Raw genomic sequence first — 56217 nt, forward strand, 5'->3', positions numbered from 1 at the left:
GCGCAGCGGGTGTTCCGGCGGAAAAATCTCCTCGGCGCGGCGCCCCAGCAGATCGCTGGCCGGTGCCGCCAGGAATTTCTCCGCGGCCGGGCTGATCATTACGGCGCGCGCGTCGCGCGTGAACAGCAGCAGCCCGTCCTCCAGGCCGGCCATCACTTGGTTGAGGTTTTCCCGCAGGGTGCTGAAAATTTCGTGCACCCCGCGCAGTTGCTGGCCTACCTGCGTGATCTTCCGGCTGACCTGCCCCAGTTCGTCGCTGCCTCCCGGCAGCCCCCGCGGATTCGCGCCCGGCGCATCGAACTGCCCCGCCGAGATGCGGTCCAGTTGCGCGGAGATCTGCGCCAGCGGCCGCAGCGACGCGCCGCTGACCAGCGCCGCCAGCATCGTCGAAAGCAGCAGCGCCGCCAGCACGATCCCCGCGGCCGGCCGCAGATCCTTGGTCATCTCGTTGTGCAGCAAGGCCGTGGTGATGCGCACCCGCACATCGCCGAACGGCTGGCCGCCCTTGGTAAACGCGTAATCCACTTCATATTGCCGTTGCGGGCCGTAGATGGCGCGCAGTTTCGAGAAAAAATTCTGGTTCAGGAGTTGCGTGAAGGGAGCCCGGCGCGCAACCATTATGCCCGGCAGGTTGGCGTCGCTGGAGACAAAGACCACGCCGCGGGTGTCGGCAATAGTGACTTCGTCCACGTCCGAGGAAGAGGCCAGCGCCGCCCCGATCTGCGTGCGCAGCCCCGAGTGCGCTTCGAAAGCGTGGCGCACGTAGTCGTGGATATCCTCCGCGCTCCCGGTGGCCGGCCGCAGCCCTTGCGCGGCGGCGTCCGCAAGTGCATGTTGCGCCTGCAGAAAAGTCTGCAGGGCCACCGCCCGCGCCCGTTCGTTCGCCTGGCGCAGCACCTGCTCCGTGAGCAGCGCGATGAACAGCGTGCACAGCACCGCTACCACGAGCAGCACCATGCTCGTCATCATCAGCGTCAGTTTGGTTCGCAGCCGTAGCTGCATGCCTTTCGCCCGCCCCCGCTACCGCTTATTCCGTTTCCCCGCGCTCGCTCCCGTATTCCTTGAGCTTATTGTGCAGCGTCTTCAGGCTGATGCCCAGCAACTCCGCGGCGCGCGTCTTGTTGTTCCCCGTGGCCTGCAGCGTCTGCAGGATCAGTTCGCGCTCCACCGCGTCCACCGTCGTGCCCACCGGGAAGCGCATGCTGGCAAGATCCCCCGAACTTTTCACCGCCGCCTTGCCGAATTCCCCGGGAAGATGCGCGCGCCCGATCAGCTCGCGGTCGCACATGATCGCCGCGCGCTCCAGCACGTTGCGCAGCTCGCGGACGTTTCCCGGCCAGGTGTGGCTCAGAAAAATATCCAGCACCTCGGCCCCGATTCCCCGCACGTGCTTGCCGTGCTTGGCGTTGATGTCCCGCAGCATATGTTCCGCGAGCAGCGCGATGTCTTCCTTGTGCTCACGCAGCGGAGGAAGGTGAATGTGAAAAACGTTCAGCCGGAAATAGAGGTCCTGGCGCAGGCTGCCGCTGGCCACGGCCTGTTCCGGATCCTTGTTGGTGGCCGCCAGCACCCGCACGTCCACCGGCGTCTCCGTCTTGCTCCCCAGCCGCCGCACCTTGCGCTCCTCCAGCACCCGCAGCAGCTTGGCCTGCGTCGGCGCGGGCATCTCCCCGATTTCGTCGAGCAGCAGCGTCCCGCCGTCGGCCAGCTCGAAGCAGCCGATGCGCCGCTCGGCCGCTCCGGTGAAGGCGCCGCGCTCGTGCCCGAAGATTTCGCTTTCCATCAGCGATTCCGGGATCGCCGAACAGTTGATGGCCACAAACGGCCGCTCCATGCGCGGCGACAGCTTGTGGATCGTGCGCGCCACGATCTCTTTCCCCGTGCCCGTTTCGCCCGTGATCAGCACCGAGGCCGAACTCGGCGCGGCCATTTCCACGATGCGCATGACCTCCTGCATCGCCTTCGACGCGCCCACCAGCTCGCCCAGCCGCCCGGCCTCGCGCAGCTGCCGCTGCAGGGAGACCAGCTGCCGCGCGTCCCGCGCCTTGCCCAGCGCGCGGTCCAGCAGCGCCCGCAGCACCGGGCCTTTCAGCGGCTTTTCGATGTACCAGAAGGCCCCGGCCTCGATGGCCGCCACGGCCCGCTCTTCGCTGCCTTTGCCGGTGATGATGATGGCGGGAACGTCGCGCAGCTCCGGAGCGAGCTGCCGCAGCAGGTCCAGGCCGTTCATGCCCGGCAGCTCCACGTCGGCGATCAGCGCGTCCGGCTGAAACGCCGAAAACTTTGCCAGCGCGTCTTCCGCGTTGCTCACTCCCAGCACGTCGCAGCCCCAGCGTTGCAGCAGGGCCTCGTAGCCCTTGCGCGCGTTCTCCTCGTCCTCGACGATCAACACGCGCTCCCGGTGCTCCGGGCCCTCGACGGCGCGTGCCGCGCTCTTGTTCTCTTCACCCATGCGCATTCCTCACCGCTTTCGCCTCTTGTCTGTGACTCTAGCAAGCGCGCCAGGGAAAGCCAAGCCGCGGCGCCTGCGGCAGAAGTATGGGGATTGGATGCAGCTCCGTGTCGGTGGGGTTTTGTAGCGGCAGCCGGAATTTGTCCGGCGGGTCGGGAACCCGCCATTACCGCAGATAGTGCCGGATCCTCCGCAGCACCTGCCCATACATCGCAGGCGTCAGTCGCCCGGTCTGCGTGTTCTGCTGGCTGGGATGATACGCCCCGAAAAGCCGCGGCAAATCGCCGGGCAATTCCGCTTCCGCGCCGTGGGAAAAGGGAAATGCGGCCCGCGAAGTGATTTTTCCGAGCTGCTTGAGGATGTCGAGATAGTTGTTCCACGCAATTCCGCCCAGAGCCAGGACCGCGCGCGGGCGCAGCAGTTCCAGTTCGCGCTCCAGATAGCCGCGGCACTGCGCGATCTCCTCCGGCAGCGGCTTGTTCCCCGGCGGCGCGCAGCGGATCGTTGCTGTGATGTAGGCATTCTCCAGCCGCAGCCCGTCGTCGCGGTGCAGGGAAGTGGGCTGGTTCGCGAACCCCGCCTTGTGCAGCGCCTGGTAGAGAAAATCCCCCGAGCGGTCTCCGGTAAACATCCGGCCCGTGCGGTTCGCCCCGTGCGCTCCCGGAGCCAGCCCCAGAATCAGCAACTCCGCCTTGGCATCCCCGAACCCCGGCACGGGCTTGCCCCAATACTCCCACTCGCGGTACGCCCGCCGCTTCTCCCGCGCCACCTTCTCCCGGTACCCTACCAGCCGGGCGCACTTCCGGCACGCCACGATCTCTTCCGCCAGCACGCGCAGTGTTTCTGTTTTTGTCACGCCAAGCTCGCCTTAGCTAACTCTGTCATCCTGCGGCCCCGATCTCTTTCATCGAGGCCGCAGAATCTCCGCCGATCCGAACTCGCCTCGAATTGAGCGGCCATGGCCTCTCCCCATTGCCAGCGCTTTCTTGCCTGTGGCGCTACCGGAAATACTCCAGGATCTCTTCGTGCACCAGCCCGTTCGAGCTGAAGAACGTCCCCTGATAAATCGTGCGCTCCCCCAGCAGGTTCGTCGACCGTCCGCCGGCCTCTTCCACGATCAAAATCGACGGCGCCAGGTCCCACGGTCTGGACTTCAGATCCATGGCCGCTTCCACCGCGCCTTCCGCCACCAGCATATGCTGCCAGAATCCGCCCACGCTCCGGCTGCGCCGCGCCGCGTCCTGCACCCGCCGCATATTGCCCCGCCGCCCGAAATCGTTCCCGGGCCCGGTCCCCGCGGTGAAGACCATGGCCTCGCTGAGTTTCTCCACCTTCGAAACGCGTAGCGGCCGCCCGTCCCGCCACGCTCCCTGCCCGCGATACGCGCACCAGCGCACTCCCAGCGCCGGCGCGCACACCATGCTCGCCACAATCTCGCCGTCCTGCTCGATCGCCAGCAGCGTCCCGAACGTCGGTATGCCGCGGGAGAATTCCTCGGTGCCGTCGATCGGATCGATGATCAGCCGCGGCCGCCCGGTCTCCCCCAGCGCTTTGGCCTCCCCGCCCAGCTCTTCTCCCAGTACGTCCAGCGCGGCCCCGCTCGTCGCCACTTCCGCCCGGGCCATCTCCTCGATGGCGCGGTCCGCCTGCGTCACTGCCGACCCGTCCCCTTTGCGCTCGATGCGCATGGCATCGCTGCGGAAGTACAGCATGGCGATGCGCTCGGCGTCTCCGGCAATCCTCTCCAGCAGCGCGCCGTACTCTTCCCGGTAGCCCATCGCCTCTCCTTTGCGGGGACCTCGCGCCGGCCACCCTCCCTGCGTTCTCTATTTGACAGGTTCCTGCGCGCCTCCTAGCATAACTGTTCACGCTCCCAATGACTCCTGCGAACACAGGCACGGTGCTGGACCGCATCCTCGACGCACGGCGCGCAGCCGTCGCGCACCGCAAGAAGGTGCTGCCCGAGACCGCGCTGAAGTACGGCGTCAAGCACGGCCTCGCCGTCCGCGACTTCCCGGCGGCGCTCGCCCGCCCCGGCCTGAACGTCATCGCCGAGCTCAAGCCCGCCTCGCCCTCGCGCGGTGTGATCCGTGAAAATTTCGACGCCGTGGCCCTCGCCCGCGTCCTGGAAGCCGCCGGCGCCGCCGCCCTCTCCGTCCTCACCGAAGAAGAGTTCTTTCACGGCTCGCTCCAGAATCTCCGCGAGGCCCGCAAGAACACCGCGCTCCCCGTGCTGCGCAAGGACTTCATCTTCGACCCCTGGCAGGTGTGGGAGAGCCGCGCCAACGATGCCGACAGCTTCCTGCTGATCGTAGCCGCGCTCGGCGACGCCCAACTGCGCGAATTGCTGGCCCTCGGCCGCGAGTTGGCCATGGAGCCGCTCGTCGAGGTGCACACCTTTGAAGAATTGCAGCGCGCCCTCGCTGCCGGCGCGCGCATCCTCGGCGTGAACAACCGCAACCTTAAAACCCTGCAAGTGCGCCCGGAAACCTCGTTCGAGCTGGTCGCGCAGATTCCCGACGAGTGCATCGCCGTCAGCGAATCCGGTCTGCGCTCCCACGGCGACCTCTGCCGCCTCCGCGCCGCCGGCTTTGACGCCTTTCTTATCGGCGAATCCCTCATGCAGGCCGCCGATCCCGGCGCCGCTCTGGCCGCCTTACTCGGCCCGGCAGGCGCTCCGTGAGCTTCGCCATGGTACGCGTCAAAATCTGCGGCATCACTAACTGGCCCGACGCCCGCGCCGCTTGCGACGCCGGCGCCGCCGCCCTGGGCTTCAATTTTTACGAGCCCAGCCCGCGCGCCGTCTCTCCCGCCGCAGCCTGGAAAATCCTGCGCCGCCTGCCGCCCTTCGTCGAGCCGGTCGGCGTCTTCGTCAACTGGACACCCGGCGCCGTGCTCTCGCTCGCCGACGCCCTGCAACTCACCTCCGTACAGTTGCACGGCGACGAAACGCCGCGCGACGTGGCCGCCTGCGCGCGCCGCCGCCGCGTCATCAAGGCCTTCCGCGTGGGTCCCGGCTTCTCCCTGGCCGCCCTGCGCCGCTACTCCGCCGCCGCGGCCTTTCTCTTCGACGCCGCCCGGGCAGGCCAATATGGCGGTACGGGACAGACCACCGACTGGGCCCTGGCTGGCCAGGCAGCGCGCTCACGCCGTATCATTTTGGCAGGTGGCTTGACGCCGGAAAACGTCGCCGAGGCCATTCGCCGCGTCCGCCCCTATGCCGTGGACGTCGCGAGCGGCGTCGAATCGCGGCCCGGCAGGAAAGACCCCGGCAAGTTGCGCGCCTTCTTCGCGGAAGTGCAGCGCGCCAGCCGCGAACTCGCCGCAAAAACGGAGAAGCGCTAAACCCGATGAGCTCTTTGACCCAGCCCGCTGCCGCTGTCCCCGGACGCTTCGGTCCCTACGGAGGGCGCTACGTCCCGGAAACGCTGATGGCCCCGCTCGAAGAGCTGGAGCGCGCCTATGAAGCCGCGAAAGCCGATCCGGCCTTCCGCGCCGAATTCGCATCCCTGCTGAAGAATTTTGCCGGGCGGCCCACTCCGCTGCAGCATGCCGGGCGCCTCTCTGCGCACCTCGGTGGTCCCAAGATCTATCTCAAGCGCGAAGACCTGCTGCACACCGGCGCGCACAAGATCAACAACGCCATCGGCCAGGGCCTGCTCGCCGTGCGCATGGGCAAGCCGCGCATCGTCGCGGAGACCGGGGCGGGCCAGCACGGCGTCGCTTCCGCCACCGTCGCCGCGAAGTTGGGACTGCAGTGCACCGTCTACATGGGCACGGAGGACATGGCCCGCCAGGCGCTCAACGTCGCCCGCATGCGCATGCTCGGCGCGGAAGTCATCGGCGTGGAATCCGGCAGCCGCACGCTGAAAGACGCCATCAACGAAGCCATGCGCGACTGGGTCACCAACGTTCGCACCACCCACTATCTCCTCGGCTCGGTCCTCGGCGCGCATCCCTATCCCACCATGGTGCGCGATTTCCACGCGGTCATCGGGCGCGAGGCCAAACAGCAGATCCTGGACGCGGAAAAGCGCCTGCCCACGCATCTCTACGCCTGCGTTGGCGGCGGCTCCAACGCCATCGGCCTCTTCCACGAATTTCTTGCTGACCGCGCCATCAAGCTGGTCGGCGTCGAAGCCGGCGGCCGCGGCAGCCAGCTCGGCGAGCATGCCGCGCGGCTGGCCGCCGCGCAGGGCTACTCCGGCGCGCGCCCCGGCGTGCTCCAGGGCACCTACACCTACGTCCTGCAGACCGCCGACGGCCAGATCGCCGCGACCCATTCCGTTTCCGCAGGCCTCGACTACCCGGCCATCGGCCCCGAGCACGCCTGGCTCGCCGACCAGAAGCGCGCCGAATACTTTGCCGTCAGCGACACCCAGGCCCTCGCCGCCGCCAAGCTCCTCGCGCGCCTCGAAGGCATCATCCCCGCGCTCGAAAGCGCCCACGCCCTCGCCGGCCTGATCGAGCGCCTACCGAACTTTTCCAAGGACGATCTGGTCATCGTGAATATCTCCGGCCGCGGTGACAAGGACATGGACACCTACGCCCGGCTGCTCTAGCCGGCGGCGCATCCCGATGACCACTGCCAACTCCAAAACGACGCGCATTGCAAAACGCTTCGCCGAACTCCGCGCCCGCGGCGAAATGGGCCTCGTCGCCTACATCACCGCCGGCGATCCTTCGCTCGACGCCACGCTCCGCTACGTCCTGGCCCTGGCCGAGGCCGGCGCCGACGTCATCGAACTGGGCGTGCCCTTCAGCGATCCCGTCGCCGACGGCCCGACCATCCAGCGCGCCAGCGACCGCGCCCTCAAGGGTGGCGCGACCCTCGCCGGTGTCCTCGAACTCGTCCGCCGCATCCGCCAAACCTGCGAAGTTCCTCTGGTGCTCTTCAGCTACTACAATCCCATCCTGCAGATGGGCCTCGAAAAATTTGCGGCAGCGGCCGCCAGCGCCGGCGCCGACGGCGTCCTCGTCACCGACCTCACCCCGGAAGAGTCCGCCGACTACCGCCGCATCCTCGCCGCGCGCGGCCTGGACACCATCTTCCTCGCCGCGCCCACCTCCACCGACGAACGTCTGGCCAAGATCGCCGCGTGCACCTCCGGCTTCCTCTACCTGATTTCGCGCACCGGCGTCACCGGAGCGCAGGAGGCCCTCCTGGAAGATTTGCCGGCGCTGGTGCGCCGCCTGCGCGCGGTTTCGCCGCTGCCCATCGCCATCGGCTTCGGGGTCTCGCTGCCCGGCCACGTTTCGGTTCTGGGCGGCCTCGCGGATGCCGCCGTCGTCGGTTCGGCGCTGGTCGCGGAGATCGAGAAGGCCGCCACGCCGGAAGCCGCGGCCGCGGCGCTCGCCGGGCGCCTGCGCGCGTTGAAAGACGCCGCGCGCCGCGGACTCAGCCGCAGGGAAAACGCATCATGAGCATCGAGGATTGGCGCCGCAGAATCGATGAGATCGACCGGCAGCTCGTCGCTCTGCTGAACGAGCGCTCGCGCTGCGCCATCGAGATCGGCCGCCAGAAGCAGCGGGAAAACCTCCCGCTCTACCAGCCGGACCGCGAAAGGGAAGTGCTGGCCGCGGCGGAACATGCCAATTCCGGCCCGCTCTCGAACCAGGCCATCCGCCGCCTCTTCGAGCGCATCATCGACGAGGCCCGCTCCGCCGAGCGCGCCGCGATGCATCCGGAAGGCGCTCCGGAAAAAGATTCCGACCCCACCCGGCCTACCGGGCACTGAGGCCGGAGAACAGGGAAGGTTCATGGTCATCGTCATGCAAGAGGGGGCGACCGACGCCCAGATTCAGAACGTAATCGACCGGCTCGTCGCCGCCGGCTTCAACGTCCATCGCTCCACCGGGGAATCCCACACGGTTCTCGGCGCGGTCGGCGTGCACCGCGACTTCGATCACCGCGACTTCGAGCTGCTCGAAGGCGTGCGCGAAGTCATGCGCATCACCCAGCCCTTCAAGCTGGCCAGCCGCCAGTTCCGCCCCGAAGGCACCATCGTGGATCTCGGCCGCGGTGTGCGCATCGGCGGCAACGATGTCGTCGTGGCCGCCGGGCCCTGCTCGGTCGAATCCCGCGAGCAGATTCACGCCGTCGCCGAAAGCGTCGCCAAAGCTGGCGCCAAAATTCTCCGCGCCGGCGCCTTCAAGCCGCGCACCTCGCCCTACGCCTTCCAGGGCCTCGGCGAAAAGGGCTTGCAGCTGATGCGCGAAGCCGCCGACAAGTTCGGTCTCTGCACCGTCAGCGAGGTGATGGACCCGTCGCAGATTCAGATGATGCTCGGCTACGTGGACATGTTCCAGGTCGGCGCGCGCAACATGCAGAACTACCATCTCCTCCGCGCCCTCGGCGAACTCAAAAAGCCCGTGCTCCTCAAGCGCGGCATGTCCGCCACCATGGAAGAACTGCTGCTCAGCGCCGAGTACATTCTCTCCGGCGGTAATTTCAATGTCGTCCTCTGCGAGCGCGGCATCCGCACCTTCGAAACCTACACCCGCAACACCTTCGACATCGCCGCCATTCCCGTCATCAAGAAGCTCTCGCACCTCCCCATGATGGCCGATCCCTCCCACGGCACCGGCCGCCGCGACAAGGTCGCCCCCATGGCTCGTGCCGCTGTGGCCGCCGGTGCCGATGGCCTGCTCATCGAAGTCCACAACGATCCCGACCACGCCCTCTCCGACGGCGCGCAGTCCCTCTTTCCCGAGCAGTTCGCACAGCTCATGGGCGAACTGCGCATCATCGCCCCGGCCATCGGCCGCCGGATGGCCTGACCCATGCCTCCTACCGCCACTTTCCGAAACGCCGTCATCCTCGGCACCGGTCTGATCGGCGGCTCCTTCGGCCTGGCCCTGCGCAAGTATGCCCCGGAAATCCGCGTGGCCGGCTGGGACCGCGAAGCAGCCGTGCGCGCAGCGCTGGCGCGCGGCGCGGTTCAGGAAGCCTACTCCGGCGAGCTGGCTCCCGCTCTGGCCGGCTCCGATCTCATCTACATCGCCCTGCCCATCGGCGTCACCATTGATCTCCTCCCGGAGATCGTGCGCCACGCCCCGCCGGGCGCTTTGCTCACCGACGCCTGCAGCACCAAGATGCGCATCTGCCAGCGCGCCACCGAAGTCTTCGCCGCCAACCCCGGCGACGGCCTCCTGCTGCTGCCCGGCCATCCCATGGCCGGCAAGGAGCTCTCCGGCGTGGCCCATGCGGATGCGGAACTCTTTCGCGACGCCACCTACGCGTTGATTGGCGAAGGAGAATTGCGCGACGCGCCCCGCGCGCGGGCGTTCGCCGCTCTGCTGGAGCGTCTCGGCGCGCGCCCCCTGTGGATCGGCGCGCAGAAGCACGATTGGGCGGTGGGCATGGTCTCGCACCTGCCGCAACTCGCCGCCGTGGCCCTGGGATCGTTTCTTCACGGGCAGATCGATGAAACCGGCCTGCCCATCACCCTCGCGGGCTCCGGCCTGCGCGACTCCCTCCGCCTGGCCGGCAGTCCTTACTCCACCTGGCGCGACATTCTCCTCACCAACCGCGATTTTCTCTCCGCCGCCCTGGCCGTCTATGCCCGCCACATCGAGGACCTGCGCGAAAAACTTTCCTCCCGGGAACTCGAAGCCGATTTCGACGCCGCCAACGAACTCTACAAACTCCTCCGCGATTTGAAGTAAACTGCACCGTACACGTTCCTGGTGCGGGAGATTCCATGGACAAACGCGTAGCCTCCGCCGACGCCGCCATCGCCAAGCTCACGGACGGCGCCACCATCCTCATGGGCGGCTTCGGCCTCTGCGGCATCCCCGAAAATCTCATCGCCGCCGTGCGCCGCAAGGGCGCCAAGGACCTCACCATCGTCTCCAACAACGCCGGCGTGGACGATTTCGGCATCGGCCTGCTTCTGCAGACCCGTCAGGTCAAGAAGATGATCTCCACGTACGTCGGCGAGAACAAACTTTTCGAGCAACTGGTCCTCAGCGGCGAGCTGCAGGTGGAGCTGAACCCCCAGGGAACCCTGGCCGAGCGCCTGCGCGCCGGCGGCGCGGGCATCCCCGGCTTCTACACGCCCACTGGCTACGGCACCATGGTCGCCGAAGGCAAGGAAGTGCGCGAATTCGACGGCCGCAAATACATCCTCGAGCGCGCCCTGCGCGGCAACTTTGCCTTCGTCAAGGCCTGGAAGGGCGATCGCTGGGGCAACCTCGTCTACCGCAAGACCGCGCGCAACTTCAATCCCATGATGGCCACCGCCGCGGACTACGTCATCGCCGAAGTCGAGCAGCTCGTGGACAACGGCGAGCTCGACCCCGACCAGGTGCACACACCCGGCATTTTCGTGGACGCCATTTTTCAGGGCCCGCGCTACGAAAAGCGCATCGAGCGCCGCACCACGCGCAAGGCCTGATTCTGTAGGGGCGGGGCTTGCCCCGTCCGCTGGTTCTAGCGGTGGCCAGCAGGAGCACAGGCTTCCATCTGTGCCAGCGTCAGCGCCGCATGGACGTTTCATTCGCAGCTGTTTTTCTCTTACTGTGAACTGTAAACTGACAACTGAAAACTCGGAGTAATCCCCATGCCGCTCACTGAGGATCAAAAACGCGAACGCATCGCCCGCCGCATCGCTCGCGAGCTGCGCGACGGCTACTACGTCAATCTCGGCATCGGCATGCCCACCCTCGTTGCCAACTACATCCCCGCGGGCATGGACGTCGTCCTGCAATCGGAAAACGGCATGCTCGGCGTAGGCCCCTATCCGCTCGACGCCGAAGTGGATCCCGATCTCATCAACGCGGGCAAAGAAACCGTCTCGGAGATTTCCGGCTCCTGCTATTTCTCCAGCGCCGACTCCTTCGCCATGATTCGCGGCGGCCACGTGGACCTCACCGTCCTCGGCGCCCTGCAGGTGGACGAAAAGGGCACCCTCGCCAACTGGGCCATCCCCGGCAAAATGCTCAAGGGCATGGGCGGGGCCATGGATCTCGTCGCCGGCGCCAAGCGCGTCTTCATCGCCATGGAGCACGCCACGCGCGACAACAAGCCCAAAATCCTCAAGCACTGCACCCTCCCGCTCACCGGCGTGGAGGTCGTCGACCACATCGTCACCGAGCTGGCCCTGATCGACGTCACCCCGGAGGGCCTGCTCCTCCGCGAACTGGCCCCCGACGCCACCCTCGCCCAGGTCCAGTCGCTCACCGAACCGCAGCTCCTGCTGCCCCCCGGCGGCCCCCAGCCCATGCCCGTCTGACGCGACGCGGTGCCTCTCGCTTTCCGCCACGGCCCGCTATTCACTCTTTCTTCACCCGCAAGCCGCAAAATGACGAAACTGCGCTAGTCTCGGAACGAGGAGCACACCCAGGCCGCCCATGGACATCCCTTCCATCGTTGTCGTCAGTCTCCACAACCCCAAGGAGAAGATCTGGGGCGAGTTGCTCTCCATTCAGCCTTCCGGCATCACCATCCGCGGCATCGACCTGAACTCCTTCGACCATTTCGTCCGCCAGACCAGCGACCCCGACGGCGAGCGCACCGGCCTGCCCACTCTCTTTTTCCCCATGAACCGCATCGAGCGCATCGCCCTCGACGAGCCCTCCGGCGCTATCCCTTCCATGGCCGAGCTCTTTGCGCGCAAGGCCGGCCGCACCCTGGCCGATTATCTGGCCCAGTTCGCCTGAACTGCGTTACAATTTCTGCAAATGTCTGGCCGGATCTGGACGGTCCCCAATCAGATTACGCTGTTGCGCCTCGGCTTCCTGCCGGGCTTCCTCATTCTGATTTTCTATGAGCGCTACGGCTGGGCTCTGGGCGTGCTGGTTCTGGCGGGTCTCTCGGACGGCGTTGACGGTCTGCTGGCGCGGCGCCTCAATCAGAAGTCGGAGCTCGGCGCCTATCTCGATCCCATTGCCGACAAGCTGATGCTCTCCTCTTCCTTCGTCATCCTGGCCTTCAAACACAAGATTGCCTGGTGGCTGACCATTCTCATCCTCAGCCGGGACGTCCTTATGCTCATGGTCGCCGCGGTCATTCTGCTTATCTCCGGCTACCGCCCGTTTCCGCCCAGCATTTACGGCAAGCTCACCACCACGGTTCAGATCCTGCTGGTCTTCACCGTGATTGCCGCCGCGGCCTTCCACGCCGCCTGGCTGGAGACTATTCAGCACCCGCTCATCTACGTCGTCGCTGGCTTCACCGTGCTCTCCGGCTTTCACTACAGCTTTGTGATCGCCCGCCGCCTGCACGTCGCCTGAGCACCCGGGCCGCCCCCTTCGCTTTGCCGCGCTCCGGAGCACAGCCGGCAGGACTTTTTCCGCACGCTGTTAAATCTTCACAAACTGCTTCAGCATCATCGCGAAGCTGCCCACCACGATCAGTCCTGCGAGCCACCCCAGCGCCTGCGCCCTCTGCCACTCGGCTCCGGCCAGCGGCTCGCGGTCCGCGAACAGTTTCCCCAGTACGAAGCCCGCGGCCAGCCCTCCGAAGTGCGCCGCGTTGTCCACCCCCGGCAGCGAGAATCCGATCAGGAAGATGATGACCACCCAGGTCAGCAGCCGCGAGCGCATCACCTTCATATGCACTCCCCCGCGTTTCGTGGTGATCGCCAGCATCAGCCCGATCAGCCCCATCAGCGCTCCGCTGGCTCCCACCGCCAGATGCCCGAACAGCGCGCTCACCATGAAACTGAATATTCCCGTGAACACGTAGAGAAACAGGTAGCGCGGTGAACCGTAGAGCTCCTCCAGCGTCGGCCCGATGTCCAGCAGCACCATCATGTTGGACCCGATGTGGATCAGGCTCCCGTGCAGAAACATCGCCGTCACCAGCCGGAACCACTGCCCCTGCAGGATCAGGTCGATCCGGCTGGCCCCCAGCGTATTCAGCGCCTGCCCGCTGATCCCCCCGAACAGGCTGAAGCCCCCGCCCGCCTGCGCCGTCATCGCCAGGCTGATCCCATAGAGCAGGATATTTACGATCAGCAGCACGGAGGTGACCGGCGCGCGCCCCCCGAAGAAGCCGGCAAGCTTGCGGCTTGCCGCGGCCATCGAAAAATTGATCCCGCTGCCGCATTCGTGGCAGCGCGTCGCCGTGATGCCCACCAGCGCTCCGCAGGCCGGGCACACTTTCGGCCGCGGCTGCTGTTCGCCGCCGCCGAAAAATCCGCGCAACGCGCTCTTCCATCGTTCGATTCGCCATTGCCAGCGATAGGGAAGTGCCAATCGTCCTCCTTGCGGCCCGTCCTGCGCATTCCTATAATACCGGAATCGCCCCGGGCGTCTGCGGTGCGTCTCACTCATGGACAAATTTACTCAGATCGGCCAGCGCCTCGACGATGAGTTGAACCGTCTGCGCCATTTCCTCGAAGACCAACTCGCCCCCGAAGCCGAACGCCGCACCGCGGAATTTTTCCGCGAACTTTCGCAAACGCTCAATGCCGCCGCGAGCAAACTGGAGTCCCATGTGGCCTCGCGCCGCCCGCGCTCATGAACCAGGACTCCCAGTGACCGCCCGGCCGTTCCGGCGGTCTTACCAGCCCCCACAGCCCGGGTCCTTCCGCGCGGCGCAGCTTCTCCGCCCGGGAGGCTCTCTCTCCGCTCTTTCTTTTCTCTGTGTCCTATGTGCGCTCTGTGTTTCTCTTTTCTCCGGCTGCGGCTCGCGCCGCCCCGTCGTTGATCGCCGGCAGCCTCCTCCTCTCGCTCCGGCGCCCGCGCCGCCGGAAAACAGCGCGCCCGCCGCCGCGCCCTCGGCCAAGCGGCCCGCGCGGACGCCCGCCGCCCCGGCCCCCGCCGGCCATGTCGTTGACCGCCTCGCGGTCACGCATACAGAAGAAGGCAACGCCTCCTGGTACGGCGTGCCCTTCGACGGCCGCCGTGCCTCCAACGGCGAAATCTACGACATGAACCGCATGACCGCCGCGCACCGCACCCTGCCTTTCGATACCATGCTGCGCGTCACCAATCTCAGCAACGGCCGCAGCGCCACCGTGCGCGTCACCGACCGCGGTCCCTTCGTCGAGAACCGCATCATCGATCTCTCCCTCGCCGCCGCCCGCGAGCTGGACATGGTCGGCGCCGGCGTCGTCCCCGTGCGCCTCGAAGTCCTTTCCGGCCCCGATCCTTCCCTCGGCTTCTTCACCGTGCAGGTCGGCGCCTTCCGCGACCGCAGCAACGCCGAGCGCCTCCGTGATCGCCTGAGCGCTGCCTATTCGCCCATCTTCATCCAGTCCTATGATTCACCCGATGGTCTCTTCTACCGCGTGCGCGTCGGCCGCAGCAAGGACGAAGAGGCCGCGCGCCAGCTCGGCGAATCGCTGCGCGCCAGGGAAGGTTTCACGCCGTTCGTCATTCGCCTGGATGAAACCGCTGCCCCAGGAGGAACCCCGTGAGCGAGAATTGCCTGTTCTGCAAGATCGCGGCGAAGCAGATCCCCGCCAAGCTCGTCTTTGAGGACGCCGATCTCTTCGCCTTCGAGGACATCAACCCCCAGGCTCCCACCCACATTCTCGTCTGCCCGCGCAAGCATTTCGCCTCGCTCGACGCGGCCCAGCCCGCCGATCAGGCCGTGATCGGCAAGCTTCTCCTCGTCGCCGCGCAGCTCGCCCGCGCCCGCAATCTGCAGCCCGGCTACCGCACCGTGTTCAACACCGGCGCCCTCGCCGGCCAGTCCGTCTTTCATCTGCACCTGCACCTGCTCGGCGGCCGTCCCTTCCGCTGGCCCCCGGGATAGACGCTGTTTCGTCAACCGTGTGACAACTAATCTGGAACCGTCATCTCTCAAAGCGCGTTCTGTGCGTTCCGGATGGTTTTGCGGAACGAGGAATCTCTCTTTGCTTGCCGCGCTCATTCCGCCACGCACAGCAGCGTCATCTGCGGATCGATCAAAATCTTCCGCGGCGCGCTGGGCGTCGTGAACCGGAAGCTGGTCTCCTCGCCTGACGCCACCACCGTCCCCAGCGCCACGCTGCGTCCCCCGCCCGTGCTGGCATAGAGCGGCACCGGTGTCACAAATCCTCGCGGCACGCCCGTCTGCTGCAGCTTCCCGCGCACCACGTACCCGCCGTCTTCTCCGCTCTTCACGCTATACTTCACCCGGTAGTGCGGAATCCCCACCCCGCGCACCCACTCCTCGAAGAACCAGTCCATGGACCGCCCGCCCTCCACGGCCATTGCCGGTGTCATCACCGCCTCCACTTCGCGCTGCAGATCGCCCGTGGACAGCGCCCGGTTGGCGTACTTCGTCGCCAGCGTGCGCAGCAGCGCCTCGAACCGCGCGTCCGGATTCCGGCTCCCCGGCTGGCGCAGCTGCATGCGCAGCATGTGCATCACCCACGTGCCTTTGCCGTACACCACCTGGTCGAATCCCGCGGGCGATTTCGACGAGTTCAGCCGGCTGCCCAGCGTCAGCGGGCCGATCTCCGCCGGCGGCGCCTCCGCGCCCTCGCTTTTCGTGAGCAGCTGCTTGCGGTAGCGCTCCAGCCAGTCGCGCAGCGTGCGCTCCGGCTTCTTCTGGCTGTCGGCGAAGAGCAGCGCCAGATAGTTGGCAATGGCCTCGGTCACCCACTGGTCCCGGTAGCTCTGCCAGCCCACCACGTTGCCCCACCACTGGTGCGCCACTTCATGAAACGGCACCAGCTCCGTGAAATGCTCCTGCGCGGCCGTGCTCAGCCCCGCGCGCTGCTGCGCTTCCGCGGGCAAAAAAGAAAACGTCGAAATGTACAGCAGCCCCGGCCAGCCCTGCCCGAACGTTCCGGGAATCTGCGAAACCTGCAGTTGCCGGTAGGGAAACGGCCCGCTGTAGCTCTCATAGAAATGTATGGACGAGCTGATCTCCCGGGCCAGTTGGCGCAGCATGTCCGCGGGGTTCGGAGCGGCTGCTGGAAGTTCCATCCGCGCGCTGGGCGGGACGCCGAAGGGCCGCGCACCCCGCACCGTCGCGCCCGGCGCGTTGTCCGGCGCGCTGTCCGGCGCCGCCAGCCGTTTGCGCAGCGCCTCTTCGAGTTGCCGGTTTGCGTATACCTCTACGGCATACGCGCCGCTGTCCAGCGACGTCGAGGCGTACTCCCCCAGATTGAAGCCCGCCACGGAAACTGGCTTTTCCGTGCGCCAGCGGCCCACCCGGAATTCACCCTCCTCGTGTTCTTCGAGCTTTGTCCCCGTGGCCACCAGGCGCAGCCGCCGCGGCCAGCGCAGCGTCAATTCGTAGTCCGCGAAGCTGTCCGCCCCGCCCAGGTGCGGATACCAGCTTCCGCGCTCCCCCACATACAGCACGCCGTTGCCCGCGTCGCTGATGACCCGGCCGCGGTACCGCACCCGCAGCGCAAATTCTTCCCCGCGCCGCGCCGCCCGCGGCAGCGCCACGTACAGCGCGTCGTTGCCCCGCTGGCTGCGCTCCTGCTTGTTCAGCCCCTCGTTCTGGAAAAAGTCCAGCTCCTCGCCGCCGGCTCCGCTCACCGATTCCGCCGCCAGATTCCGGGAAAGTTCGAAGGCCAGCAGGCGTTCCCCGCCGCGCTCCGCGCGCACCGCAATCGTCGCCGTTCCCTCCAGCGAGTGATCCGGCAGGACCGCGGTCTCGATGGCATAGCGCAGCGCGCGAAAGGCCGGAGCGGGTGGCGCGTTGCCGCCCGGCCGGTACGCCGCCCAGACGTCATACAGGTTCGCGCCGTCCGCCGCATGCATCTGCCCCATGGTCAGCGTTTCCTCGCGGCGCGCATCCAGCACGACCTCGAAAGCGCCCGTGCGCAGCCCTTCCAGCGCCGCGTAGAAGTACGGCCGCGGCTCCTCCGCGATCCAGTCCGCCAGGATGCGCAGTGCGTGCGGCGGGTTCATCGGGCCGGCGATAGTGTTCCACTGCGCCGCGTACTCGCGGTTTTCCGCCGCCGCTGCCCGGGTTTCGCGCAGTTGTTTCTGCAGCTCTTCCGCCGTTTCATCGGTGAAGCGCAGGTAGGCCGTGCGGAACTCCTCGTCCAGCACCGGCCTTCCCAGAAACCGCGCCAGCTGCTGCTTTTCCACCGGGTCCCGCGGCGCGGCCAGCGCGTGGCCGCGCCCGGAGAAGACCGCGCCGGTGATGTGTCCGTTGCAGGGGGTCAGGAAGGCCAGCGTGCCTTCGTCGAAGGCCAGGCGCACGTCGCCGCGGCGCAGCTCCAGGTGCTGCACTGGATAGACCGCTTGCTCATCCACCCGCACGCGGTTCAGCGCCTCGTAGATCTCCCGCGGAGAACCCGGAGAAGTTTGCGCCCCGGCGGGCCCACCAAGAAAGAAAAGGGCGGCAAAGCCCACGCCCAGCGCTCGGGCCTTCATAGCCGCGACTGTAGCAACTTTCGTCATTGTCCGGCAAGCACGGTGCCCCGCGGCATCGCCCGGCGGTATAATTAAAAAATGGGCCGCGCCGCACATCGCCTCGGGCTTTCCCTCCTCGCCGCGGCGCTGCTTGCCTCCGCGCCCCTCCGCGCGGACACCATTGTCCTGAAAAACGGCCGCCGCATCGTAGCCAGCGTCGTCGTTGAAGAAAAGGACAAGGTCAGCTACGAAACCTCCGCCGGCCTCCTGACTCTCCCGCTCTCTATCGTGGACCACGTCGAGCGCGGCGCATCCGGGCCGCCGGCGCCCTCGCTGCCGTTGGGCATTGCCCCGCCGCCCGTCATTCTCGGCGACCCCGATCTCGCCGGGGACATCACCCGCTCCGCCGTGCATGACGGTTCGGTGGACCGCGAATTCATTGCCAAACTCGAGGCCGAGGCCCGCCGCGGCCGCCCCGAAGCCGCCGAGCACGCGGCCATGGCCCATCACGTGGCCGCGCAGTTCGAACTCGGTCGCGGCGATCTCGAGCACGCCCTCGACGATGAGCGTACCGCGCTTTCCTTCGCCCCCGAACAGCCCGGCTTGTTGCTTAACGTCGCCAATCTTCACCTCCGCCGCAGCGAGTACCGCCAGTCTCTCGAATACCTGCGGCGCGCCAGTCGCGTGGCTCCCGATTCTCCCGAAGTCCCCAAGCTTGCCGGTTGGGCCTGGTATGGCTTGAACAAGCTGGACGAGGCCATCGCCGAGTGGAAGCGCTCTCTCGCGCTTCGCCGCGATCCCGATGTGCAGGCCGCGCTCGACAAGGCTCTGCGCGACAAGGAAGAGGAAGCGACCTACAAGGAAAACGAGAGCGCTCACTTCACACTGCGTTACAGCGGTAGCGCCGAGCCCGCCCTCGCCCGCGAGGTCCTGCACACTCTCGAAGCCCATTTTTCCGCCATCTCCTCCGAACTCGATTTCACCCCTCCCGAGCCCATCGGCGTCGTCCTCTACACCCAGGAGGCCTTTGCCGATATCACCCGCGCTCCCGGCTGGGTCGGCGCCCTCAACGACGGCCGCATCCGCGTCCCCGTGCAGGGCCTTACCACCGTCTCTCCGGAGCTCTCCCGTGTGCTCAAGCACGAGCTGACCCACAGCTTCCTGAATCAGAAAACGGACCGGCGCTGCCCCACCTGGCTGAATGAAGGGTTGGCCCAGTGGATGGAGGGATTGCGCAGCGGAGAAAATGCCCCGGAACTCGTGCGCATCTATGACGCCCAGCAGTTTGCCCAGCTCAGTTCGCTTGAAGGTCCCTGGATGCGCCTGAATGGCGATGCCGCGCAGTATGCTTACGCCTGGTCGCTCGCCAACGTCGAATACATCGTGCAGACGGGCGGCATGGGCGATGTCACCCGCATCCTCGATCGCCTCGCCGCCGGCAGCCCTGCCGCGCCCGCCCTGCGGGAAGTTATCCGCGGCGATTACGGCGACCTCATGGAATCCACCGTCGCCTATCTCCGCAAGACCTACATCCCCTGATTTTTCCTGAGTTTGTCGCGGCGCGCGGAATTTATCCCGGCCTGGCCGGGAGCCGGCTATCTTTGTTTCTAGGGAATTCTGCGCACGAACTGTGCTTCTACGCCGTCGCCAGCAGCGCCGCCAGCAGCGCCGCGCGCTCCGGCATCCGCCGCAGCACTACGTGCTCGTTCCCGCTGTGCGCCCCGTCGCCCACCGCTCCCAGCCCGTCCAGCGTGGGCACGCCCAGCGCCCCGGTGAGGTTCCCGTCCGAGCCGCCTCCCGCTGTGCATTCTCCCAGCGCCAGGCCCATCTCTCGCGCCAGCTTCCGCGCTTGCGCGTACAGCCCCGCGCTCACCGTGCGCTCCAGCGGCGCGCGTTGGAATCCCCCGCGCACCTCGATCCGCGCGCCCGGCAGTTCCGGCCGCAGCGCGTGCAGCCGCTGCTCCACCTTGCGCATGTCGGCGATCGTCAGCGCGCGCAGGTCCAGCGCCGCGCGCGCTCTTTCGGCGATCACGTTCACGCGCGTCCCGCCCTCCACGATATCCGCGTTTACCGTGATCCCGCGCCGCAGATCGTTCCACTGCTCCAGCCGCGCGATCTGCCGCGCCAGCTCGTGCACCGCGTTCACGCCCTCCTGCGGTGCCAGCCCCGCATGCGACGCCCGCCCATGCACGATCAGTTCCGCCTCGCCCACTCCCTTGCGCGCCGTCTTCAGCAGGCCCTGCGGCCCGAACGACGGCTCCAGCACCAGCACCGCGTCGCTCCTCCGCGCCTCCTGCTCGATCGTCTTCCGCGACGTTTCGCTGCCGATCTCCTCGTCGGACGTCCACAGGAACACGATGCGCTTGCGCAGCTCCGCCGGCGCCTTCTGCAGCGCCTCCAGCGCATACAGCGCCTGCACGATTCCGCCCTTCATGTCGAACGTCCCCGGCCCGTACGCCTTGCCTCCGCGCACCCGGAAGGGCATCGTCCGCAGCGTTCCCGAGGCATACACCGTGTCGTAATGCCCCAGCACCAGGAGCTGTCCGCGGGGTTTGCCGCCCCTCGCGGGCTGCCAGGTGACGCGCAGATGATCCCCGCGCTGCTTCTCCCGCAGGATCTCCACGCGGGCCCCGCGCCGCCGCCATTCTCCGGCCAGCAGCCGGCAGCAGCGGTCCGCGGGACTCTTTTCCAGGCTGGGCGATTCGGCCAGCACCAGCCGCCGCAGCGTCTCGGTCATCGCCGGCAGGCTCGCCCGCAGCCCCTGCAACAGTCCTTTCGCCAGAGTCGTTTCGCTCATTGTCCGCGTATGCTAGCAATCCACCGCCCGCCTGGCAAACCCCGCAAACCCCTTCCCGGCCGCGATCCTCGTTTCCCGCCGGGGCAGGCGTCGCATATAATAAACGTTTTGCGCCGGGGGTACGGCGGCGCACCGCGGGAAGCCGCCGGGCGGCCGCCGGAGAGCGCCAGGGAGCCGGAATGATTTTCGACATCAACGAAATCCAGAAGATACTGCCGCACCGCTATCCGTTCTTGTTGGTGGACGGCATCCTCGAGATGGAGCGCCTCAAGCGCATCGTCGGCATCAAAAACGTCACCTTCAACGAGCCCCACTTCACCGGCCATTTTCCCGGCAAGCCCATCATGCCCGGCGTGCTCATCATCGAGGCCATGGCCCAGACCGGCGGCTTCCTCCTCCTCCAGGAGGTCCCCGACCGCGAGAAGAAGTTGATCTACTTCGTCGCCGTGGATGGCGCGCGCTTCCGCCGCCCCGTGGTCCCCGGCGACCAGTTGCGCATGGAAGTGAAGGTGCTCTCCTGGCGCGGCAATTTCTGCAAGCTCGAGGCCACGGCCATGGTCGGCGGCGAACTGGCCGCCGAAGCCATCCTCATGTGCAAGACCGTGGACCGCGATCCGCCTCCCGCGGCAGAAGCCCCCTCCAAATGAGCAGCACCGGCATCCATCCGCATGCCGTCATCGCCGCCAGCGCCCGCCTCGCTCCGGGCGTGCGCGTCGCCGCCTTCGCCGTCGTCGGCGAGCACGTCGAGCTCGGCCCCGGCTGCGTCCTGCACTCGCACGCCGTCGTGCAGGGCCCCGCGCGCATCGGCAAGGACAACGTTTTTCATCCCTTCTGCTCGGTCGGCGGCGATCCCCAGGACATCACCTTTCACGGCGAACACACCGAGCTGGTCGTCGGGGACGGCAACATTTTCCGCGAATACGTCACCATTAGCCGCGGCACCCAAAAAGGCGGCGGCATCACCACCCTCGGCAGCGGCAACTTCTTCTTGGCTTACTCGCACGTCGGACACGATTGCCACGTGGGCGACCATACGCTCTTCGTCAACGGCGCCACGCTCGCCGGACACGTGACCGTGGAAGATTTCGCCACTCTCGGCGCCTTCTCCCCCGTGCACCAGTTTTGCCGCATCGGCCGCTACGCCTACATCGGCGCCTGCACCGTCATCACCCAGGACGTCCCGCCCTTCTCCCGCGTGGTCACCGAACGCGAAACCAAATCCTACGGCGTCAACGCCATCGGCCTCGAGCGCAAGGGCTTCGACGCCCCGCGTATCGCGGCCCTCAAGCGCGCCTTCCGCTTGCTTCTGCACTCCAAACTCAACACCTCGCAAGCTCTCGCCGAAATGCGTTCCCAGTTCGCCGGCTCCCCCGACGTGGACGAGCTGGTCCGCTTCATCGAAGCCGCCGAGCGCGGCATCGTGAAATAGGCGCGCCGCCATGAGCTCTCCTTCCAACCCCGTTGCCTCCGCCTCCGGCTGGGGCCTGATCGCCGGCAACGGCCGCTTCCCGTTTCTGGTCCTGGAGGGCGCGCGCAGCCAGGGCATCGAGATGACTGTCCTTGCGATCAAGGAAGAAGCCTCGCCGGAGCTCGCCACGATCGCCAGGCGCTTGCACTGGGTCAGCCTCGGCGAGCTCAGCAAGGCCATCGAGTTGTTGCAGAAGGAAGGCGTCAAGCAGGCGGTGATGGCCGGCCAGGTCAAGCACAACAAAATTTTCAGCTCCATCCGCCCCGACTGGCGCCTGGCCAAGCTGCTCTTCTCCCTCCCGCGCAAAAACACCGACGCCCTCATCGGCGCCGTCGCCCGCGTTCTCGAAGATGAAGGCATCCGCCTCGTGGACTCCACCGCCTTCCTCAAGCCCCTCGTGCCCGAGCCCGGCGTGCTCACCCGCCGCGCCCCCGGCGAGCGCGAAGCCGCGGACATCGCCTATGGCCTGAGCGTCGCCCGCCAGATCGCCGCCATGGACATCGGCCAGACCGTCGTCGTATCGGACTGCGCCTGCGTCGCCGTCGAAGCCATGGAAGGCACGGACGAAACCATCGCCCGCGCCGCGCGTCTCACTGCGGGCCAGCCCCTGGTCGTCGTCAAAGTCAGCAAGCCCGGCCAGGACATGCGTTTCGATGTACCCGTTATCGGCCTGCCCACCATCGAACAGATGCGCCAGTCCGGGGCCACGGCGCTGGTCGTGGATGCGCACAAGACTCTTCTCTTTGACCGCTCTCAATTGATCGCCGCGGCCGACGCCGCGGGCATTGCCATCCAGGCGGTCCCCCCGGCGAGCGCCGGGGAACTTAAACCGGGTTCCGGGGCAAGTACTAAGATGGGCGAAACTCGTTCATGAACGATAAAAAGATTCGTGTCGCGGTCGTGGGTGCCGGGGAATTCGGCCGCAACCACGCCCGTGTCTACCGCGAGCTGGAGGGCGCCGAGCTGGTGGCCATCGTCGATCGCGACCCCGCGCGCGCCGCGCAGGTCGCCGCGCAGTTCGGCGGCGTCCCACTCGCCAGCGTGGACGAATTGCCGGGGCGCGTGGATGCCGTCAGCCTGGCCGTCCCCACTGTGGACCATTTCGCCGTCGGCGTGCGCCTTCTCGACATGGGCCTCGATCTCCTCGTCGAAAAGCCCATGGCCGCCTCGCTCTCCGAAGCCGACGCGCTTCTCGCCGCCGCCCAGCGCGGCGCGCGCATCCTCCAGGTGGGCCACCTCGAGCGTTTCAACCCCGCCGTCACTGCCGTCGTGCCCATTCTCAACCGTCCGCTTTTTTTCGAAGTGCACCGCCTCGGCGTCTTCACCCCGCGCAGCCTCGATGTGGACGTCATCTACGACGTCATGATCCACGATCTGGACATCCTTCTCGCCCTGGTCGGCGAGCCGGTCGCCGAAGTCAAAGCCGTGGGCATCCCCGTGCTCACCGACAAAGTGGACATCGCCCACGCCCGCATCGAATTTGCCGGTGGCGCCGTGGCCAACGTCACTGCCAGCCGCGTTTCCACCGAGCGCGTGCGCAAGATGCGCTTCTTCCAGCAGCACGAATATGTTTCGCTGGACTACGCCCGCCGCGACGCCCTGCGCGTCCGCGTGGCCCGCCCCGGCCCGCAGCCCGAATTTGCTTTCGAAAAGCTGGCCGCCGAACCCCTCGAGCCCCTGCGCGCCGAACTCCTCGACTTCCTCGGCTCCGTGCGCACCCGCCGTGTGCCGCGCGTTAGCGGCGCCGCCGGCCGCGCCGCGCTGGAACTCGCTGTCCGCGTCATGGCAAGCATCCAGGAGCATGCCGCCCGCGTCCAACTGGGTGCGCTCCATGGAATGCCTCCAGGCATGCCCCCGGACATGCACACGACCCGATGATCCCCCGCATTCTTGTTCCCATCGATGCCCGTCCCCCCGCCGCCGATCCCGCGGCGGATGGAGCCCGCCGCCGTCCCTCTTCCATGGACGAGCGCGCCCTGATTCCCCCCGCCCTGCCCATCGTGACCCTCGATGGCCGCACCAATATTCCGGCTTCGCTGCCGCTCGAATCCATCGCCGCGCGCACCCTCGTGCCCCGCGACGTCAACTGGGAGCTCTTCCAATCCGAAGTGCAATCTTCCGCTCCGCTCATTCCCACCGACATGGACGAGCGCGTCGCCGTCCCCTCCGGCGCCAGGCCTCCCGCGATTTTGCAGCCCATCGAGCATGTTCCCCTCGATCTCGTCGACCCCGACATTCTGACCACCGGCGAAATCCAGCTGCTGGCCAGCGAGCAGAAGGAGAAGGCCGCCAAGTCGGAACTCCTGGTGCGTATCTCCTCGGGCCTGATTCACGCCCTGATCATCCTGGCCTTGATCTACATGCCCCAGTTTTCGCGCCGCGATCGCTCCCAGGAGGAGACGGAGATTGCCCGCCGCCAGCTCAGCTACGTCTTCCTGCCCCCGGGCTTGCGCAATCCTCCCCGGGTGACGCAACCCGCGGAACCCCGCAGCGATAAACTGCACATTGACCCGCGCATCCTCCGCCGTATTGCTCCGCCCGAGCCGCAGCCCCTGCCCGGTCCGCCGGAGCCGGAGCGCGTCATCAAGAATTTGCCAAATGCGCCCACGGCGCAGCCCAGCGTCGCCCCGCCGCAGCCCGCCCCGCCGAAATCCGATCAGCCGCGGCCTCCGCTCAAGCTGGAGCTGCCCGACCAGCCGCAGCCTTCGCGCGGCCTGGTCCTGCCCAAGCTTTCTCCGGGCCGGGCCATCGAGGAATCCGCCAAGGAAGCCGCGCGCAGTTCCGGCCGCAGCGCCGCCATCAGCGGGCCCTTGCCCGGCAGCCGCGGCGCTCCTGGCGGCGGAGGCCCCAGCCAGGGCCTGATGAGCAATGGCATCGAGATGCTGACCCCCACCGAAGGCGTGGACTTCAGCAACTATCTCGCCCGTGTTCTCGCCAGCGTCCGCCGCAACTGGTATTCGGTGATTCCGGAGTCCGCGCGCCTGGGCGACCGCGGCCGCGTCATTCTGCAATTCAAGATCCTGCGCCAGGGCGCCGTGCCCGCCGGCGAGCCCGCCCTGGTCGACACCTCCGGCAAGGAGCCGCTCGACCGCGCGGCTGTCTCCGCCATTCGCACCTCCAGCCCCTTCGAGCCCCTTCCTCCGGCTTTCAGCGGGCCCTACATCGAGTTGCGCTTCATCTTCCTGTACAATCTGCCCATTGATTACGCCCAGTGAAACTCCAGCGCCAGCAGATTCTCGGCACTTTTCTCATCGGCCTTCTTGTGCTGATTGTTCTGCTCGTGCGCTCGCGTCATCTGCTGTTCCGTTGAAGCTGGGATCATGACCGAGCCGGACGCCTCCTCGCCGCTTGTCGCGCCCCTTGGCGCGCCGCTCGTCGTCCTCGTCGGCCCGACCGCCTCGGGCAAGTCGGCTCTGGCCGTATGGCTCGCCGAACGCCTCCGCGGGGAAGTCGTGGCTTGCGATTCCACGCAGCTCTACCGCGGCTTCGACATTGGCACCGCCAAGCCTTCGCTCGCCGAGCGCCGCGGCGTTCCCCATCATCTGCTGGGCATTCTCGATCCCCACGAAACGGCCAGCGCCGGCGGCTACCGCCAGCACGCCCTCGCCGTCCTCGACGATCTGCGCCGCCGCGCCCGTCTTCCCATTTTCACCGTCGGCACCGGCCTCTACCTGCGCGCGCTCCTCGAAGGCCTCGCCGATGTTCCGCAGCGCTCGGAAGAGCTGCGCGCGCGCCTGCGCCAGAGTGCCGCGGCCCATCCCCCGGGCCATCTCCATCGCCTTCTCCAGCGCCTGGACCCCGCGGGAGCGCCGCGCATCGCCCCCACCGACGTGCAGAAAATCATCCGCGCCCTGGAAATCTGCCTGCTCGCCCGCCGCCCCCTCTCCGAAGTGCATCGTGCCGGGCGCGCGCCGCTCGCCGGCTGGCGCGCCGTGAAGCTCGGCCTCTCTCCGCCCCGCGATGCGCTCTATGCCCGCATTCAGGTGCGTCTTGAATCCATGCTCGCGGCCGGCTGGCTCGACGAGGTCCGCCATCTGGTCGCCGCGGGCCTGCCCGAGGACGCCAAGCCCTTCGACTTCATCGGCTATCGCGAACTGCGCGCGCACCTGCGCGGCCAGTTGTCCCTCGCCGAGGCCCAAGCGGCCATCGCCCAGGCCACCCGCCGCTACGCCAAGCGCCAGATGACCTGGTTCCGCAGGGATCCCGAGATCGCCTGGATCGAGGGCTTCGGCGACGCCCCCCGCGTCCAGGAAGAATCCCTCCGCCGCCTCGCCGCCCGCGGCATTTCTTCCCCCCAGCCAAGCCACCCATCCTCCTGAGGGCCCGAACTCCTGCCCACACCCGAAGAATCTCAATCCTTAACGGCGCCGAGCGCGTCAGCGTATAATAGAAATTGACCGCTTCGCGGTCACACATAGCAACGATGGAGATCTCCCCGCCTCGAGCATCCGCGGTCGCACGATGACGGCACGACTCCCGGGACGATGAAAACTCACTACGATACGATGAGTTCGGAACGCGCTTTGCTGATTGGTGTCGGCTGGAAGCGTTCCCCGCGCTTTCCGGGGATGCCTGCGGGCGAACCCGAGCGCGAATCCCTGGCCGAGCTCGTCGAGCTGGCGCGCAGCGCTGGCGCCGAAATCGCCGGCACTATCTTCCAGATGCGCGACTCCGCCGACCCGGCCACGCTGGTCGGCAAAGGCAAGCTCGAAGAGATCCGTGCGGAAGCCGTGGCCCGCGATGTCCCGCTGATCATTTTCGACCGCAATCTTTCCCCCATCCAGCAGCGCAATATCGAGAGCGTCACCGAGTGCCGCGTCATCGACCGCACCCAGCTCATCCTGGACATCTTTGCCCGTCATGCGCGCAGCCGTGAAGGCCAGTTGCAGGTCGAGTTGGCTCAGCTCAACTACCTGCTCCCCCGGCTCACCGGCCGCGGTGCTTCGATGTCTCGCCTCGGCGGCAAGGGCGGCGGCGCCGCAGGCCGCATCGGTGTCCGCGGGCCCGGCGAAAAGAAGTTGGAGACCGACCGCCGCCGTATCCGCGAACGCGTCCAGAAGATTCAGAAGGGCATTGACCAGATTCGCAAGCAGCGCACCCTGCGCCGCGAAGCCCGCCAGGCCGTGCCCCTCGGCACCATCGCCATGGTCGGCTACACCAATGCCGGCAAGTCCACCCTCTTCAACGCTCTCAGCCGCGCCGAGGTCCTCGTCTCCTCGCGCATGTTCGCCACCCTGGACCCCACCATCCGCGCCATTCGCCTGCCCTCCAACCGCCGCGTCCTGGTCTCTGACACCGTCGGTTTCATCCGCGATCTTCCCAAGGGCCTGCTGAACGCCTTCCGCGCCACCCTCGAAGAGGTTCAGGAAGCCGCGCTGATCGTTCAGGTCAGCGACGTCTCCAATCCCCATCATGCCGAACTGGACGACGAAGTGGACAAAGTCCTCCAGGAACTCGGCGTCGCCGACCGCCCCCGCCTGCGCGTCTTCAACAAAATCGATCTGCTCACTCCTGAACAGATCGCTCCCCTCCGACATCCCTACGCGGGCATCCATGAGGGTGGCCCCGTGCTGGTTTCCGCGAAAACCGGCCAGGGCCTCGACGAGCTGCTGCGCCGCATGGACATGGCTCTGCCCATCGATCCCGTGGTGACCCTGGCGCTGCGCCTGCCCATGTCCGAAGGCCGCACCCTGGCGCTGATTCACGCCCTTGGCAAGGTGCTCCATTCTGAAGTCGAAGATGCACATATGAATCTTCGGGCCGAAGTGCCGGTTTCCGTTGCGCGCCGCCTGCGCCTTTCCAGTTTCCTCCGTTCCGGAACTTCCGGCGCTTTGCCTGCGTAACAACATGCAGAGTTGACCGCTTCGCGGTCACACCTGGAGTTGACCGTTCCACGGTCACGCCTGCAGGAGGGTGCGATGATAGCTTTTCTTCTGTGGTGCATCCTGTTCGTGCTGTGCTGGCCTCTGGCCTTGCTGGCTCTCGTCCTCTATCCCATCGTCTGGTTGCTGACCCTGCCGCTCCGGCTCCTTGGCATTGCCGTCCACGGCGTTTTCGCCTTGCTGCACGCTATTCTCTTCCTGCCGGTGCGTTTATTGCGGGGGCCGCGCGCGGTCTGAGGCCGCCGCAGGAGTACCTTCTGGGTAAACTTTTCGTTTTCGCCTGCGCCGTGCCCCGCAACACGTGGAGAAATAAGGCCTTTTTCGGGGTATGCCGCAGGCCGCTAATGTGGAAAACCTTGTGGAAATCAAGAAGACCATGTCCTCGGATTTGCCTTCCGCCGCCGCGATCCTATTTCCGGTCTTTCGTGGATGCTTGTAACCTGCTTTCCTGTCAACTGTTTAACCCATTAGGAAAGGTCGTCCCGCAAGCCTCTGCTTCTCTTTAACCGCCCATTAACAACCGCTAATTTGCACAGCTTTGCAGCAAGATGTTACGCATGAGTATAGCTACCGGCAATCCTCCGTGCGTTCTTCCTGTTGCTGTTCTAGTACCCACTCCCGGGCTCCTCTCCGGCCCTCCGAGGCGTTGACGCGGGCCTCCGCGAAGTCTATAGTGAGGCCCGAGTTGGTGGAGTCCACAGGGCGGCGCCTCCGCCGGCCGCACACTCATGAATCTTCCGAATTCGCTCACACTTTTGCGGATTTTCTTTGTTCCGCTGTTGATCGTTGTCCTGCTGACACGCAGCCCCAACCTCGTGCTGTGGGGCCTCCAGGTCCATTTTGAAGTCTGGGGCGTGCTCATCCTGCTGATGGCCGCAGCCACCGACTGGGCCGACGGCTATTTCGCGCGCCGCCGCCTGGAAGTGACCACCCTGGGCATTCTCCTCGATCCCGTCGCGGACAAGCTGCTCATCTGCGCCGCTTTTGTCTCTCTCGTGGACATGCATCTCGTGCAGGCCTGGATGGTGGTCATCATCATCGGCCGCGAGCTGACCGTCCTGGGCCTGCGCAACATCGCCACCGCGGAAGGTTTCACCATCCTCCCCTCGCTGCTCGGCAAGACCAAGATGGTCCTCCAGGTTCTTGCCTGCGCCACGCTCATCCTCGGCGCGCGCCATCTCTTTCTCAAGCCCCTGAGCGTGGTTTTGCTCTGGATGGTGGTCATCAGCGCCTTGGTTTCCGCCGCCCAGTACTTCCTCCGCTTCTGGAGCCAGCTCGACGACCGCATCAAACAGCGCCACACCCTCAATCTGCTCGAGCGTCGCAAAAAAACGCAGGATGTCCCCACTCTCTGATTCCGAGAAACAAGTGCTGCTGGCCCTGGCGCGCCGTGCGATCGAGGCCGCCGTGCGCGAAGCGCAACTCCTCGACACTCCTCCCTGGCCTGGCATTCTCGCCGAGCCGCGCGGCATTTTCGTCACCCTGCACTGCCGCGGCCGCTTGCAGGGCTGCATCGGCGTCATCGAGCCCCTGGAACCCCTCGGCGACAGCCTCGTGCGCTGCGCCGTCGGCGCCGCCCTCAGCGATCCGCGCTTTCCAGCCCTCCGGGCGGAAGAGCTCTTCGATCTGCATATCGAACTCTCTCTCCTCTCGCGTCTCCAGCCCATCCTGCCCCAGGAGGTCGAGCTCGGGCGCCACGGCCTGTTCCTGCGCCGCGTTGCGCACCGCGGCCTGCTCCTTCCGCAGGTGGCCACGGAGCATGGGTTCACCCGCGAGCGCTTCCTGGAGGAGACCTGCCGCAAGGCTGGCCTGCCCCCCGGCGCCTGGCTGGATCCTGAGACCCAGCTTTATGCCTTCACCTGCGAGATCATCACCGAATCCCGGGCAGGCCCGCCGCGGCCCTGAAAGGGCCCGCCCGCGGTCCCGCATCCTTTCCCGGAAAAACAAAAGGCCCGGACCCTTGCGGGTCCGGGCCTGCCTCAATCTTTCCGGTTCAGCGGACTCTTATTCGATTTCGACGTAGTCCCCGTCGTAGATTTCGCTGGACGCTTCGGTGATCTGCACCACCGAGGAATTCCGCGTCACATTCAGGACGATTCCCTCCCCAAGCACCTCCCGGGGCAGATCCTCCGGGCCATATTCTTCGCGCGTGCCTCCGAATCCGTAGAGCTTGAAATGGTAATTCTCCGCCTGGGGAACTGTCTCATTGCGCGTGCCCTGGTACCGGAACACGCGGAAGTACTCGCCCACTCTCACGCCCTGGTTGCTGCCGAGGTTTACATACACCACGTCGTTCTGCCCGGCGCTCGGCTGGAACGTCGACGTCGTCACCACCATGGCCACTTCCTTGCCGCTCTTCGGCGCGAAATGATCAAACGCTGCTGGTTCTTTGTACGTGGGCACCGGCCGCGCTTCGAAGGGCCGGATGATATCGCCGCGCTGCATCGCGCCGCAGGAGAAGATCACCTTGGCGATGGAAATCTTCTCTTTGACCTGCACTACCTGGATCCGCCCTTGGTCTTCATATGGCGTGCCCATGGCGCGCATCAGCTTTTTCTGCCACTTGAACCAGGGCAGGGGCATGGGATCCTTGCTGCGGCGCAGCACCAGGAACTCGTCCCCCGCCTTCACTCCCTGGCTCCCTCCCCGGTTGATATACACGTAGTCGCCGGAGCTGAACGTGGTCTGGTAGGTCGATTGCTCCCCGGAGATGACGTGCATGTCCTCGGGGACAAGCTGGTCCGTCACAAATCCCGAGCAATACACCGTCGAATAGTCCGGCTGGTGAACCGCCGGTGCCGCTGCCGGCTCTGCTGCCACCGCCGCCGGTGCGCCGGGGGTGGGCGCGGGTTCCGTCTGGGCCGCACATAGGCCGGCCCCTGCCAAAATCGCGAAACACAATCCTGCAGCATTCATGCGCATCGAAACACTCCTTCGGAAAACCAGCCGCACGAATCGACCGCTTTGCGGTCGCGCAATATCGCCGTGCGGGGACTCTTCTTTTTCACGCTAACAAAGCTGCCGGGGAGCGTCAAGAAAATGCCGGGGGTGGCTTTACAGGTTGGATACCGCATGGTAAAAGCCCTGTCTTGCCCACCGTGACCCGCAAACCACAGGGAAGGACTCTTTTGGCCACCGGCGCGGACCGCATCTGCGCGGTCGTGGCGGCCCCCACGGCTCGCGAGATGACCCGCCAGTTGCACTCCGCCCTGCGCCTCACCCGCACCGTCGAGCTGCGCCTGGACTGGCTGCACAGTGCTGCCGAGCGCGCCGCCTTCCTTGCACGCCTGCGAACCGGCCGCATCCCCGCCACATTCCTGGCCACCTGCCGCCGCACCGCAGGCGGCGGACGCTTCACCGGTTCACCCGCCGCCGAGCTGGCCGCGCTGTCCGCCGCCGTGCGCAGTGGCTGCTCCTGGTGCGACGTCGAAATCGAAACCGCGCGCAGGGTCTCCCCGCAGACCCTGCAGCGGGCCCTGGCCCCCGCAAAAATTCTCCTTTCCTTTCACGATTTCCGCGCGACGCCCAGGTCCTTCGCCCCGCTTTTCACCCTCGCCCGGCGTTTTGCCGCCGACGGCGTCAAAATCGCCGCCCAGGCCTGCACCATTGCCGACAGCCGGCGCATCCTGCGCCTCGCCACCGGCCGCCGCGACGTCGTGGCCGTGCCCATGGGCGAAGCCGGCCTCCCCGCGCGCATCCTCGCCCTGCGCGCAGGCAGTGCCCTCGCCTATGCCCCCGTCGCCGCCGCTACGGCCCCGGGCCAGGTCTCGCTCCACGACCTGCACCACCTCTACCGCGCCCATGCCCTGACCCCACGCACGCGCGTCTACGGCGTCATCGGCGACCCCGTCGGCCACTCGCTCTCCCCGCTTCTGCACAACACCGGCTTCGTGGAACGCCAGATCGACGCCGTCTATCTCCCCTTCCTGGTCAAGGACCTGCCCGACTTTCTCCGCGCCCTCCCGGAATTCGGCATCCGCGGCTTCAGCGTCACTCTTCCCCACAAGCAAACCATCCTCCGCCACCTCGCGGAGTGCGATCCCCTGGCCGCCGAAATCGGCGCCGTGAACACTGTGGTCGTCCGCGCCGATGGTTCGCTCTTCGGTTGCAACACCGATTACGTCGGCGTGCTGCGCGCCCTCGAATCCCGCCTGCAACTCCCCGGCAGCCGCGTTCTCGTCTTTGGTGCCGGCGGTTCGGCGCGGGCCGCGGCCTTCGCCCTCGCCCGCGCCGGCGCCGTCGTCGCCGTCTGCGCCCGCCGCGAAAAGCAGGCCCGCGAGCTGGCTCGCGCCGTCGGCGGAGAGGCCCTTCCGCGCCGCGCCCTGCGCAGCGAATTCTTCGACGCCATCCTCAATTCCACTCCCGTTGGCATGCACCCCCGCGTCGGCATTTCCCCTCTTTCTCTCGCCGAGTTACACTGTAAGATTGTCATGGATCTCATCTACCGTCCCGGGAAGACCCAGTTGCTGAAGCTGGCCGCGCGCCGCGGCTGCGCAACCGTGTCCGGTGTGGACATGTTTCTCGCCCAGGGCATCGCCCAGTGGGAGATCTGGACTCGCCGCCCCGCCCCCGAAGCCCCCATGCGCCGTGCCGTCCTGCGCGCCCTGCGCGCCGAAGAACAAGCCTCCCCTTTGCGGAGCCGGCCATGATCCAGCCGGGCTTTTCCGAATTTCAGCGTCTCGCCAGGCACGGCAATCTCGTCCCGGTCTATGAAACGCTCTCCGCCGATCTGCTCACTCCCGTCGCCGCCCATATGCGTCTGGCGCAGGGCGCGCGCTACTCCTTTCTCCTGGAAAGCGTCGAGGGTGGCGAGAAGATCGCCCGCTACACCTTCGTCGGCGCCCACCCCGAAGAGACCTTCCGCTACGTCGCCGGCGCCTGCGTCCTCGAAAGCCGCGATCGCCTCGTCTGGGAGGAGCGTGATCCCGTGGCTTTTCTCCGCGAGCGCATGCGGCGCTTCCGCCCCGTGCGCGTGCCGGGGCTGCCCCCGCTCGTCGGCGGCGCCATCGGCCATTTTTCCTACGACATGGTCCGCCTCATCGAGCGCCTGCCCCGCCGCCTCCGCGACGACATCGGCCTCAGCGACGCCATGCTCATGTTCTACTTCGGCCTCGTTGCCTTCGATCACGTCCAGCACCGCCTGTGGATCATCCGCAACGTCTTCACCGAGGGCCCCGGCAACCTGCGCTCCAAATACGACGCCGCCGTCCGCGAAATCGCCGCCACCCGCAAGACCCTCGCGCAGCCCGCCGCCGCCGAGCTGCCTCCCGCGCCGCAGGCCTCCGCGAAGCGCGCCCCCCTCCGCGTCACCTCCAATTTCCAGCGCCGCGAATATCTCGCCGCCGTCCGCCGCGCCAAGCAATACATCCGCGCCGGCGATATCTTTCAAGTCGTTCTCAGCCAGCGCTTTTCCGCCCGGACCCACGCCGACCCTTTCCAGGTCTACCGCGAGCTGCGCGCCCTCAACCCTTCGCCCTATCTCTTCTACCTGCGCCTCAACGATGTCAGCGTCATCGGCAGCTCTCCCGAGATGCTCGTCAAGGTCCAGGGCCGCGATGTTTTCTACCGTCCCATCGCCGGCACGCGCCCCCGCGGCCGCGATGAAAAAGAAGACTTGCGCCTCGAGGCCGATCTCCTCGCCAGCGAGAAGGAGCGCGCCGAGCACATCATGCTCGTGGACCTCGGCCGCAACGACCTCGGCCGCGTCTGCGACTACGGCACCGTGCGCCCCGAAAAGCTCCTCAGCGTCGAGCGCTACTCCCACGTCATGCATCTTGTCTCCAGCCTGCGCGGCCGCCTCCGCCCCGATGTCGACTGCTTTGACGCCCTCATGGCCTGCTTTCCCGCCGGCACCGTTTCCGGCGCACCCAAGGTCCGCGCCATGGAAATCATCGAGGAGATGGAAAAGACCCGCCGCGGCATTTACGCCGGCGGCATCCTTTATCTCGATTTCGCCGGCAATCTCGATTCCTGCATCGCTCTGCGCACCATGGTCATGAAGGGCGGCACGGCCTACGTCCAGGCCGGCGGCGGCATCGTCGCCGATTCCACTCCCGCGGGCGAGTATCAGGAGACGGTCAACAAAGCCCGCGCCCTGATCGCCGCTCTCGAAGCCGCGCACCTGCGCACGCCCCTGCAACCGGAGAAACCGCGCAGGAAAGATTTCCGGGGGAAGAAAGCCGGAGCGGGCAAGCGTCGTGCCAGAAAGCGCGCAACAAAGAAACACGGAATGAAACGCCAATGATCCTGCTGCTCGACAACTACGATTCCTTCACCTACAACCTCGCCCAGTACCTTGGCGAGCTCGGTTGCGACGTGGAAGTCCGCCGCAACGACAAGATCTCCGTCGACCAGGTCGCGCGCCTCACGCTAGAACGCGTGGTCATCTCGCCCGGCCCCTGCACCCCGCAGCAGGCCGGCATCTCCATCCCCTTGATCCAGCGCCTGGCCGGCAAGCTGCCCATTCTCGGCGTCTGCCTGGGCCATCAGGCCATCGGCGCGGCCTTTGGCGCGAAGATCGTCCGCGCCCACGAGCTCTTCCACGGCAAAACCAGCGAGATCTATCACGACGGCAAGGGTATCTTCCGCAACCTTCCCAATCCCTTCACCGCCACCCGCTACCATTCCCTCATCGTCGAGCGCAAATCCCTCCCGCGCGTTCTGCACATCTCCGCCGAAACCAAGGACGGCATCATCATGGGCCTCCGCCACCGCAAATTCCCCATCGAAGGCGTTCAGTTCCACCCCGAATCCGTCCTCACCGAATCCGGCAAGCAGCTCCTGAAAAATTTCCTTTCCCTGTAACTGCCTCCGCTGTCCTCTCGTAGGGGTACGACATTGTCGTGCCCGTCCGACGGCGCAAAAAAAACGGTTGAACAGTTCAACTCTTCAACCGTCTAACCGTTCAACCCCCACTGGCCAGTGACACGCATCGCAACCACCGGTTACCAGCTCACATCCGCCAGTATCGCCCCGTAAATCTCCATCCCCCGCCACAAATTCCCCAGCCGCAGATTCTCATCCGCCGCGTGCTGCCGGTTGTCGTGGTTCACGATCGGCACGCCAATCACCGGCAGCCCCAGCTCCTCGAAGATGTACATCGGCACGCTCCCGCCCGACGTCGGCATCTTCACCGTCTTTCCCGCCGCGCCCTCCACCACTTCCGCCAGTTTCCGCGCCACCGCCGTGTCCATCGGCGTGCGCGTTGCCGCATAGCCTCCGCTGGTCGTCACCATCGCCACCCGCGCATACTTCAGCCGCTCCTCCTTCGTCGGCTCGCGGTCCACCACGTAGTATCCCTGCTTGCGGATGTGCGCCACCAGCCGCCCAAACTGCACTTGCGGGTCGATGTTCTTCACCAGCCGCATGTCCAGCGAGGCTTCGGCCTTTTCCGGCACCACGTTCTGCGACTCTTTTCCCACATACGCGCTGCGCAGCCCGCGGATATTCAGCGACGGCTGGTTGATCAGCTCCACCAGCTTCTGCCCGCCGCCTTCCGCTTTGGCGAATTCCAGCTCCTGCATCAGCTCCGCGTCGTTCGCCGGCATCTCCGCCAGCGCTTGCTGTTCCCGCGCGCTGAGCGGCACCACGTCGTCGTAGAAGCCTTCAATCAGCACCCGCCCGTCTTCATCCTTCATCGACGCCAGCAACCGCGCCAGATGGAACGCCGGATTCGGCGCCCAGTTCCCGTAATGCCCGCTGTGCAGCGGCCGTACCGGCCCGTACACCGTCACCTGCACATCCACCACCCCGCGGTTCCCGAAATCGATCAGCGGCAGCCCCGACTGGTCCACCGGTCCGTCGGCAACCAGCAGCAGATCGCCCGCCAGCAGGTTGCGGTGCGCTTGCAGCGTCCGCTCCAGGTTCGGCGAGCCGTCCTCCTCCTCTCCGTCCAGCACCACCTTCAGGTTCACACCCAGCGCAATCCTCTTCGCCCGCAGCGCATCCAGCGCCGCCAGCAGCGCCACGATCGGCGATTTGTCGTCCGACGCCGATCGCGCATAGATTCGCCACTCGTCGTTGTAGTGCGCCGCGTTCGGCCCCGTACCCTCCGGGAAGGGAATCCGCTTTCCGCCGGCCTCGATGGCCTTTGTCCGCAGCTCCGGTTCAAACGGTTTCCCGTCCGTCCACGCTTGCGCATCCACCGGCTGCCCGTCGTAGTGCGCGTAAAAGATCACCGTGCGCGTCGCTTCCGGCGTCGTAAGCTTCCCGAAGATCACCGGCCCGCGCCCCGGAATGGACAGCGGATGCGCCTCAATCCCCCGCGCCTCCAGCATTTCCATCAGCCGCGCCGCGTTTCTCTGGATGTTTGGGGTGTCCGAGGCGGTGTTCGGGATCGCCAGAAACTCCCGCAACTCCCGCACGATCCGCGCTTCGTTGTTCACGCGGTAGTCGCGCACCTCCTGCGCCACCTGCGCCGGCGCCACCGCAACCGGCTTCTGGCCCAGCGCGGGCAAAGGCAAGCAAACCGCCAGCAAGAGTACAATTTTGCGTTTCATAGTTCCTCCCGGAGCCCGGCTCGAAATCCTGCTCCCCCGCCCGCCTCCAGCGTGATCCCTTGGGCAATGCCGCGCCCGGAGATTCTAGCGGATTCCCGCGTTTTCCCCCAAAGCCCAGGGAATCGGGCGCATCCGGGCATTGCCTCCAGCCGCTGGAATCGCCCCCCCCGCAGCTCACCCTGTTTCGTTGACCGCTTCGCGGTCACACTTATCGTTGACCGCTTCGCGGTCACACATATCAAGGTACAGATTGAGCACATCGCTTTGACGAAGCACCTGCCGAGTCTTCCTGCCTGGCCTACTCTCTCTTGTGGGGGCTTCCCGTGGGGGCTCAACAAAGATCATGAATAGAGCTCTCGTGGCCTTGCTCTTGTCGGCCATGCTGGGGAGCGCACCTGTCGTCTGGGCGCGCCCGGCCGCTATGGGTGTGGTCCTTCAGGCCTCTGGGGCCCAGCTGGGTTCGGGCGCAGTCTCGGCCGGAGCCACGGTCTTCGACGGCGATCAGTTCCGGACCATTACAGATGGCGCCTTGCGCCTGCGCATTGGTACCGCGCAGGTTCACCTCGGTGGGGGGAGCGTGGTCACCCTGCGCCGCGCGGATTACGGCACGCAGGCCACTCTGCTTGGCGGCACCATGAGTGTTTCCGCCGCGCCAGCGGCATCCGTCGGTATCGCGGTCAACGGCGCTGCATTGCGCACTGTGGGCGACCGTGTAACCGTTGCCCAGGTCAGCATCCTGGGGCCCAAGGAGTTCTACGTTGTCGTGCGCCGCGGCGCACTGGAATTCAGCTACAACGGCGAAAGCGAAGTGATCCCGGAAGGTGCCACGTATCGGGCCGTCCTCGATCCGCCTCGCGGCCAGCCTTCCGCGGAACAGGCTCCCTTGCCGGTGCGCGCCGCCGGGCGCAGCCGCGCAAAGTACAAGCTCTACATTATTATCCCCATCGCCTGGGCCACCGAGTGGGCCATCCACGAAGTTTTCGAAAGCCCCGACCGCCCCTAACCCGCATTTCTCACAAGCGTCACGCTGTAAGGGATGGGCCAGCTTGCCCCGCCCGCTGCAGCGCGAGCACGTTTGCCTGTTCCGCCGCTTCCCGCGCCAGGCCCTCTTCTTTTCTTCCCTCTGCGTTCTCTGCGTCTCTGCGTTATCCTGTCTCTCCCCAGAATCACGCTGTAGGGGGATGGGCCAGCTTGCCCCGCCCGCTGCGGCACAGCACCATTGCATGTCCCGGTTCTCCCCGCGCCAGGCCCTCTTCTTTTCTTCCGTCTGCGTTCTCTGCGTCTCCGCGTTATCTTTCTCTTCTCCTGTTCGCCTTCTTCGCCAATCTTTTCAGTGGTACTCCACCAGCTCCCGCAGCTTCTCCCACGCCGCCCCGCTATCGATCGCTTGCGCCGCCCGCCGCGCCCCCTCACGGAAATTCTCACTGACGCCGGCGGCCACCAGCGCGGCCGCGGCGTTGATCGCCACGATGTCCCGCGGCGCACCCGGCTCGCCGGCCAGGATGCGCCGGATCAGCGCGGCATTTTCCGCGGCGTCCCCGCCGCGGATCGCTTCCTGCGCTGCCCGTGCGACCCCAAACTCTTCCGGGGTCACCGTGTAGCGGCGCACGCTTCCGTGCCGCACTTCGGCGACCTGCGTCTCTCCCGCCAGCGCAATTTCGTCCAGCCCTCCGGCCCCGTGCACCACAAACGCCCGCTCCACTCCCAGCTCCACCAGCGTCGCCGCCATCAGCTCCAGCACCTCGGCCGTGAACACGCCCAGAACCTGCGCCGGCGCTCCCGCGGGGTTCGTCAGCGGCCCCAGCAGGTTGAACACCGTGCGTCCGCCCAGCTCCCGCCGCGCCGCCACCGCATGGCGCATGGAAGTGTGCGCCAGTTGGGCAAAGATGAATCCGATGCCGATCTCGCGGATGGCCGCGCCCACGCGCTCCAGCGGCAGATCCAGGCATACCCCCAGCGCTTCCAGCACGTCGGCGGAGCCGCTGCCATTGCTCGCCGAACTGCGGTTGCCATGCTTGGCCACCCGCGCTCCCGCTCCCGCGGCCACAATCGCCGCCGCCGTGGAAATGTTGAACGTGCCCGCTCCGTCCCCGCCCGTGCCGCAGGTGTCCACCAGGTGTTCCGGCCGCGCTTCCCCTGGCGCGAAGACCGGCTGCGCATGCCGCCGCATGGCGGTGGCGAAGCCCGTCAGCTCTTCCACGCCGTAGGGCCGTGCGCGCAGCGCTCCCAGTAGCCGCACGATCTCCTCGTGCCCGGCCCGCCCGGCGAGCAGCTCTTCCATCGCCCCTTCGGCTTCCGCGCGCGCGAGGTGCCCGCCCGCTTCCACCCGTTCCAGAATTTCCTTGTGCATAAGCGCGGCTGAATCCGCGTTTTCTCCCTCTTTCATACTATCCCAGTGGCGCCCCCGCCACACAAAGCCGCAGGGCCTGCGCCGCATCATCATCCCTGCGCCGCAAAAGATCGCCTCTCCGCCTTCTCTCACCCGCCCTGCAGCCACTCCCGGCGCGCCGCGAGGCTGCCCGCGGGAAATGTGAGCCCGGGTAGCGGGTCAGTTTCGGTTGAGCGCGTGATACAAACAAGCGCATTACTTCAGAGTGCGTCGTCACTCGGACACAATCGCCACAAAGGAAAGGCGCACCACGTCTCCGGTTAGTCGACCGCTCGGCCAAATGGCCGCCGAGTCGGGCATGGTGACAGTCCGGTCGCTGGAGTCAGGGGCCGTTCATACCAATAAATGTAAATCTGGAAGATCACGACGGAATCCGGGCGAGAATTTTCATGCATATTATGGCTGCAGACACGGCTCCGCACTCTAATAAACGAATATGCTTGATCCGTCGATAATTTATGGTTCTAATGAAAAGCACGATGGATACAAACTTGGCACATCAAAGCCAAATCAGAAGCTCGTCGATAAACCAACTACTTGAGAAGGTCTCGAATAAAAACTACGGTAAGTACCTGCTCAAGATCAGCATTGTAAAAGCCAGAGCCTTTAGTGATAAAACGCTCTCCTTTGACTTTCCGGTGACAGCGCTTGTCGGACCGAACGGGGGTGGCAAGACAACTGTCCTCGGCGCTGCGGCATGTGCTTATAAAAATATTAAGCCATCCCTGTATTTCTCAAAGAGTGGAAAGTTCGATGAGAACATGCAGAATTGGCGTTTTGATTACGAACTGATTGACCAAGCGATCCGCAAAAACGACACTATTCGCCGATCTGCTAACTTTACCAACTACAAGTGGTCGCGCGAGGGACTAGATCGCGACGTGAGAATTTTTGGCGTGTCGCGTACAGTTCCGGCAACCGAGCGAAAAGAGATGCGACGATGCATCTCCGGACGCTTTGATGTGCCACAAGATCAAATAGTTAAGCTTGGAACAGCGGCGGCCCAAGCTGTCGGTCAGATTCTCGACAAGAATGTTTCGACATTTTCTGTCGTGAAGGTTGATAAGCGGGGCCGAGTTACGTTACTCGCTGGGACGACTTCAGATGGCAAGGGTTACTCGGAGTTCCATTTCGGTGCAGGGGAGTCGAGTGTCATCAGAATGGCGACCGTTCTCGAGTCAGTGCCGGAAAACTCGCTTGTTCTCATTGAAGAGATTGAGAATGGGCTCCATCCGGTTGCCACTGTCAGGATGGTTGAGTACCTTATCGAATTGGCCGAGAGAAGAAAGATTCAAGCCATATTTACAACGCATTCAAATGATGCGCTGCGACCACTTCCTGATAAAGCGATATGGGCAGCAGTGAATGGCCAACTCTTCCAGGGTAAATTAGACATCGGTTCCCTTAGAGCTATCAGCGGCCAGGTTGATTCAAAGCTGGTCATTTTCGTTGAGGATACATTTTCAAAAGTGTGGGCAGAGGAAATATTACGCTCGATTCCAGGGCTCGCCATGGACGCCATAAGCGTTCACTCCATGGAGGGTGATGGCACAGCCGTACGGGTGTGCCGCTCCCACAATCTAGATCCGACAGTTCAACAACCGGGAATTTGCCTTATCGACGGCGACTCGAAGCAGGTGGAAGACGCAAGCGGTGGAATATTTCGACTTCCCGGCCAGAGTCCTGAGTCCTTCATATTCGACCAAATAATGGCGAAATTGGATACAGTTGCAGGAGAATTGGCGGTCGCGCTGCTGCGTCCATACGAAGAGCACGATAGGGTAACGCAGATTATTCGCAGCGTGCGAAACACCAACCGGGATCCACATTTGCTTTTCAGTCAGGTTGGGAAGCTGCTCGGACTGATTCCCGAGACACGGGTGCGGGAGGCATTTGTTGCTACCTGGACCCGAAGTTATCCCGACGCAGTTTCGAGTATTGTTGGTGTGTTCCGTTCCAAACTGCCAAGAGACCTTGATGAACAATCGCTAGTGCCATGATAAGGAATGGCACGCGGTTTCAGTCTGTTTGTACTTGATTGCATTACACGCTACCCGTAGAAGTGGCCGTACTCGGCATCTCGATTCGAGCCATCATGCGGTAACTTCCGTATGATCGCGCACTCGGAGGTTATCGTCGGACCCGATTTGCTCGGCGGTTACGTGAACGCATAGTTGGCATACGGAAACTAATCCACTAACCGATCCCGCTCTTCCTTGCCCCTGCGCGCTGTTCCGGGTACACTTCTATGTTTTGAGAGCAGCCAAAATCCAGAACAGACGGTAGCCCGATGAAGATTCATGAGTACCAGGCAAAAGCCATTCTCGCCCGTTATGGCGTAACCACGCCGCGCGGCGAAGTGGCCTTCAGCAAGGAAGAAGCCCGCGAGGCCGCGCAGCGCCTGAAATCGCCGGTGGTCGTCGTCAAGGCGCAGATCCACGCCGGCGGCCGCGGCAAAGCCGGCGGCGTCAAGCTGGCCCGTTCGGCCGACGAAGCCGCGGAGCTGGCCAGCAAAATTCTGGGGATGAAACTGGTCACCCCGCAGACCGGCCCCGCCGGCCGCATCGTGAAGCGCCTGCTCATCGAAGAGGGCCTGGATATCAAGCGCGAGCTCTATCTCGGCATCCTCGTGGACCGCGCTACCGGTTCCCCCGTTTTCATGGCCAGCGCCGCGGGCGGCATGGAAATCGAAGAGGTCGCCAAGGACAATCCCGGCGCCATCCTGCGCGAGGCCATTAATCCCGTGGTCGGTCTGCAGCCGTACCAGGCGCGCAAAATCGCTTTCGGCCTGGACCTGCCCGCCGAAGTGGTCGGCACCGCCACGCCGTTTTTCCAGGCGCTGTACCGCGCGTTCGTTGACACTGACGCCTCCATGCTCGAAATCAATCCCTGCGTCCTTACCGGCGACGGCCGCCTCGTGGCCCTCGACGCCAAGATGACCTTCGATGACAGCGGCCTCTACCGCCACAAGGAGCTTCGCGAACTCCGCGACCTCGACGAGGAAGATCCCCTCGAGGTGGAAGCCTCCAAGTACGGCCTCAACTACATCAAGCTCGACGGCAGTGTCGCCTGCATGGTCAACGGCGCGGGCCTGGCCATGGCCACCATGGACATCATCAAGTACGCCGGCGGCTCGCCTGCCAACTTCCTCGATGTCGGCGGCGGCGCCTCGGCCGACCAGGTCAAGAACGCCTTCCGCATCCTCATGAGCGACCCGGCCGTGAAGGCCGTGTTCATCAACATATTCGGCGGCATCCTCCGCTGCGACGTCCTCGCCACCGGCGTGGTTGCCGCCGCGAAAGATTTGCATCTGGGGGTTCCGGTGGTGGTCCGCATGGAAGGCACAAACGTGGAACTCGGCCAGCAGATTCTCCGCGACAGCGGTTTGAACTTCACCATCGCCAACGGCATGAAGGACGGCGCGCAAAAGGTCGTAGCGCTGGCGGGAGGTGCGCGATGAGTGTTCTGGCCAGCGAAAAAACGCGCCTCCTCGTCCAGGGCTTCACCGGACGCGAAGGCACCTTCCACGCTCAGCAGATGATCGAGTACGGCACCAACGTCGTCGGTGGCGTCACCCCCGGCAAGGGCGGCACCAAGCACCTCGAGCGGCCCGTCTTCAACACCGTGTTCGACGCCGCGAAAGAGACCGGCGCCAACGCTTCCGTGATTTTCGTTCCGCCGCCTTTTGCCGCGGACGCCATCCTGGAAGCCGCCGACGCGCGCATCCCCCTCGTCGTGTGCATCACCGAAGGCATTCCCGTGCTGGACATGGTGCGCGTGAAGGCCGCCGTGGATTTCAGCACCCTCCGTCTGATCGGCCCCAACTGCCCTGGCATTATCTCTCCGGGGAAGTGCAAGATTGGTATCATGCCCGGACGCATCCACCGGCAGGGCCACGTCGGCGTGGTCAGCCGCAGCGGCACCCTGACCTACGAAGCCGTGGACCAGTTGTCGCGCCTCGGCATCGGCCAGTCCACCTGCATCGGCATCGGCGGCGATCCCATCATCGGCACCACTTTCCTGGACGCCATCAAGCTTTTCAACGAAGATCCGGATACGCAGGCCGTCATTCTCATCGGCGAAATCGGCGGCAACGCCGAAGAGGTGGCCGCGGAATACATCAAGACCCACGTGAAGAAGCCCGTCGTCGGCTTCATTGCCGGGCAGACGGCGCCGCCGGGCCGCCGCATGGGCCATGCCGGCGCGATCATCAGCGGCGGGCAGGGCACCGCCAAGGACAAATACGCGGCCATGAGCGCCGCCGGCATCCGCTGCGTCGAAACCCCCGCGGACCTCGGCTCGACCGTCGCTGCCGCTTTGAAATGACGAGGCTCTTCTCGTTACCTCGATACTTCGCGATCTCATTACTTCGCTAGGAGATATTCGTGGCACTCGAACGCACCTTCGCAATCATCAAGCCGGACGCCGTCGGGCGCGGCCTCACCGGCGAAATTCTATCCCGCATCCACAAGGCCGGCTTCGCCATCGTGGCCATCAAGTCCATGCGCCTCACCAAAGAGGAAGCCGGCGGCTTCTACGCCGTGCACAAGGCCCGGCCCTTCTTCGGCGAACTCACCGACTTTATGAGTTCCGGCAAGATCGTGGCCCTGGTCCTCGAAGGTGAAGGCGCCATCGCCAGGTGGCGCGATACCATGGGCGCCACCGACCCCGCTAAGGCCGCTCCCGGCACCATCCGCCGCGACCTCGGCACCAGCATCGGCAGCAACTGTACCCACGGCTCCGACGCTTCCGATACCGCGGCCTTCGAGATCGGCTACTTCTTCGCCGGCCTCGACCTCATCTGAGGCCCGCGCAAATTCCGATGGAGTTCGATTGCAGGGGCGCAGCTTGCTGCGCCCTTTCTACTTTCCCATCGTCACCTGCATTGTCCTTTCTAGGCGTGACCGCGAAGCGGTCAACGGCCTCGGCCTTAGTTTGCTGCTTTGGTTCGCCGGCCACTTTCGCCGCTGATGTGGGTGGGCCCTTTGTTCCTTCCGGCTCCATCCGAGCCGGTGCAGCAGGTAGGGAATATGGTCCCGGGTATAGCGAACCCGGAAGCGCTTCCAGAGCAGATCGGCGATGCGTTGCGAGGTCCACACCGCTGCCGCAAAGCCGTAGGCTCTGGCATCACGCGCTAAAAGGCGCGGGAGTTGCGCCAGTTGCCCGGGGGTCAGCTTCGGCGGACGCCCAGGCCGGGCCCGGCGGCGCAATCCCTCTGCACCTTGCCGGCGATATTCCTGGGCCCATTGATGAACCGCCTGGCGGCTCACCCCGAATTTCCGGGCAATCGCGGACAACGATTCGCCGCTCGCAAGGAGCGGCAGGGCCGAGAGGCGGCGGGCCTCGAGCTCTTCTGCGGCTCTCCGCTTGGGTTCAGAAGCTCCTCCGGCAACCGAAGGTACTGTCAGAAGTGTTTGGATGGACCCTCCCGCTTGCTCCAAGCCGCATCTTCGGCCCCGCGCAGTTAGAAGGCAAACGCAAAAAACTGATGCCAGGAATTGATGAGGGTTTGCAGAAAAGTTGTCAGCAAAAATCCGCCGTTGGCAAGTCTTTCCGCTCCGCGAGGAGGAAACTTCGCGGCATTCCATTTTCAAGAGCAGCAGCCCCTTGCGCTGCGGCTCAAAATAGTATTTTCTTGTGACGCGCCTCTGTTTCCGGACCACGAACCACGGGTCAGGGAAAACGCCGCACTCCTTATGAGCCAGCTCACCTTCAATCTGATGCCGGAGCGCAAAACCTGGACGGTCAGCGAACTGACCGCGCGCATCCGCGACCTGCTGGGCAAAAACTTCACCGACATCCTGGTGCAGGGCGAAATCTCCAACTGCAAACTGGCGCAGTCCGGGCATTTCTACTTCACGCTGAAGGACGAAAAGGCCCAGGTGCGCTGCGTGTTTTTCAAGAACCAGCAGCGCGGCATGAAGTTTCGCCCCGAGGACGGATTGAAGGTCACGGTGCGCGGCTCGGTGAGCGTGTATGAAGCGCGCGGCGAGTATCAGATCTACGTGGAAAATATCGAGCCGCTCGGGCAGGGCGCGCTGCAACTGGCCTTCGAGCAGATGAAGAAGCGCCTGGAAGCCGAGGGGCTCTTCGATCCCGTGCGCAAAAAGCCGCTGCCGCTGCTGCCGCAGCGCATCGGGCTGATCACCTCGCCGACCGGCGCCGCGGTGCGGGACGTCGTGCGCATCCTGCGGCGGCGTTTTCCCAACGTGCATCTGACACTTTATCCGGTGCGCGTGCAGGGCGAAGGCGCCGCGGCGGAAATCGTGGAAGCGCTGCGCTACTTCAACCGCAAGCGGCTCGCCGACGTGGTCATCCTGGCGCGCGGCGGCGGCTCGCTCGAGGATCTCTGGGCTTTCAATGAAGAGATCGTAGCGCGGGCCATCTCCGCTTCGCTGATCCCGATTATCTGCGGCGTGGGCCACGAGACCGATTTCACCATCGCCGATTTCGCCGCCGACGTGCGCGCCTCGACGCCCTCCGCCGCGGCCGAGCTGGTGGTGCAGACGCGCCGCGAATTCGACAAGCACATCGCCGACCTGCGCGAGACACTGGCGCAGCAGCTGCGTTACCGGCTGAGTGTTCTCAGCCGCCGGGTGCACGAGCTCTCCGCGCGGCGGGGTTTCCGCCGGCCGCTCGATTTGCTGCGCCAGCAGCGGCAGCGCGCCGACGAGATGACCGCGCGGCTGACGCTGGGCCTGCGCGCGCGGCTGCAGCAGGCGCGCAAGCGCTACACCGCGGCGCACCTGCGCATTGCTTCCTTCGATTTCCGCGCCAAGATCGGGCGGCTGCACATCCGCCTGGAGCGCGTGGCCGCGGAGCTGGGCGTGCGCGCGGAGCGGATGCTGCGCAGGAAGCGCGAGCGGCTCGACCGGCTGCGCCTGCAGCTCGAAGAGCGCAGCCCGCTGCGGGTGCTGGAGCGCGGGTACGCGATTGCCACTGACGCAGCCGGCAACGTCCTGCGCTCCACAGACCAGGTCGCGCTGGGCGATGCCGTCAGCGTCCAGTTGCACCGCGGCCGGCTCACCACCGAAGTGAAGAAAAAAGAGTAGAGCGGCCTCCGCGCGAAGCGGAAAGGCATGGGAGCACAGCCAGGAATGGCTGTGCCACGAAGAGGTGTGCTGCGACGGGCGGTGACTCGGGGAGGAGGGGTCCGGATCAAGAGAGGTAACGAGGGAAAGAGGCGAAAGAAGCGTGCGCGATGGGATTTGAAGAGTGCGGAAGTTGTTGAAAATAAAAGGCGGAAAGAGCGGGGGTACCCCACCCCCCGTGCGATGGAAAAGAGTGGGGAAGTGGTTGATTGTAAAGGGATTGCTGGGCGCCGTGGTTGAAAAGAGTGCGCAAGAGTGTGAAACAAAAGAGGATAGAGGCCCCGATAAACTATTCGGGGCGCGCGAGAGACCCCGATAAAGAATTCGGGGCAAGCGAGCGGCTCCGATAAAGCCTTCGGGGCGAGCTGGTGGCGAGAGAGGGGAAGAGGGCAGAGACGGGAGGCTGACGGGGTTCGAGTGGCGAAGCACGGGCAATGGTAGCAGGTATTGTATATTGATACAATATGTTACTGACATGTATTCGAACGGCTGTGGAAAAGCATTCGAATGAAGAGCCGGATAGCTTTTGGGCAGGATAAATACTTTGTAACTTACTTGCGGGAACGTTTTATGCGCGCCGTGGCTTCGTCAAAGGGGAGGGGAGTTTCTCCCGATGCCTGGGCGGCTACAAAGTCGAGGTGGGCTTCCAGTTCATCGAGTTCGTCGAGGAGTTGTTCGGATACCTCGTCACCGAGGACGGCCGGGAGTTTTTCGCCCCGTTTCTTGACGACAAATTGCGGATCTTTCGCCATGAGACTGCCTATGGCGCGGAGTTTACTGCGGGTCCGGGAGAAGCGGCAAGATGAAATTGCAAGGATTGTCCGGGGCTCAGCCATCCGCCGAGGTGAAAGGGGTGCCACAGCTCTGGCAGAAATTCCGTGCTGCAGGCGCCTAACCTAATTCAGAACGAGCGGCGCCACATTTGGCGCGGAATTTGCCGGATTCGGCGAGGGACGCCCCACGTTTTGCACAGGCCATCTGTGTCCCCTCTCGAAGGAGCAAAAGCAGGACACGGGACACAGGCTCATTTTTTAATCATCGCTTCTTCGTAGTGAACCTTCTGGACGCTGCCATCTTTGAGGTGCATTTCGGAGTCGAGGGAGAATTTCACGGGGCAGCCCTGCGAGGTGACCCAAACGGTTCCTCTTTCGAAGCCACCGGATCCCAGCGTGCTGCGATAGAGGGCGGTTTCGGCATCCGAACCTCGCGCCGTGTCGATGGAGTATCGGATCGCGTCGTAGCCGTTCACTTTTTCGGTGCCTTCGCGGACCATCGCGGAGCTATGATTCACAAGCGCGACTGTACTGGACATTCCCGAAATCCCCGTCAAGCTCGTCCACGCCGTTTGCCAGCTATCCCGGTCGGAGCGCACACCGTGAAACGTGCGAGAAATGTCATTGTTCTTGAAGGTGCCATCTATGGTCTGCGGGGTGACATCCGCTTCCTCGTTTACGTAGTTGGACCCGTCTTTCTTATAGGAATAGTGGAACGCTTCTGGCGGATTCTGAATACGATCAATGATGCAATTGAGGTCAATGCCAGGACCGGTGGTGTTTTGCGCCGACGACGTGGAATTCTGTTCTGCGGGCTTCTCTTCCGTCTTTTTCAGGGACGGCCCAGAATTACAAGCAGATGCAGCGAGCAGTACGAATGCCGTCGCCGGGTAAATCCACCACCTTGAGAGAAATTTGCCTGTCGGGTTCATCACTGCCTCCATTCCTAGCCTTCGGGCTAGAAGAGAAAGCCCCGTACTCGCGGAAACTTCTGCGCGTGGGCGCGAAGGGGCTGCCGGTTCCACGTCAGAAATCGGCAATAACGGGTGGGATGATAACATGGGCCACCCGAACGGCGCTTACCGGGTCACGAAAAGAATAACAAGCGCTTCCTTTGACGCTTGCTGTCCTGCGATGGTCTCGTGGGTGACGCTCCAGGGCACCGTTCGGCAGACAAGATGCAGAGGACTGCAATTTTCAGGATTCGCATCATGCTCTCTTTGATTGAAGAAAATCCTAGTCCTCTGTTACAGAAATCGGTCAATCTGTTTGGTTAGCACCCGGCAGGTCTCGCCTCAGTCCTGATTAACGCTAATCGGGCAAGTGCCACCCGGCTTCCCAGAAGTCCGCTTCCAGGAAGTCTGATTCCGCAAATCACTCCGCTGAATAGCCGGCTGTCAGAGAATGAGGTGGTGAGTTTGGCGGTTACTCGTCGTCGCTGCTGGAGGCGACCTTGAGGACGGCGAGGAAGGCTTCCTGAGGGATGTCCACCTGGCCGACGCGCTTCATGCGGCGTTTGCCTTCTTTTTGCTTTTCGAGGAGCTTGCGCTTGCGGGAGATGTCGCCGCCGTAGCACTTGGCGAGGACGTTTTTGCGCATGGCGGCGACGGTTTCGCGGGCGATGACGCGGCTGCCGATGGCGGCCTGGATGGGCACCTCGAACATCTGCCGGGGAATGAGCTTGCGCAGGCGGGAGACCAGCTCGCGGCCACGGTCGTAGGCGAAATCGCGATGGATGATGAGGGCCAGGGCGTCCACGGGCTCGCCGCCGACGAGGACGTCGAGCTTGATGAGGTCGGATTCCTGGTAGCCGGCAAGGTGGTAATCGAGCGAGGCGTAGCCGCGGGAGACGCTCTTCAGGCGGTCGTAGAAATCGAGGACGATTTCGTTGAGGGGCAGCTCGTAGGTGAGCATGACGCGGGTGGGGGAGAGGTACTCGAAATTTTTCTGCACGCCGCGCTTTTCCTGGCAGAGCTGCAGGATGCCGCCCACGGAATCCTCGTTGGTGATGATCATGGCCTTGATGATGGGCTCTTCGATCTTCTCGATGTCGCTGGGGTTGGGGAATTTGGCGGGGCTGTCCACTTCCAGGGCCTGGCCGCCCACGCGGGTGATGCGGTAGCGCACGCTGGGCGCGGTGGTGATGAGGTTGAGGCCGAATTCGCGCTCGAGGCGCTCCTGGACGATTTCCATGTGCAGCAGGCCGAGGAAGCCGCAGCGGAAGCCGAAGCCCAGGGCCACGGAATTTTCGGGCTCGTAGAAAAAGGCGGCGTCATTGAGCTGCAATTTGCCGAGGGCGTCGCGCAGCGGCTCGTAATCATCGGCGAGGACGGGGAAGAGGCCGGCGAAGACCATGGGCTTGATGGCTTCGAAGCCGGGCAGGGCGGGAGCGGGGCGGGCGGCGTCGGTGACGGTGTCGCCCATGCGGGCGTCGGCGACGCGCTTGATGTTGGCGACGACGAAGCCGACGTCGCCGGCTTCCAGCTCTTCGAGGGCCACGGGCTTGGGGGTGAGCGTGCCGATCTGCTCGACTTCGTAGACTTCGTTGCTGTAGCACAGGCGGATCTTCATGTGGTTGGTGAGGCGGCCTTGCATCACGCGCACCAGGACCACCGCGCCGCGGTAGATGTCGAACCAGGAATCGAAGATCAGGGCTTGCAGGGGATTTTCCGCGCTGCCCTTGGGCGGGGGCACGCGCTTGACGATGGCTTCCAGGACGTCTTCGACGCCGAGGCCGGTCTTGGCGCTGATGAGCAAGGCGTCGGCGGCGGGAATGGCCAGGACGCTTTCGATCTGTTCCTTGACGAATTCGGGCTGGGCGGCGGGGAGGTCGATCTTGTTGATCACCGGAATGATGGTGAGGTTGCTGGCGGCGGCGAGGAAGGTGTTGGCCACGGTCTGGGCTTCCACGCCCTGGCTGGCGTCCACGACGAGGAGGGCGCCTTCGCAGGCGGAAAGGGCGCGGGAGACTTCGTAGGAGAAATCGACGTGGCCGGGGGTGTCGATGAGGTTGATGCGGTAGGTGTTGCCGTCCTTGGCTTTGTAGTGCAGGCGAATGCTCTTGGCCTTGATGGTGATGCCGCGCTCGCGCTCGAGGTCCATGGAGTCAAGGACCTGCTCGTGCATCTCGCGCTGGGTGAGCGCGCCGGTCATCTCAAGCAGGCGGTCGGCCAGGGTGGACTTGCCGTGGTCGATGTGCGCGATGATGCAAAAATTTCGTATGAAGCGTGGGTCCATCAGAGCTTTCTGCCGCCCGGCTTGCGGCCCGGGGCGGGCCTCGGCGACGCGGCACCCTGCGGGGGCCGGCAGGGCACCTGCGAGAGTCCTGCGCGCCGTTTAATCTTTTAGTTTGCCATAGTTCGGGTGCGGCGTCAGCCTGGGCGAGAAGCGGGTAGTGGTGTCATTTGAAATTGTAGCCTAAACGATCTCCAAAGAGGGCTCTGGGGCTTTGCCCAATTATGGAAATAGCTACCCGCAGTGAAAATGAGTTGGGTACGCTCTCCTACAAGTAACCGAGTGCTGCCAGCAGCCCAAAGCCCTCGCGGAGTTTAACCCTATCAGCCGTAATTATGGCCTGTAGCTATCGGTTGCAATCATGGCTTTTATTAGTCGTTCATTTCTTCTCAATCAAAAAGAGGAATTCCCTGTTTGGAGTTTCGGCTTCTCGAATCCATTCGTTTGTCCATCTCATTTCCGCCATCACGTTCTTCTTGTAATCAACTTCCACCAAGTTGATAAGCTTACCGGTTGTCTTAATCACACCATTCAGTTCATCAGCGGTCGCCCGTCCCCCTGAACTATATGAGAGAAGAATGTGCTTCGCCTTAGTCTCTCGCAAAAGCTTTTCTATGGCTTCAACGACAATGAATCGCCCACTCTTTCCGCGTCGAAACTCTTCAAATTGGGAAGCCGCGACGGTGTCCCTTGAATCCGCTCTACGCCTAACCTTGCCAAAAAGACGGGGGTTGTCAAAAAGGCAAATAGATGTCCACAAATGGTAATAGGCCGCATAGCGTATTCTCGAGGGGGGCATCTTTTCATTGCTTGACCCGTAGGGAGGGTCAAAATAGGCTAGGTCTGCTTCCGTGTCCGCAATCAGGTCAAAAATGTCTTGTTGATATACGGCGTGATCGTTCTTTTTGGGGATGATTCTAGGGACTCTTAAGACTAAGGGTTTGTACGAACGCGGGGACCATTCCTTAAGATACGACGCATAATGCCCAAGCGTGCTGTCAACTTCGTCTAACGCAAGAATGAGACTTGTAATTGCAACTGCTCGTTCCACTTCGCAAAGAAGGAGGTGTTCGATTTCGTCTCTGATTGCATCTGCCTTCCTCGTGTTACGTCGTTGCCACGGGTGCTTTAGTCCATTCGCGTTGTGTAAGTCTCCCCCATAGTGTTCCGTCAGCCATCCGTCTTTACCTTCAAGGCTGTTCAAATGAGCTATCAGTTTTTCATATTGAGAAGGTCGGTGTTCACCCAACAAATAGCAAGTCCCGAAGAAGCGCGACCACACAGCCACATCGTTACAAATCACGGAATATCCAAGCTGTGCCAAAGCTTGTGAAACACGGGTTGTTCCGGAAAAACCGTCTAACACAGTTCTTGGCTTTACGCTTGCAATCAGGTCCAAGATGTGAGGGAGTAGTTTTAGTTTTGAACCCGTGTACTTGATTCCTTCGGTCTCGGGGCATCGAACGGAGGCATCATCGAAAAGCGGGAGGGTCGCCATGCTACTTCAATACTCCCTTTTTCTGCTTTTCTATGTCTTCTTTTAGTTTCTCCAAAGCACTTTCATGCCCCTTGTCCGTCGCTACAAGGGCATGGGAAAACAGCTTTACGAGTACGAGGTTATGCGAATAGTCGATCCATCCGTTTGTAACGCTGTCGAAATAGGCCAGTCCATTTTTCGTGTGTGTCCACAGTCCTCGTTGCAAAGCATTCGCTGTGGTGCCTCCATACCTCACCTCGCAGATATAATTTCCCTTTCCATCGTAGAAACGATAAACGGGATGCTTGCGGCCATGCCCTTCTTCCTCATACTTGATTAGCGATATAGCGTTCCTCGCTTTTTGGTAATCGAATACGAGGATATTGCATCTTTGCTTCGTTTCGTTGTAAATCAAAGGCAGTACATTAATCTTCCAAAAATCAGCGAAAGCGGCGCTCTCTAAAATCTCTCCGATAGCCTTTTTATCTGCAACCTTTTGCCCGTGCTTCTTCAACGTTGTGAACATTTCGGAATTCTTGTCCGTGGACAACTGCAACGGGCCATCACCATAAGCCTTAAGGCTGATGGGAAATTCGGCTTTCGTCACTTCGTTAATCACCTTAATATCTTCTTCATGCTCCTTCGCCCTAAACATGTCCTTCCCAACATGCACGGATTTGAAGTCGTACATAAACTGGTTTATGAACTCCGAGATTCCGATTTCCGCGAGGTCACCGTGCGTCTTGTTGCCAATCAGCCGCATTGTGAAAATGTTGCTCAAAGTGACCGTGATGAGATTCGGATTCTTGCCAATAAGGAGGCGGAGGCGTTTGATGAAATCTTCAAAAGCCTTCTTGCTTTCGACAAGAGATTTCTTGGGTTCCATTGGGTCCGGCGGCAAAATTACCATAGTTCTTCTACGCGCGCATCTATGATCTCATGATGGTGGTGCGGGTGGGCTTCATTCCAGATGGGTCGACCAAATGCAATAAGGTAACCTAAAACCAATAAAGCGCAGCAAGTTAAGTTCCGAGTACCGCGACTATTCGGCTCTAACAATTTCAAGTGACACCACTACCGAGAAGCGGGGCGGGAGCGGAGGAAAGAAAAAGCCCGCCCTCTGAAGAGGGCGGCTACAAGGGTTGGTAGAAGGGGCGGGAACGGGGGCGGGACGGTGGCGCATACTACATCGCGGCGGAGGGGCGGTTTTGCCCGCTCCGGGGTGGCGGAGTATAGTTGGGAGGTTCCGTTCGCGCGCCGGGCGGCCAGCGGCCGGCGGCGCGCTCCGCAGTGGCGGCGGAAAGCCGCCTCTACAGAAGGCAACCCGTTTCGATGGCCGTAGACGTCAGCAAACATCTGGACCGCGCCAAGAGGTGCCTCGAGAAAAATCGCGTCGAGGAAGCCATCGAGGCGTATCAGGCGGTCCTGAACGAGGCGCCCAACCACCAGGAAGCGACCCAGGCGCTGGGGGACCTCTATGCCCGGCTGGAGAAGCCGGAGCGCGCGGCGTTTTATTACGGCCTGCTCTTCGACCTGCTGGTGGACGGGCGCGACGAGACCAAGGCCCTGGCCATCTACAACCGCTTTCTGAAGCCCTCCTCGGCGCAACATCCCCCCGAACGCATCGCGCGCTACGCCTTTCTGCTGCAGAAGCAGAACCGCGCGGAAGAGGCCATCGAGCAGTTCACCCGCGCCGCCGATCTGTTCACCACGGGGCGGCGCGAAGAAGACGCGCTCTTCTGCTTTGAGCGCATCGCGCAGCTGGATCCCGAGAATCTTCCCCGGCAGTTGCGCCTGGCAGAAAGCGCGGAGCGCATCGGCAAGAATGCCATCGCGGTGCGCGCGTTTCTGCGCGCCGGGCAGCTGGCCTCCGCCACCGGCGCCGAAGAGGACGCCCTAAAGCTGCTGGGCCGCGCCTACCAACTGGCTCCCAACGAGCGCAGCGTGGCCCTGTTGTATGCCGAAGCCAAGCTGCGGGTGGGAGCGGCGGGGGAGGCTGCGGCGCTGCTGGAGCCCTTCTCCGTTTCCGAGAATGACGACGCATTTCTGGAGACGTTCGGGGACGCGCTGATGAAGGCCGGGCAGCTGGACCGCGCGCGCAGCGTTTTCGAGCGGCTGAGCAAGGAAAAAGAAAAGAACGGAGCCATAGCGCGCCTGTTCGATCTAGCCGACCGCTATGCGGGGGCCAAGGAAGAGGCCAAGGCCGTCGATCTCCTGCAGGCCGTGAAGCGCAAGATGTTCGCGGCGCGGGCCCAGAACGAGTTCGCCGCGCAACTGGATGCGGTGGCCGAGCGGCATCCCGATTCGCTGCCGATCCTGGAGTTCTGGGCCGCGCTGTACAACGAAATCAACCGGGAATCCAAATACTTCGAGATCCTGCTGCGCCTGTTCGATCTGTATCTGAACGGCGGCGACGTGCAGAAGGCCCGGGAGTCGCTGGAGCGGCTGGTGGATATCGACGCCTACGACTACCGGAATCAGGAACGGCTGGAGCGCCTGCGCGGGCACATCGACAATGCGGCTCTAAAGACCCTGGCCGCGCGCCTGGCCAGCACCACTTCATCCCTGGCCCCGGCGACGGACGGCAGTTCCTCCGGGGGGCCGGCACAGCAAGCGCTCTCTTCCGGCGGCCGCACGCAACAGACGCTCGAAGATCTGATCGTGCAGACGGAGATCTTCATTCAGTATTCGCTGCAGAACAAAGCCGTGGAACAGCTGCAGAAAATCGCGGCCCTGTTTCCCGGGGAGGAAGAAAACAACGCGCGGCTGCGCGGGCTGTACGAGAGCGCCAACTGGTGGCCATCGGGAGGGCCCAGGGTCAAGGCGGAAGTGGCGGCCATGCCGGTAGGGTCTGGCGAGGGGGTCACGGTTACCGGCAGGACCGGCATCTACAGCGCGGAGACGCTGCGCGACCTGACGAAGATCACCGAAGTCACGCAGAAGATCTACCGGCAGCAGACGCCGCGGGCCATGCTGAGCACGGCGGTCAACGAGGCCGGGACGTATCTGCGTACGGCGCGTTGCTTTGCGGTGATCGGCGCGCCCGGGCGCGCACCGGAGATGGCCGCGGAGTATTGTGCGCAAGGGATCAAGGCGGCTCCCGGGGCGCAGGTGGTTTTCCTGATCGCGCAAATGGAAAAGGCCACCCCCGACGCCCTGGGCGGACTGATCATCGAGGCCGAGCCGGGCTCCATCCTGGTGGAACTGGGGCTGACGACGGCCCTCGGCGTGGTGCTGACGGACAAAGAGACCCAGGTGCCCGCGGGCATGCTGATCGTGGCGCACGCAGAGGCGCACCAGTGGAAGCCCAACGAGACGTATTTCCTGCAGGCCATCGGGGACCAGATGCTGATGAGCGTCAGCCACACGCGGCTGCGTTCGCTGGTGCGGCGCATGGGGGTTTCCGACGAGCGCACCGGGCTGCTCAGCCGCACCTCCTATCAGGGCTGCCTGCTCTCCGAAGCGGATCGCGCGCGGAGCCAGGGCACGGCGCTGTCCATGACCATCCTGCAGATTGACCGCGGCGCGGAGATCCTGCGGCAACAGGGGGAATCCCCGCTGGAACGCTATCTGGAGCAGTTGACCCGCTCGCTGCAGCCCATCGTGCGGCACAACGATGTAGCCGTGAAATACACGGCGTGGTCACTGGCGTTCATTCTGCCGGACACCGCGCTTCCCGGGGCGCGCAACCTGGCCGACAAGCTGCGCCGGGCCGCAGCCGCGGTGCGCCCGCCGTGGGATGGCGCGCCCTTGACGATGAGCGCCGCGATTGTGGAAGCCGTGCCGCGGCCGGAGTACGACAGCGAGGATATCGTCACGGATTTGATCAACCGCGCCGAATTTTCCCTGGAAGAGGCGCGGAAGCGGGGCGGCGACGCCGTCGTGGCCCCGGACACACCCAAACCCTAAGCAGCAAAGAACAGAGAGGACTCTATGTTTCCAACCGATGTGGTGATTGTCGCCGGAGCGCGCACGCCGATGGCGCGGTATACCGGGGCGTTCAAGGATGTTTCGGCGATTGATCTTGGGGCGTACGCGGCCAAGGAGGCCATCCGGCGCTCCGGAGTGGAGCCCGGCGAATTCGATCACGTGATCATGGGCAACGTGATACAAAGCAGCGCCGACGCGATCTACGGAGCGCGCCACGTGGGGCTCAAGGCCGGGCTGAAAATCGAGACGCCCGCGCTCACGGTGAACCGGCTGTGCGGGTCGGGGATCGAGGCCATCGTGGAGGCGGCGCAGCGGCTGCTGCTGGGGGAATCCCGGTTCGTGCTGGCCGGGGGCATGGAGAACATGACCCAGGCTCCCTTCGTGGTGCGCGGAGCGCGCAGCGGGTTGAAGCTGGGCAGCAGTCCGATGGAAGACTCGCTGATGGTGGGCCTGACGGACTCCTTCTGCAATCTGCCGATGGCGCTGACCGCGGAAAAACTTGCCGAGCAGCACGGCATCACGCGGCGCGACGCCGACGCCTACGCCCTGCGCAGCCAGCAGGCCGCCGAGGCGGGCTACAAGGCCGGGCGGTTCAAGGAAGAACTGCTGGCCGTGGAGGTAAAGGAAGGGAGGAAGGTCATCACCGTGAGCGAGGACGATCATCGGCGTCCGGAAACGACGATGGAATCGCTGGAAAAACTGCCGCCGTCGTTCCGCAAGGACGGCATCGTGACCGCGGGGAACGCCAGCGGCATCGTGGACGGAGCCGCGGCGGTGGTGGTGACGCGCGAGAAGACCGCCAAGGAGCGGGGGCTGAAGCCCATCGGGCGGGTGATCTCCTGGGCCGCGGCGGGCGTGGACCCCAGCATCATGGGCATCGGGCCGGTGCCCTCTTCGCAGGCGGCGCTGAAAGCCGCGGGGCTGAAGCTGGAGCAGATGGACCGCATCGAGGTCAACGAAGCCTTTGC

At 64.5% G+C, this 56217-nt stretch carries 52 protein-coding genes (2 of these 52 running past the window's edge); 36 read left to right on the top strand and 16 right to left on the bottom strand.

Going from position 1 to position 56217, the window contains the following annotated elements:
* From LAN61_12485 to LAN61_12500, 4 genes are all read right to left on the bottom strand, one after another.
* Positions 1-1002 carry the 5' portion of a HAMP domain-containing protein gene (locus LAN61_12485; protein ID MBZ5541324.1) on the bottom strand. Its footprint begins 855 nt before the window's first position, so 1002 of the gene's 1857 nt are visible here — the first part of the coding sequence; it begins with the start codon at positions 1000-1002; its stop codon lies off the left edge, out of view.
* Between the two features lie 25 nt (positions 1003-1027).
* Positions 1028-2452: a sigma-54 dependent transcriptional regulator gene (locus LAN61_12490; protein MBZ5541325.1), complete on the bottom strand. Its 1425-nt coding sequence runs from the start codon at positions 2450-2452 to the stop codon at positions 1028-1030.
* 166 nt (positions 2453-2618) lie between these two features.
* Positions 2619-3308, bottom strand: coding sequence for a uracil-DNA glycosylase (locus LAN61_12495; protein MBZ5541326.1), 690 nt, complete (start codon positions 3306-3308; stop codon positions 2619-2621).
* A 142-nt stretch (positions 3309-3450) separates the two neighbouring features.
* Entirely contained in the window at positions 3451-4230 is a 780-nt protein-coding gene (locus tag LAN61_12500) for a histidinol-phosphatase (GenBank protein MBZ5541327.1), read from the bottom strand.
* A gap of 98 nt (positions 4231-4328) precedes the next feature.
* Between LAN61_12500 and trpC the strand changes: the two genes are divergently transcribed.
* From trpC to LAN61_12555, 11 genes are all read left to right on the top strand, one after another.
* The gene (trpC, locus tag LAN61_12505; protein MBZ5541328.1) at positions 4329-5135 is read left to right on the top strand and encodes an indole-3-glycerol phosphate synthase TrpC; all 807 of its coding nucleotides are present in this window, start codon (positions 4329-4331) and stop codon (positions 5133-5135) included.
* 8 nt (positions 5136-5143) lie between these two features.
* Positions 5144-5797 (top strand): phosphoribosylanthranilate isomerase, encoded by a 654-nt coding sequence (locus tag LAN61_12510; protein ID MBZ5541329.1) that lies wholly within the window; start codon positions 5144-5146, stop codon positions 5795-5797.
* A gap of 5 nt (positions 5798-5802) precedes the next feature.
* Positions 5803-7014, top strand: coding sequence for a tryptophan synthase subunit beta (gene trpB / locus LAN61_12515; GenBank protein MBZ5541330.1), 1212 nt, complete (start codon positions 5803-5805; stop codon positions 7012-7014).
* A gap of 16 nt (positions 7015-7030) precedes the next feature.
* On the top strand, positions 7031-7876 hold the full coding sequence (gene trpA / locus LAN61_12520) for a tryptophan synthase subunit alpha (protein MBZ5541331.1): 846 nt from the start codon (positions 7031-7033) through the stop codon (positions 7874-7876).
* On the top strand, positions 7873-8190 hold the full coding sequence (locus LAN61_12525) for a chorismate mutase (protein MBZ5541332.1): 318 nt from the start codon (positions 7873-7875) through the stop codon (positions 8188-8190). The genes trpA and LAN61_12525 overlap by 4 nt, the downstream gene beginning before the upstream one ends.
* Positions 8191-8212: 22 nt before the next feature.
* Entirely contained in the window at positions 8213-9232 is a 1020-nt protein-coding gene (gene aroF, locus LAN61_12530; GenBank protein MBZ5541333.1) for a 3-deoxy-7-phosphoheptulonate synthase, read from the top strand.
* Positions 9233-9235: 3 nt separating this feature from the next.
* On the top strand, positions 9236-10120 hold the full coding sequence (locus LAN61_12535; GenBank protein ID MBZ5541334.1) for a prephenate dehydrogenase: 885 nt from the start codon (positions 9236-9238) through the stop codon (positions 10118-10120).
* Between the two features lie 35 nt (positions 10121-10155).
* Positions 10156-10851 carry a CoA transferase subunit A gene (locus LAN61_12540; protein ID MBZ5541335.1) on the top strand — a complete coding sequence of 232 codons (696 nt, stop codon included), beginning with the start codon at positions 10156-10158 and terminating at the stop codon, positions 10849-10851.
* Between the two features lie 165 nt (positions 10852-11016).
* On the top strand, positions 11017-11688 hold the full coding sequence (locus tag LAN61_12545) for a 3-oxoacid CoA-transferase subunit B (protein ID MBZ5541336.1): 672 nt from the start codon (positions 11017-11019) through the stop codon (positions 11686-11688).
* A gap of 118 nt (positions 11689-11806) precedes the next feature.
* Positions 11807-12115 carry a hypothetical protein gene (locus LAN61_12550; GenBank protein MBZ5541337.1) on the top strand — a complete coding sequence of 103 codons (309 nt, stop codon included), beginning with the start codon at positions 11807-11809 and terminating at the stop codon, positions 12113-12115.
* 21 nt (positions 12116-12136) lie between these two features.
* On the top strand, positions 12137-12688 hold the full coding sequence (locus tag LAN61_12555) for a CDP-alcohol phosphatidyltransferase family protein (protein ID MBZ5541338.1): 552 nt from the start codon (positions 12137-12139) through the stop codon (positions 12686-12688).
* A gap of 69 nt (positions 12689-12757) precedes the next feature.
* Here the strand turns inward: LAN61_12555 and LAN61_12560 are convergent, their stop codons facing one another.
* Positions 12758-13654: a rhomboid family intramembrane serine protease gene (locus LAN61_12560; protein ID MBZ5541339.1), complete on the bottom strand. Its 897-nt coding sequence runs from the start codon at positions 13652-13654 to the stop codon at positions 12758-12760.
* 76 nt (positions 13655-13730) lie between these two features.
* On the opposite strand from LAN61_12560, the gene LAN61_12565 reads away from it, so the two are divergent.
* Genes LAN61_12565 through LAN61_12575 form a run of 3 tightly spaced genes read left to right on the top strand, consistent with a single transcriptional unit; the run spans position 13731 to position 15161 of the window.
* Positions 13731-13922 carry a hypothetical protein gene (locus tag LAN61_12565; protein ID MBZ5541340.1) on the top strand — a complete coding sequence of 64 codons (192 nt, stop codon included), beginning with the start codon at positions 13731-13733 and terminating at the stop codon, positions 13920-13922.
* 13 nt (positions 13923-13935) lie between these two features.
* Positions 13936-14820, top strand: coding sequence for a septal ring lytic transglycosylase RlpA family protein (locus LAN61_12570; GenBank protein MBZ5541341.1), 885 nt, complete (start codon positions 13936-13938; stop codon positions 14818-14820).
* Positions 14817-15161, top strand: coding sequence for a histidine triad nucleotide-binding protein (locus LAN61_12575; GenBank protein MBZ5541342.1), 345 nt, complete (start codon positions 14817-14819; stop codon positions 15159-15161). Before LAN61_12570 ends, LAN61_12575 begins: the two co-directional genes overlap by 4 nt.
* A gap of 113 nt (positions 15162-15274) precedes the next feature.
* On the opposite strand, the gene LAN61_12580 is transcribed toward LAN61_12575, so the two are convergent.
* Positions 15275-17731, bottom strand: a complete 2457-nt coding sequence (locus LAN61_12580) for a hypothetical protein (GenBank protein ID MBZ5541343.1) — start codon at positions 17729-17731, stop codon at positions 15275-15277.
* 78 nt (positions 17732-17809) lie between these two features.
* On the opposite strand from LAN61_12580, the gene LAN61_12585 reads away from it, so the two are divergent.
* Positions 17810-19249: a hypothetical protein gene (locus LAN61_12585; GenBank protein MBZ5541344.1), complete on the top strand. Its 1440-nt coding sequence runs from the start codon at positions 17810-17812 to the stop codon at positions 19247-19249.
* Between the two features lie 97 nt (positions 19250-19346).
* On the opposite strand, the gene LAN61_12590 is transcribed toward LAN61_12585, so the two are convergent.
* The gene (locus LAN61_12590; GenBank protein MBZ5541345.1) at positions 19347-20507 is read right to left on the bottom strand and encodes a M20 family metallopeptidase; all 1161 of its coding nucleotides are present in this window, start codon (positions 20505-20507) and stop codon (positions 19347-19349) included.
* Positions 20508-20686: 179 nt separating this feature from the next.
* Between LAN61_12590 and fabZ the strand changes: the two genes are divergently transcribed.
* The 10 genes from fabZ to amrA all read left to right on the top strand — a co-directional run bounded on the left by fabZ (position 20687) and on the right by amrA (position 29762).
* Positions 20687-21154, top strand: coding sequence for a 3-hydroxyacyl-ACP dehydratase FabZ (fabZ, locus tag LAN61_12595; GenBank protein MBZ5541346.1), 468 nt, complete (start codon positions 20687-20689; stop codon positions 21152-21154).
* Positions 21151-21936 carry an acyl-ACP--UDP-N-acetylglucosamine O-acyltransferase gene (gene lpxA / locus LAN61_12600; GenBank protein ID MBZ5541347.1) on the top strand — a complete coding sequence of 262 codons (786 nt, stop codon included), beginning with the start codon at positions 21151-21153 and terminating at the stop codon, positions 21934-21936. Before fabZ ends, lpxA begins: the two co-directional genes overlap by 4 nt.
* A 10-nt stretch (positions 21937-21946) precedes the next feature.
* Positions 21947-22849: a UDP-2,3-diacylglucosamine diphosphatase LpxI gene (gene lpxI, locus LAN61_12605; GenBank protein MBZ5541348.1), complete on the top strand. Its 903-nt coding sequence runs from the start codon at positions 21947-21949 to the stop codon at positions 22847-22849.
* Positions 22846-23853 carry a Gfo/Idh/MocA family oxidoreductase gene (locus tag LAN61_12610; protein ID MBZ5541349.1) on the top strand — a complete coding sequence of 336 codons (1008 nt, stop codon included), beginning with the start codon at positions 22846-22848 and terminating at the stop codon, positions 23851-23853. The genes lpxI and LAN61_12610 overlap by 4 nt, the downstream gene beginning before the upstream one ends.
* Positions 23850-25190, top strand: coding sequence for a TonB family protein (locus LAN61_12615; GenBank protein MBZ5541350.1), 1341 nt, complete (start codon positions 23850-23852; stop codon positions 25188-25190). The genes LAN61_12610 and LAN61_12615 overlap by 4 nt, the downstream gene beginning before the upstream one ends.
* A 105-nt stretch (positions 25191-25295) precedes the next feature.
* Complete coding sequence (miaA, locus tag LAN61_12620) at positions 25296-26294, top strand: tRNA (adenosine(37)-N6)-dimethylallyltransferase MiaA (GenBank protein ID MBZ5541351.1); 999 nt, start codon at positions 25296-25298, stop codon at positions 26292-26294.
* 186 nt (positions 26295-26480) lie between these two features.
* Complete coding sequence (hflX, locus tag LAN61_12625; GenBank protein ID MBZ5541352.1) at positions 26481-27818, top strand: GTPase HflX; 1338 nt, start codon at positions 26481-26483, stop codon at positions 27816-27818.
* 75 nt (positions 27819-27893) lie between these two features.
* Complete coding sequence (locus LAN61_12630; protein ID MBZ5541353.1) at positions 27894-28094, top strand: hypothetical protein; 201 nt, start codon at positions 27894-27896, stop codon at positions 28092-28094.
* 491 nt (positions 28095-28585) lie between these two features.
* Positions 28586-29212, top strand: coding sequence for a CDP-diacylglycerol--glycerol-3-phosphate 3-phosphatidyltransferase (gene pgsA / locus LAN61_12635; protein MBZ5541354.1), 627 nt, complete (start codon positions 28586-28588; stop codon positions 29210-29212).
* A complete protein-coding gene (gene amrA / locus LAN61_12640; protein ID MBZ5541355.1) occupies positions 29196-29762 on the top strand; it encodes an AmmeMemoRadiSam system protein A in 567 nt (188 codons plus the stop codon). The genes pgsA and amrA overlap by 17 nt, the downstream gene beginning before the upstream one ends.
* 99 nt (positions 29763-29861) lie before the next feature.
* Here amrA and LAN61_12645 read toward each other — a convergent pair whose 3' ends face one another.
* Entirely contained in the window at positions 29862-30773 is a 912-nt protein-coding gene (locus tag LAN61_12645; GenBank protein ID MBZ5541356.1) for a hypothetical protein, read from the bottom strand.
* Between the two features lie 212 nt (positions 30774-30985).
* Between LAN61_12645 and aroE the strand changes: the two genes are divergently transcribed.
* Genes aroE through LAN61_12660 form a run of 3 tightly spaced genes read left to right on the top strand, consistent with a single transcriptional unit; the run spans position 30986 to position 34661 of the window.
* Positions 30986-32506, top strand: coding sequence for a shikimate dehydrogenase (gene aroE / locus LAN61_12650; GenBank protein MBZ5541357.1), 1521 nt, complete (start codon positions 30986-30988; stop codon positions 32504-32506).
* Complete coding sequence (gene trpE, locus LAN61_12655; GenBank protein ID MBZ5541358.1) at positions 32503-34101, top strand: anthranilate synthase component I; 1599 nt, start codon at positions 32503-32505, stop codon at positions 34099-34101. The genes aroE and trpE overlap by 4 nt, the downstream gene beginning before the upstream one ends.
* Entirely contained in the window at positions 34098-34661 is a 564-nt protein-coding gene (locus tag LAN61_12660) for an aminodeoxychorismate/anthranilate synthase component II (GenBank protein MBZ5541359.1), read from the top strand. The genes trpE and LAN61_12660 overlap by 4 nt, the downstream gene beginning before the upstream one ends.
* A gap of 140 nt (positions 34662-34801) precedes the next feature.
* Here the strand turns inward: LAN61_12660 and LAN61_12665 are convergent, their stop codons facing one another.
* Entirely contained in the window at positions 34802-36355 is a 1554-nt protein-coding gene (locus LAN61_12665) for a M20/M25/M40 family metallo-hydrolase (GenBank protein MBZ5541360.1), read from the bottom strand.
* Between the two features lie 343 nt (positions 36356-36698).
* Between LAN61_12665 and LAN61_12670 the strand changes: the two genes are divergently transcribed.
* Positions 36699-37358 (top strand): hypothetical protein, encoded by a 660-nt coding sequence (locus LAN61_12670; protein ID MBZ5541361.1) that lies wholly within the window; start codon positions 36699-36701, stop codon positions 37356-37358.
* Between the two features lie 327 nt (positions 37359-37685).
* On the opposite strand, the gene trpD is transcribed toward LAN61_12670, so the two are convergent.
* Positions 37686-38705 (bottom strand): anthranilate phosphoribosyltransferase, encoded by a 1020-nt coding sequence (gene trpD, locus LAN61_12675; protein MBZ5541362.1) that lies wholly within the window; start codon positions 38703-38705, stop codon positions 37686-37688.
* A gap of 518 nt (positions 38706-39223) precedes the next feature.
* Between trpD and LAN61_12680 the strand changes: the two genes are divergently transcribed.
* The 4 genes from LAN61_12680 (at position 39224) to ndk (ending at position 43549) form a co-directional block, all read left to right on the top strand.
* Entirely contained in the window at positions 39224-40744 is a 1521-nt protein-coding gene (locus LAN61_12680) for an AAA family ATPase (GenBank protein MBZ5541363.1), read from the top strand.
* A 290-nt stretch (positions 40745-41034) separates the two neighbouring features.
* Positions 41035-42204, top strand: a complete 1170-nt coding sequence (gene sucC, locus LAN61_12685) for an ADP-forming succinate--CoA ligase subunit beta (GenBank protein ID MBZ5541364.1) — start codon at positions 41035-41037, stop codon at positions 42202-42204.
* Positions 42201-43070 carry a succinate--CoA ligase subunit alpha gene (gene sucD, locus LAN61_12690; protein ID MBZ5541365.1) on the top strand — a complete coding sequence of 290 codons (870 nt, stop codon included), beginning with the start codon at positions 42201-42203 and terminating at the stop codon, positions 43068-43070. The genes sucC and sucD overlap by 4 nt, the downstream gene beginning before the upstream one ends.
* Before the next feature lie 59 nt (positions 43071-43129).
* Positions 43130-43549 (top strand): nucleoside-diphosphate kinase, encoded by a 420-nt coding sequence (ndk, locus tag LAN61_12695; protein MBZ5541366.1) that lies wholly within the window; start codon positions 43130-43132, stop codon positions 43547-43549.
* Positions 43550-43606: 57 nt separating this feature from the next.
* Here ndk and LAN61_12700 read toward each other — a convergent pair whose 3' ends face one another.
* Complete coding sequence (locus LAN61_12700) at positions 43607-44014, bottom strand: helix-turn-helix domain-containing protein (protein ID MBZ5541367.1); 408 nt, start codon at positions 44012-44014, stop codon at positions 43607-43609.
* Between the two features lie 426 nt (positions 44015-44440).
* Between LAN61_12700 and xseA the strand changes: the two genes are divergently transcribed.
* The gene (xseA, locus tag LAN61_12705) at positions 44441-45796 is read left to right on the top strand and encodes an exodeoxyribonuclease VII large subunit (protein MBZ5541368.1); all 1356 of its coding nucleotides are present in this window, start codon (positions 44441-44443) and stop codon (positions 45794-45796) included.
* A 590-nt stretch (positions 45797-46386) separates the two neighbouring features.
* Here the strand turns inward: xseA and LAN61_12710 are convergent.
* The 5 genes from LAN61_12710 to LAN61_12730 form a co-directional block, all read right to left on the bottom strand.
* Entirely contained in the window at positions 46387-46587 is a 201-nt protein-coding gene (locus tag LAN61_12710; GenBank protein MBZ5541369.1) for a hypothetical protein, read from the bottom strand.
* 272 nt (positions 46588-46859) lie between these two features.
* A complete protein-coding gene (locus LAN61_12715; GenBank protein ID MBZ5541370.1) occupies positions 46860-47540 on the bottom strand; it encodes a hypothetical protein in 681 nt (226 codons plus the stop codon).
* Between the two features lie 493 nt (positions 47541-48033).
* Positions 48034-49845, bottom strand: a complete 1812-nt coding sequence (lepA, locus tag LAN61_12720; protein ID MBZ5541371.1) for a translation elongation factor 4 — start codon at positions 49843-49845, stop codon at positions 48034-48036.
* A gap of 376 nt (positions 49846-50221) precedes the next feature.
* Positions 50222-51340 (bottom strand): DNA adenine methylase, encoded by a 1119-nt coding sequence (locus LAN61_12725; GenBank protein MBZ5541372.1) that lies wholly within the window; start codon positions 51338-51340, stop codon positions 50222-50224.
* A gap of 1 nt (position 51341) precedes the next feature.
* On the bottom strand, positions 51342-52205 hold the full coding sequence (locus tag LAN61_12730; protein MBZ5541373.1) for a hypothetical protein: 864 nt from the start codon (positions 52203-52205) through the stop codon (positions 51342-51344).
* A gap of 350 nt (positions 52206-52555) precedes the next feature.
* Here LAN61_12730 and LAN61_12735 point away from each other — a divergent pair, with 350 nt between their 5' ends.
* Together LAN61_12735 and LAN61_12740 are read left to right on the top strand one after the other, a co-directional pair.
* A complete protein-coding gene (locus LAN61_12735) occupies positions 52556-55228 on the top strand; it encodes a diguanylate cyclase (protein ID MBZ5541374.1) in 2673 nt (890 codons plus the stop codon).
* Positions 55229-55252: 24 nt separating this feature from the next.
* Positions 55253-56217 carry the 5' portion of an acetyl-CoA C-acetyltransferase gene (locus LAN61_12740; protein ID MBZ5541375.1) on the top strand. Its footprint extends 226 nt past the window's final position, so only the first 965 of its 1191 coding nucleotides appear in the window; it begins with the start codon at positions 55253-55255; the stop codon falls past the right edge of the window.

The organism is Terriglobia bacterium (assembly GCA_020072785.1).
In the GTDB taxonomy this organism is placed as follows: Bacteria; Acidobacteriota; Terriglobia; order Acidiferrales; family UBA7541; genus Acidiferrum.

Excerpts from the sequence above, each read along its gene's own strand:
- trpB (MBZ5541330.1), top strand. The coding sequence starts at position 5,803 with ATGAGCTCTTTGACCCAGCCCGCTGCCGCTGTCCCCGGACGCTTCGGT.
- miaA (MBZ5541351.1), top strand. The coding sequence starts at position 25,296 with ATGACCGAGCCGGACGCCTCCTCGCCGCTTGTCGCGCCCCTTGGCGCG.
- sucC (MBZ5541364.1), top strand. The coding sequence starts at position 41,035 with ATGAAGATTCATGAGTACCAGGCAAAAGCCATTCTCGCCCGTTATGGC.
- LAN61_12670 (MBZ5541361.1), top strand. The coding sequence starts at position 36,699 with ATGAATAGAGCTCTCGTGGCCTTGCTCTTGTCGGCCATGCTGGGGAGC.
- pgsA (MBZ5541354.1), top strand. The coding sequence starts at position 28,586 with ATGAATCTTCCGAATTCGCTCACACTTTTGCGGATTTTCTTTGTTCCG.
- LAN61_12645 (MBZ5541356.1), bottom strand. The coding sequence starts at position 30,773 with ATGAATGCTGCAGGATTGTGTTTCGCGATTTTGGCAGGGGCCGGCCTA.
- LAN61_12525 (MBZ5541332.1), top strand. The coding sequence starts at position 7,873 with ATGAGCATCGAGGATTGGCGCCGCAGAATCGATGAGATCGACCGGCAG.
- LAN61_12630 (MBZ5541353.1), top strand. The coding sequence starts at position 27,894 with ATGATAGCTTTTCTTCTGTGGTGCATCCTGTTCGTGCTGTGCTGGCCT.
- amrA (MBZ5541355.1), top strand. The coding sequence starts at position 29,196 with ATGTCCCCACTCTCTGATTCCGAGAAACAAGTGCTGCTGGCCCTGGCG.
- trpA (MBZ5541331.1), top strand. The coding sequence starts at position 7,031 with ATGACCACTGCCAACTCCAAAACGACGCGCATTGCAAAACGCTTCGCC.
- LAN61_12540 (MBZ5541335.1), top strand. The coding sequence starts at position 10,156 with ATGGACAAACGCGTAGCCTCCGCCGACGCCGCCATCGCCAAGCTCACG.
- LAN61_12490 (MBZ5541325.1), bottom strand. The coding sequence starts at position 2,452 with ATGGGTGAAGAGAACAAGAGCGCGGCACGCGCCGTCGAGGGCCCGGAG.
- LAN61_12680 (MBZ5541363.1), top strand. The coding sequence starts at position 39,224 with ATGGATACAAACTTGGCACATCAAAGCCAAATCAGAAGCTCGTCGATA.
- LAN61_12565 (MBZ5541340.1), top strand. The coding sequence starts at position 13,731 with ATGGACAAATTTACTCAGATCGGCCAGCGCCTCGACGATGAGTTGAAC.
- LAN61_12545 (MBZ5541336.1), top strand. The coding sequence starts at position 11,017 with ATGCCGCTCACTGAGGATCAAAAACGCGAACGCATCGCCCGCCGCATC.
- trpD (MBZ5541362.1), bottom strand. The coding sequence starts at position 38,705 with ATGCACAAGGAAATTCTGGAACGGGTGGAAGCGGGCGGGCACCTCGCG.
- LAN61_12550 (MBZ5541337.1), top strand. The coding sequence starts at position 11,807 with ATGGACATCCCTTCCATCGTTGTCGTCAGTCTCCACAACCCCAAGGAG.
- fabZ (MBZ5541346.1), top strand. The coding sequence starts at position 20,687 with ATGATTTTCGACATCAACGAAATCCAGAAGATACTGCCGCACCGCTAT.
- xseA (MBZ5541368.1), top strand. The coding sequence starts at position 44,441 with ATGAGCCAGCTCACCTTCAATCTGATGCCGGAGCGCAAAACCTGGACG.
- lpxI (MBZ5541348.1), top strand. The coding sequence starts at position 21,947 with ATGAGCTCTCCTTCCAACCCCGTTGCCTCCGCCTCCGGCTGGGGCCTG.
- aroF (MBZ5541333.1), top strand. The coding sequence starts at position 8,213 with ATGGTCATCGTCATGCAAGAGGGGGCGACCGACGCCCAGATTCAGAAC.
- LAN61_12510 (MBZ5541329.1), top strand. The coding sequence starts at position 5,144 with ATGGTACGCGTCAAAATCTGCGGCATCACTAACTGGCCCGACGCCCGC.
- LAN61_12590 (MBZ5541345.1), bottom strand. The coding sequence starts at position 20,507 with ATGAGCGAAACGACTCTGGCGAAAGGACTGTTGCAGGGGCTGCGGGCG.
- lpxA (MBZ5541347.1), top strand. The coding sequence starts at position 21,151 with ATGAGCAGCACCGGCATCCATCCGCATGCCGTCATCGCCGCCAGCGCC.
- LAN61_12500 (MBZ5541327.1), bottom strand. The coding sequence starts at position 4,230 with ATGGGCTACCGGGAAGAGTACGGCGCGCTGCTGGAGAGGATTGCCGGA.
- trpC (MBZ5541328.1), top strand. The coding sequence starts at position 4,329 with ATGACTCCTGCGAACACAGGCACGGTGCTGGACCGCATCCTCGACGCA.
- LAN61_12615 (MBZ5541350.1), top strand. The coding sequence starts at position 23,850 with ATGATCCCCCGCATTCTTGTTCCCATCGATGCCCGTCCCCCCGCCGCC.
- LAN61_12715 (MBZ5541370.1), bottom strand. The coding sequence starts at position 47,540 with ATGAACCCGACAGGCAAATTTCTCTCAAGGTGGTGGATTTACCCGGCG.
- LAN61_12610 (MBZ5541349.1), top strand. The coding sequence starts at position 22,846 with ATGAACGATAAAAAGATTCGTGTCGCGGTCGTGGGTGCCGGGGAATTC.
- LAN61_12535 (MBZ5541334.1), top strand. The coding sequence starts at position 9,236 with ATGCCTCCTACCGCCACTTTCCGAAACGCCGTCATCCTCGGCACCGGT.
- trpE (MBZ5541358.1), top strand. The coding sequence starts at position 32,503 with ATGATCCAGCCGGGCTTTTCCGAATTTCAGCGTCTCGCCAGGCACGGC.
- LAN61_12725 (MBZ5541372.1), bottom strand. The coding sequence starts at position 51,340 with ATGGCGACCCTCCCGCTTTTCGATGATGCCTCCGTTCGATGCCCCGAG.
- LAN61_12580 (MBZ5541343.1), bottom strand. The coding sequence starts at position 17,731 with ATGAAGGCCCGAGCGCTGGGCGTGGGCTTTGCCGCCCTTTTCTTTCTT.
- LAN61_12585 (MBZ5541344.1), top strand. The coding sequence starts at position 17,810 with ATGGGCCGCGCCGCACATCGCCTCGGGCTTTCCCTCCTCGCCGCGGCG.
- LAN61_12730 (MBZ5541373.1), bottom strand. The coding sequence starts at position 52,205 with ATGGAACCCAAGAAATCTCTTGTCGAAAGCAAGAAGGCTTTTGAAGAT.
- LAN61_12660 (MBZ5541359.1), top strand. The coding sequence starts at position 34,098 with ATGATCCTGCTGCTCGACAACTACGATTCCTTCACCTACAACCTCGCC.
- lepA (MBZ5541371.1), bottom strand. The coding sequence starts at position 49,845 with ATGGACCCACGCTTCATACGAAATTTTTGCATCATCGCGCACATCGAC.
- sucD (MBZ5541365.1), top strand. The coding sequence starts at position 42,201 with ATGAGTGTTCTGGCCAGCGAAAAAACGCGCCTCCTCGTCCAGGGCTTC.
- LAN61_12555 (MBZ5541338.1), top strand. The coding sequence starts at position 12,137 with ATGTCTGGCCGGATCTGGACGGTCCCCAATCAGATTACGCTGTTGCGC.
- hflX (MBZ5541352.1), top strand. The coding sequence starts at position 26,481 with ATGAGTTCGGAACGCGCTTTGCTGATTGGTGTCGGCTGGAAGCGTTCC.
- LAN61_12710 (MBZ5541369.1), bottom strand. The coding sequence starts at position 46,587 with ATGGCGAAAGATCCGCAATTTGTCGTCAAGAAACGGGGCGAAAAACTC.
- LAN61_12665 (MBZ5541360.1), bottom strand. The coding sequence starts at position 36,355 with ATGAAACGCAAAATTGTACTCTTGCTGGCGGTTTGCTTGCCTTTGCCC.